At 56.0% G+C, this 57,671-nt stretch carries 47 protein-coding genes and 6 pseudogenes (1 of these 53 running past the window's edge); 31 read left to right on the top strand and 22 right to left on the bottom strand.

Annotated features, from left to right (window positions below; all coding sequences use genetic code 11):
• The 8 genes from WNY61_RS18635 to arsH all read left to right on the top strand — a co-directional run.
• On the top strand, positions 1 to 779 hold the final stretch of the coding sequence (locus WNY61_RS18635) for a thiamine pyrophosphate-binding protein (RefSeq protein WP_342852939.1). Its footprint begins 931 nt before the window's first position; 779 of the gene's 1,710 nt are visible here — the last part of the coding sequence; its start codon lies off the left edge, out of view; its stop codon occupies positions 777 to 779.
• 51 nt (positions 780 to 830) lie between these two features.
• Complete coding sequence (locus WNY61_RS18630; protein WP_342852938.1) at positions 831 to 1,820, top strand: tripartite tricarboxylate transporter substrate binding protein; 990 nt, start codon at positions 831 to 833, stop codon at positions 1,818 to 1,820.
• A 73-nt stretch (positions 1,821 to 1,893) separates the two neighbouring features.
• Positions 1,894 to 2,388, top strand: a complete 495-nt coding sequence (locus WNY61_RS18625) for a tripartite tricarboxylate transporter TctB family protein (protein WP_342852937.1) — start codon at positions 1,894 to 1,896, stop codon at positions 2,386 to 2,388.
• 1 nt (position 2,389) lies between these two features.
• A complete protein-coding gene (locus WNY61_RS18620; protein WP_342852936.1) occupies positions 2,390 to 3,886 on the top strand; it encodes a tripartite tricarboxylate transporter permease in 1,497 nt (498 codons plus the stop codon).
• Between the two features lie 509 nt (positions 3,887 to 4,395).
• On the top strand, positions 4,396 to 4,728 hold the full coding sequence (locus WNY61_RS18615) for a metalloregulator ArsR/SmtB family transcription factor (RefSeq protein WP_342852935.1): 333 nt from the start codon (positions 4,396 to 4,398) through the stop codon (positions 4,726 to 4,728).
• 34 nt (positions 4,729 to 4,762) lie between these two features.
• The gene (arsB, locus tag WNY61_RS18610) at positions 4,763 to 5,830 is read left to right on the top strand and encodes an ACR3 family arsenite efflux transporter (protein ID WP_342852934.1); all 1,068 of its coding nucleotides are present in this window, start codon (positions 4,763 to 4,765) and stop codon (positions 5,828 to 5,830) included.
• A complete protein-coding gene (gene arsC / locus WNY61_RS18605; RefSeq protein ID WP_342852933.1) occupies positions 5,827 to 6,249 on the top strand; it encodes an arsenate reductase (glutaredoxin) in 423 nt (140 codons plus the stop codon). Before arsB ends, arsC begins: the two co-directional genes overlap by 4 nt.
• The gene (arsH, locus tag WNY61_RS18600) at positions 6,242 to 6,952 is read left to right on the top strand and encodes an arsenical resistance protein ArsH (protein WP_342852932.1); all 711 of its coding nucleotides are present in this window, start codon (positions 6,242 to 6,244) and stop codon (positions 6,950 to 6,952) included. Before arsC ends, arsH begins: the two co-directional genes overlap by 8 nt.
• Before the next feature lie 73 nt (positions 6,953 to 7,025).
• Here the strand turns inward: arsH and WNY61_RS18595 are convergent, their stop codons facing one another.
• From WNY61_RS18595 to rfbC, 6 genes are all read right to left on the bottom strand, one after another.
• On the bottom strand, positions 7,026 to 7,484 hold the full coding sequence (locus WNY61_RS18595; protein WP_342852931.1) for a hypothetical protein: 459 nt from the start codon (positions 7,482 to 7,484) through the stop codon (positions 7,026 to 7,028).
• 240 nt (positions 7,485 to 7,724) lie between these two features.
• Positions 7,725 to 12,833: a RecQ family ATP-dependent DNA helicase gene (locus WNY61_RS18590; RefSeq protein WP_342852930.1), complete on the bottom strand. Its 5,109-nt coding sequence runs from the start codon at positions 12,831 to 12,833 to the stop codon at positions 7,725 to 7,727.
• A 615-nt stretch (positions 12,834 to 13,448) separates the two neighbouring features.
• Positions 13,449 to 14,321: a glucose-1-phosphate thymidylyltransferase RfbA gene (gene rfbA, locus WNY61_RS18585; RefSeq protein ID WP_342852929.1), complete on the bottom strand. Its 873-nt coding sequence runs from the start codon at positions 14,319 to 14,321 to the stop codon at positions 13,449 to 13,451.
• Positions 14,318 to 15,160 (bottom strand): dTDP-4-dehydrorhamnose reductase, encoded by an 843-nt coding sequence (rfbD, locus tag WNY61_RS18580; RefSeq protein ID WP_342852928.1) that lies wholly within the window; start codon positions 15,158 to 15,160, stop codon positions 14,318 to 14,320. The genes rfbA and rfbD overlap by 4 nt, the downstream gene beginning before the upstream one ends.
• Positions 15,157 to 16,194, bottom strand: coding sequence for a dTDP-glucose 4,6-dehydratase (rfbB, locus tag WNY61_RS18575; protein WP_342852927.1), 1,038 nt, complete (start codon positions 16,192 to 16,194; stop codon positions 15,157 to 15,159). Before rfbB ends, rfbD begins: the two co-directional genes overlap by 4 nt.
• Positions 16,191 to 16,760, bottom strand: coding sequence for a dTDP-4-dehydrorhamnose 3,5-epimerase (gene rfbC, locus WNY61_RS18570; RefSeq protein WP_342852926.1), 570 nt, complete (start codon positions 16,758 to 16,760; stop codon positions 16,191 to 16,193). Before rfbC ends, rfbB begins: the two co-directional genes overlap by 4 nt.
• Positions 16,761 to 17,267: 507 nt before the next feature.
• Here rfbC and WNY61_RS18565 point away from each other — a divergent pair.
• The 5 genes from WNY61_RS18565 (at position 17,268) to WNY61_RS18545 (ending at position 24,936) form a co-directional block, all read left to right on the top strand.
• Complete coding sequence (locus tag WNY61_RS18565) at positions 17,268 to 17,804, top strand: hypothetical protein (RefSeq protein ID WP_342852925.1); 537 nt, start codon at positions 17,268 to 17,270, stop codon at positions 17,802 to 17,804.
• Positions 17,805 to 17,893: 89 nt separating this feature from the next.
• Complete coding sequence (locus WNY61_RS18560) at positions 17,894 to 20,170, top strand: CehA/McbA family metallohydrolase (protein ID WP_342852924.1); 2,277 nt, start codon at positions 17,894 to 17,896, stop codon at positions 20,168 to 20,170.
• 271 nt (positions 20,171 to 20,441) lie between these two features.
• Positions 20,442 to 20,954, top strand: a complete 513-nt coding sequence (locus WNY61_RS18555; protein ID WP_342852923.1) for a GNAT family N-acetyltransferase — start codon at positions 20,442 to 20,444, stop codon at positions 20,952 to 20,954.
• 506 nt (positions 20,955 to 21,460) lie between these two features.
• Entirely contained in the window at positions 21,461 to 23,356 is a 1,896-nt protein-coding gene (locus WNY61_RS18550) for a PAS domain S-box protein (RefSeq protein ID WP_342852922.1), read from the top strand.
• Positions 23,357 to 23,958: 602 nt separating this feature from the next.
• Positions 23,959 to 24,936, top strand: coding sequence for a response regulator (locus tag WNY61_RS18545; RefSeq protein ID WP_342852921.1), 978 nt, complete (start codon positions 23,959 to 23,961; stop codon positions 24,934 to 24,936).
• A gap of 297 nt (positions 24,937 to 25,233) precedes the next feature.
• Here the strand turns inward: WNY61_RS18545 and WNY61_RS18540 are convergent, their stop codons facing one another.
• The 11 genes and pseudogenes from WNY61_RS18540 to WNY61_RS18490 all read right to left on the bottom strand — a co-directional run bounded on the left by WNY61_RS18540 (position 25,234) and on the right by WNY61_RS18490 (position 34,212).
• The gene (locus tag WNY61_RS18540) at positions 25,234 to 25,908 is read right to left on the bottom strand and encodes a lysozyme inhibitor LprI family protein (RefSeq protein ID WP_342852920.1); all 675 of its coding nucleotides are present in this window, start codon (positions 25,906 to 25,908) and stop codon (positions 25,234 to 25,236) included.
• Positions 25,909 to 26,143: 235 nt separating this feature from the next.
• Positions 26,144 to 26,302, bottom strand: coding sequence for a hypothetical protein (locus tag WNY61_RS18535; RefSeq protein ID WP_342852919.1), 159 nt, complete (start codon positions 26,300 to 26,302; stop codon positions 26,144 to 26,146).
• Positions 26,295 to 26,777 (bottom strand): VOC family protein, encoded by a 483-nt coding sequence (locus tag WNY61_RS18530; protein WP_342852918.1) that lies wholly within the window; start codon positions 26,775 to 26,777, stop codon positions 26,295 to 26,297. Before WNY61_RS18530 ends, WNY61_RS18535 begins: the two co-directional genes overlap by 8 nt.
• Positions 26,778 to 26,844: 67 nt before the next feature.
• Positions 26,845 to 27,267 carry an SRPBCC family protein gene (locus WNY61_RS18525; protein WP_342852917.1) on the bottom strand — a complete coding sequence of 141 codons (423 nt, stop codon included), beginning with the start codon at positions 27,265 to 27,267 and terminating at the stop codon, positions 26,845 to 26,847.
• Positions 27,264 to 27,923: a TetR/AcrR family transcriptional regulator gene (locus WNY61_RS18520; RefSeq protein WP_342852916.1), complete on the bottom strand. Its 660-nt coding sequence runs from the start codon at positions 27,921 to 27,923 to the stop codon at positions 27,264 to 27,266. The genes WNY61_RS18525 and WNY61_RS18520 overlap by 4 nt, the downstream gene beginning before the upstream one ends.
• Positions 27,924 to 28,085: 162 nt before the next feature.
• A complete protein-coding gene (locus WNY61_RS18515; RefSeq protein ID WP_342852915.1) occupies positions 28,086 to 28,394 on the bottom strand; it encodes a hypothetical protein in 309 nt (102 codons plus the stop codon).
• Between the two features lie 315 nt (positions 28,395 to 28,709).
• A complete protein-coding gene (locus tag WNY61_RS18510; RefSeq protein WP_342852914.1) occupies positions 28,710 to 29,321 on the bottom strand; it encodes a hypothetical protein in 612 nt (203 codons plus the stop codon).
• Between the two features lie 637 nt (positions 29,322 to 29,958).
• Complete coding sequence (locus WNY61_RS18505; protein WP_342852913.1) at positions 29,959 to 30,306, bottom strand: hypothetical protein; 348 nt, start codon at positions 30,304 to 30,306, stop codon at positions 29,959 to 29,961.
• 10 nt (positions 30,307 to 30,316) lie between these two features.
• Positions 30,317 to 30,835 (bottom strand): annotated as a pseudogene (locus WNY61_RS18500) (DUF1403 family protein).
• Positions 30,836 to 31,785: 950 nt separating this feature from the next.
• Complete coding sequence (locus WNY61_RS18495; RefSeq protein ID WP_342852912.1) at positions 31,786 to 32,748, bottom strand: ParB N-terminal domain-containing protein; 963 nt, start codon at positions 32,746 to 32,748, stop codon at positions 31,786 to 31,788.
• Between the two features lie 168 nt (positions 32,749 to 32,916).
• Positions 32,917 to 34,212 carry an AAA family ATPase gene (locus tag WNY61_RS18490; RefSeq protein WP_342852911.1) on the bottom strand — a complete coding sequence of 432 codons (1,296 nt, stop codon included), beginning with the start codon at positions 34,210 to 34,212 and terminating at the stop codon, positions 32,917 to 32,919.
• Between the two features lie 506 nt (positions 34,213 to 34,718).
• Here WNY61_RS18490 and WNY61_RS18485 point away from each other — a divergent pair.
• Entirely contained in the window at positions 34,719 to 35,399 is a 681-nt protein-coding gene (locus WNY61_RS18485) for a DnaA N-terminal domain-containing protein (protein ID WP_342852910.1), read from the top strand.
• Between the two features lie 296 nt (positions 35,400 to 35,695).
• Here the strand turns inward: WNY61_RS18485 and WNY61_RS18480 are convergent, their stop codons facing one another.
• Positions 35,696 to 36,793 (bottom strand): tyrosine-type recombinase/integrase, encoded by a 1,098-nt coding sequence (locus tag WNY61_RS18480; protein ID WP_342852909.1) that lies wholly within the window; start codon positions 36,791 to 36,793, stop codon positions 35,696 to 35,698.
• A 157-nt stretch (positions 36,794 to 36,950) separates the two neighbouring features.
• Here WNY61_RS18480 and WNY61_RS18475 point away from each other — a divergent pair.
• The 8 genes and pseudogenes from WNY61_RS18475 to WNY61_RS18440 all read left to right on the top strand — a co-directional run.
• Positions 36,951 to 37,454: pseudogene (locus tag WNY61_RS18475) on the top strand (DUF1403 family protein); the annotation flags it as partial.
• A 1,276-nt stretch (positions 37,455 to 38,730) separates the two neighbouring features.
• Positions 38,731 to 40,011 (top strand): Zn-dependent hydrolase, encoded by a 1,281-nt coding sequence (locus WNY61_RS18470; RefSeq protein WP_342852908.1) that lies wholly within the window; start codon positions 38,731 to 38,733, stop codon positions 40,009 to 40,011.
• Positions 40,012 to 40,025: 14 nt separating this feature from the next.
• A complete protein-coding gene (locus tag WNY61_RS18465) occupies positions 40,026 to 41,561 on the top strand; it encodes an ABC transporter substrate-binding protein (RefSeq protein WP_342852907.1) in 1,536 nt (511 codons plus the stop codon).
• 72 nt (positions 41,562 to 41,633) lie between these two features.
• Positions 41,634 to 42,647: a dipeptide ABC transporter ATP-binding protein gene (locus tag WNY61_RS18460; RefSeq protein ID WP_342852906.1), complete on the top strand. Its 1,014-nt coding sequence runs from the start codon at positions 41,634 to 41,636 to the stop codon at positions 42,645 to 42,647.
• Positions 42,545 to 44,476 carry an alpha/beta fold hydrolase gene (locus WNY61_RS18455; RefSeq protein WP_342852905.1) on the top strand — a complete coding sequence of 644 codons (1,932 nt, stop codon included), beginning with the start codon at positions 42,545 to 42,547 and terminating at the stop codon, positions 44,474 to 44,476. Before WNY61_RS18460 ends, WNY61_RS18455 begins: the two co-directional genes overlap by 103 nt.
• Positions 44,473 to 45,420: an ABC transporter permease gene (locus tag WNY61_RS18450; protein WP_342852904.1), complete on the top strand. Its 948-nt coding sequence runs from the start codon at positions 44,473 to 44,475 to the stop codon at positions 45,418 to 45,420. The genes WNY61_RS18455 and WNY61_RS18450 overlap by 4 nt, the downstream gene beginning before the upstream one ends.
• Positions 45,417 to 46,325, top strand: coding sequence for an ABC transporter permease (locus WNY61_RS18445; protein WP_342852903.1), 909 nt, complete (start codon positions 45,417 to 45,419; stop codon positions 46,323 to 46,325). Before WNY61_RS18450 ends, WNY61_RS18445 begins: the two co-directional genes overlap by 4 nt.
• A 17-nt stretch (positions 46,326 to 46,342) precedes the next feature.
• Positions 46,343 to 47,365, top strand: coding sequence for an ABC transporter ATP-binding protein (locus tag WNY61_RS18440; RefSeq protein WP_342852902.1), 1,023 nt, complete (start codon positions 46,343 to 46,345; stop codon positions 47,363 to 47,365).
• 6 nt (positions 47,366 to 47,371) lie between these two features.
• Here WNY61_RS18440 and WNY61_RS18435 read toward each other — a convergent pair whose 3' ends face one another.
• Positions 47,372 to 48,283 (bottom strand): LysR family transcriptional regulator, encoded by a 912-nt coding sequence (locus WNY61_RS18435; RefSeq protein WP_342852901.1) that lies wholly within the window; start codon positions 48,281 to 48,283, stop codon positions 47,372 to 47,374.
• Between the two features lie 158 nt (positions 48,284 to 48,441).
• Between WNY61_RS18435 and WNY61_RS18430 the strand changes: the two are divergent.
• Positions 48,442 to 48,720 (top strand): annotated as a pseudogene (locus WNY61_RS18430) (IS110 family transposase); the annotation flags it as partial.
• A 121-nt stretch (positions 48,721 to 48,841) separates the two neighbouring features.
• On the opposite strand, the pseudogene WNY61_RS18425 reads toward WNY61_RS18430, so the two are convergent.
• Positions 48,842 to 49,000 (bottom strand): annotated as a pseudogene (locus tag WNY61_RS18425) (IS6 family transposase); the annotation flags it as partial.
• 116 nt (positions 49,001 to 49,116) lie between these two features.
• Complete coding sequence (locus WNY61_RS18420; RefSeq protein ID WP_342852900.1) at positions 49,117 to 50,058, bottom strand: LysR substrate-binding domain-containing protein; 942 nt, start codon at positions 50,056 to 50,058, stop codon at positions 49,117 to 49,119.
• Between the two features lie 115 nt (positions 50,059 to 50,173).
• Between WNY61_RS18420 and WNY61_RS18415 the strand changes: the two genes are divergently transcribed.
• From WNY61_RS18415 to WNY61_RS18395, 5 genes are all read left to right on the top strand, one after another.
• Complete coding sequence (locus WNY61_RS18415; RefSeq protein WP_342852899.1) at positions 50,174 to 51,103, top strand: NAD(P)-dependent oxidoreductase; 930 nt, start codon at positions 50,174 to 50,176, stop codon at positions 51,101 to 51,103.
• On the top strand, positions 51,100 to 51,678 hold the full coding sequence (locus WNY61_RS18410; protein WP_342852898.1) for an amino acid synthesis family protein: 579 nt from the start codon (positions 51,100 to 51,102) through the stop codon (positions 51,676 to 51,678). The genes WNY61_RS18415 and WNY61_RS18410 overlap by 4 nt, the downstream gene beginning before the upstream one ends.
• A gap of 183 nt (positions 51,679 to 51,861) precedes the next feature.
• Complete coding sequence (locus WNY61_RS18405) at positions 51,862 to 52,809, top strand: TAXI family TRAP transporter solute-binding subunit (RefSeq protein WP_342852897.1); 948 nt, start codon at positions 51,862 to 51,864, stop codon at positions 52,807 to 52,809.
• A gap of 113 nt (positions 52,810 to 52,922) precedes the next feature.
• Entirely contained in the window at positions 52,923 to 55,052 is a 2,130-nt protein-coding gene (locus tag WNY61_RS18400) for a TRAP transporter permease (RefSeq protein WP_342852896.1), read from the top strand.
• A complete protein-coding gene (locus tag WNY61_RS18395) occupies positions 55,049 to 55,540 on the top strand; it encodes a DUF1850 domain-containing protein (protein ID WP_342852895.1) in 492 nt (163 codons plus the stop codon). The genes WNY61_RS18400 and WNY61_RS18395 overlap by 4 nt, the downstream gene beginning before the upstream one ends.
• A 694-nt stretch (positions 55,541 to 56,234) precedes the next feature.
• Here the strand turns inward: WNY61_RS18395 and WNY61_RS18390 are convergent.
• A pseudogene (locus WNY61_RS18390) lies at positions 56,235 to 56,585 on the bottom strand (DDE-type integrase/transposase/recombinase); the annotation flags it as partial.
• A gap of 109 nt (positions 56,586 to 56,694) precedes the next feature.
• On the opposite strand from WNY61_RS18390, the gene WNY61_RS18385 reads away from it, so the two are divergent.
• The 3 genes and pseudogenes from WNY61_RS18385 to WNY61_RS18375 form a co-directional block, all read left to right on the top strand.
• A complete protein-coding gene (locus WNY61_RS18385; RefSeq protein ID WP_342852894.1) occupies positions 56,695 to 57,063 on the top strand; it encodes a transposase in 369 nt (122 codons plus the stop codon).
• Positions 57,060 to 57,407 carry an IS66 family insertion sequence element accessory protein TnpB gene (gene tnpB / locus WNY61_RS18380; RefSeq protein WP_209274002.1) on the top strand — a complete coding sequence of 116 codons (348 nt, stop codon included), beginning with the start codon at positions 57,060 to 57,062 and terminating at the stop codon, positions 57,405 to 57,407. Before WNY61_RS18385 ends, tnpB begins: the two co-directional genes overlap by 4 nt.
• Before the next feature lie 62 nt (positions 57,408 to 57,469).
• Positions 57,470 to 57,671, top strand: a pseudogene (locus WNY61_RS18375) (IS66 family transposase); the annotation flags it as partial.

The raw sequence follows: 57,671 nt of genomic DNA, 5'->3' as shown, positions 1-57,671 counted from the left end.
ACAATTACCCGCTGAAGGTTGGAATGATCGGCGACGCCCGCGCCAGCCTTGAATACATGACAGCTGTAATCCGTGACGAGCACCCTACGCTCACACGAAATAAAGTTGATCTTACCGAGCTAAAACGCACTGCGCTGGATGCAGTATTTAACTCTAACATTGAAATGCCTGCGGGAACTGTTTCTCCAGTTAAGCTCACGCAAGCGCTGGACAAACTGCTTCCGACCGATGCGATTGTCACGGCGGAACCAGGAGTAAGTGCAATCTACCCTTCGGCACTGCTTTCCGTCCGGGAGGCCGGTCGACGCTATATTACGAATTACTCCATGGGCGCCTTGGGCTATTCCGTGCCTGCCGGGATCGGTGCGGCATTTGCAAATGACGGCCCAGTGATCTCCTTCACAGGTGATGGTTCTATCGCATTTGTGCTGGGAGACTTTGAGACAATCAAGCGCAGTAATAAAAATATTACCGTCATCTTGACCAGAAATGATAACTACGGCTGGATCCGGGCCGAGGCCATCTTGCTGGATGATGTTGATGCCCCCTGGACCACCGACTTCGGCGCTGTTGATTATATCAAGATCGCAGAAGGGTTCGGGTTCGAGACGGCACGGATCACATCAGAAGATCAAATCGAAGCGACCTTGGCTGAAGCAATAAACAACCCGGGCGCAAACTTTATTGAGATGATGGTCCCTTCCCAAGATAAGATTATTCCCTTTGTTCCTCCGTGGGTCGACGTCGCCCGCGAAAGGAAGCTGCCGTATTTCTACTAAAGCCGACGTCCCATCGCCATTAGAACCGATCAATCAACAGGAGAGAAATAAATGCAAATATTCACCTTGGTCAAATCCGCTGCGGCCTCTGCGACTATCGTTATGGGGCTTGGGGCAGCCGCACTGGCACAGGACTATCCACAAAAAGACATTATGCATATCATGCCATGGAGCGCGGGAGGCGGCACGGATACCGTCATGCGCACCTTCATGAGCTTTGCCGAAAAGCCTTTGGGCGTGGGTGTGAATACGCAAAACGTGACAGGTGCCCAGAGCGGCGTGGGCACGTTGCGTTTGATGAAGTCTCGCCCGGACGGCTACACAATTGGGTCGCTTACATGGGATAGCGTCATCACTGTTCCCTATTACGAACTGGTGCCGGGCTACGACACCGAAGAGCTGGCCTATCTTGGATCGGTGACAGTGCATCCGACTGCACTCGTTGTACGTGCTGATGCGCCTTGGACAACGCTCGGTGAGATGGTCGAAGCTGCTCGTGAAGCGCCGGGGACTATCAAGATATCTAACGTAGGTACTGGCGGTGTGTGGCACCTCCCTGTGCTTGACTTCGAGCAACAGGCAGATGTGGAATTTCTTCACGTCCCTTACCCTAAAGGCTCTGGCCCCCAACGCGAAGCTTTGCTGTCTGGCGAAACCGATGCTGCGTCGACTAGCATCTCGGCGGCCTATTCTGCAGTGGAATCAGGACAAGCCCGCGTTTTGGCGGTTATGGCCGATGAACGCGACCCGAATTTCCCTGATGTGCCGACCTTCAAGGAAGCGGGCTACGACGTCGTATGGGGCGGCTTTCGGCTAATCGCCACGCAGGCTGCTGTAGATGCTGAACAGCAGGCCACTTTAGAAGCCGCATTCGAGAAGGTGTTTCAAGACGACGCCTTCCTCGCGAAAGCCGAGGAAACCGGCATGGGGGCCGTTTGGATGAACGGTGAAAAAACTGAAGCCTATATCTCCTCCTCGCAAGCGAAAGCCTTTGCGCTGATGGATAAGTTGGTAGCCGACGGCGTGCTAGACAAGAACTGACCCACAAGGGCCGGAGACAAAACTCCGGCCCTTTCGCGACATGGCCAAATAGCTTCGAGACGAGGGGCGACACATGACAAAATTACTCCGAGGCCAGATTCTCTTCGCCTTTGGATTGGCGGTGCTAAATACTGTTTATGCAAGCCAGCTGCTGGGAATGGACAGACCTTTCGTGAATGGCGAGCCGGGGCCTTCGTTCCTGCCAATCATCCTATGTGGATTTGTCTATGTGGCGACCTTTCTGATCATCCTGAAGGAGTTCAACGTCCAGCAGGATATAATTGCAGCAGCCGAAACATCGGATAACATTCCTCGCATTGTCATACTGGGTCCTGTCATTGCGATAGGACTTACGGCACTCTATATTTTGGCTTTCATTTATACAGGCTACATGACAGCGACTGCCGGATACACTTTCCTGATTGCGATTTATTTTAACTTTGAGCGCAACGGGAAGTGGGGGGCTTCGGCCCTTTCATCGGTAATCATCGCGCTGTTCATCACGGTTGCCGGTTGGCTCTTCTTCGTTAAATTGTTTGGCCTCTATTTGCCGTTGTGGGAGTTCTAAGATGATCGGTCAAGTTGCTGATGGATTCCTCGCGCTCGCCAACCCAGGTACGTTCCTCCATCTTGTCGGTGGTTTTCTTTTGGGATTGGCGTTTGGCGCAATTCCCGGCCTTACTGCGACGCTCGCCATAGCGCTTTTATTGCCCTTTACCTTTGGTATGGAAGTTAAGGACGCGTTGGTCATGGTAGCCGCTATCTATATGGCGGGGATTTACGCGGGATCGATTACCGGCATCACCTTAAATATTCCCGGCGCTCCGTCAGGTGCCATCACAACACTCGACGGCCACGCACTGATGAAAGCCGGCAAAGGCACGCAGGCCCTTGGCCTCAGTGCTTTTTCGTCCTCCATCGGTGGGCTCATAGGGGTTGTTGTCCTGATCGCGCTCGCTCAGCCAATCAGTGCGTTGGCCTTGCTGTTCCAGACGCCGGATAAGTTCTCCTTGGTTCTACTCGCAGTGGTCACCGTCACGATTGTTGCGTCGGGGTCTTTGCTTAAGGCCATGTTGGCCATGGCAATCGGCTTAATGATCTCCACAGTCGGGATCGATCCGATGGTGCCAGTCGGCCGTTTTGATTTCGGCAGTTATCATCTGATTGAAGGCATTAACCTTTTACCCGCAGTCATCGGTCTTTTCGCCACCTGTGAGCTGATTGCACAAGCATCTATGCCCACCAAGGTCGGAGAGCCTGAAGCCGTGGCCAAGATACTACGTCCAAAACGGAGAGATTTTCTCCCTGATTGGACATTGATCCGCGAGGTCGGATTTTTCACCTATATCAAAAGCGCAATTATTGGCGTTCTGATTGGTATGTTGCCAGGCGGTGGCGCATCAATGGCCTCATTCATCGCCTACGCCGAAGCAAAACGTTCTTCTCGTCATCCCCAGAAGTTCGGCAAAGGGTCTTACGAAGGGTTGGCGGCCTCTGAATCTGCCAACAACGGCATGTGCGGCGGTGCGATTATTCCTTTGCTCACGATGGGGATTCCAGGCGACGCGGTAACCGCCATCATCTTCGGCGTGCTGCTCATCCACGGCCTTGTTCCTGGACCTGCGCTTTTGGGCGAGAATTTTGCAATCATCGCCCCGATGTTCGCGGCACTCTTTGTTGCGGCGATCTTTGTGTTTCTATCAGTCATTGCATTCGGCCCGATCTACTTACGTCTGTCGCAGATAAATCGAGGTCTACTCTACGCATTTATCGGCATGATTTCGATGGTGGGGGTCTATGCCTCATCCTTCTCCTTTTTTCAAATGTGGATGGCCCTCGCAATTGGCGTGTTAGCCTTTCTGCTACGCATCTTTTCCTACCCTGTTGTGCCAGTGCTGATGGGAGTGATCCTCGGTCCCTACTTGGAAGAATTCTTGCGCCGATCACTTATCGTATCTGAAGGAGATCCAACGATTTTTATACGCAGCCCGGGCAGTGCGGTCCTCTTACTTTTGACCCTCGGCTTTATTTGGCTCTTGAGAGTTAGACCTGCCCTGCGCAGCTGATTGCCAAAACGCCTGAACTTCTAACCATTCGGTAGGCAAGAGAAAGCCTTGCGCCGGAATCGAAATGTCCGCGAGGCAACCGACGTGCGCGTCTTTTTAAGCTCGCTTCGATCCATTGAAAAAGGTAGCGCAACCGGGCGCCTTCGGACTCGTGGGCCCGGTAGGAAACAAAGTGAACCGAGGAAGCATCAAGGCACCGCAATGGATGCGCTGAGCGGGGGCACTTCCTATATCTCATACCAGTTGCCGAGCCGCTAGCATTCCAGGACGGGTCCCGAGAGAGCCGCTGAGCGAATGCTTGTGAAGAGTGGCAGAAAAGACGGCTTCTATTCAAAAACACGATCCTCGGAGACCACCAAACTTTCATCAACTTCTTGGACTTTAAGCGGGGGCTTTTAACAGCATCAATCGAGGTTGTTTGTGCCCGTTCCAAAGTGGAGCGTCTTAGACGCCGCAGATTTCCCAAAAGGCACTTGACCTACGCCTGTAATATCAATAATTCCTGATATATGGATAAAGATCACGCTCTCGACGCATTCGCGGCTCTCAGCCAGCCCACGCGGCTCGACGTATTCCGCCTGCTCATCAAGGCCGGAGAGGTCGGCATGTCGGCGGGTGATATTAGCGACACCCTCGGGGTTCGCCAGAACACGATGTCGGCCAACCTGGGCATTCTGTCCCGCGCCGGGCTGATCCGGAACAAACGGGAAGGCCGCAGCATCCGCTATTTCGCCGACATGGACGGGATGCGCGGTCTCTTGGCTTTCCTCATGGAAGATTGCTGCGGCGGAAGTCCTGAACTTTGCCAGCCCGTCATCAATGAGCTCGCTTGTGACTGCTAATACGCAGAACTCTTAGAATGGAGACTTGCTCAACATGACCGATACATCGCTCCCCGCTGCGGCGGGTCTGGGAACCTTTGAACGCTGGCTGTCCGTTTGGGTGGCGCTCGCCATCGGCGGTGGGCTGCTACTGGGTAACATCTTTCCGGGTCTCTTCTCTTTTCTGGCCGCGCTGGAAGTCGCCTCGGTCAACCTGCCGGTGGCGGTTCTGATCTGGGCGATGGTCTATCCGATGATGGTCGGCGTGGATTTTGGTGCCCTACGCCAGGTCGGGGACAAGCCCAAGGGGCTGGTCGTGACCTTGGTCGTCAACTGGCTGATCAAACCCTTCACGATGGCCGCCCTCGGTGTGTTGTTCTTCGAGTATGTTTTTGCGGGCCTGATCCCGCCGGACGACGCGCAGGCCTACCTTGCGGGTGTTATCTTGCTGGGGGCCGCGCCCTGCACCGCGATGGTCTTCGTTTGGTCAAACCTTACACGGGGCGACGCGACCTACACGTTGGTGCAGGTCAGCGTAAACGATGTGATCATGGCCTTCGCCTTTGCGCCTATCGTCGCCTTTCTGCTGGGCGTCACGGACATCGTCGTGCCGTGGGATACACTGCTACTGTCGGTGGGTCTCTACGTCCTGCTGCCCCTGCTGGCCGGGTATCTGACGCGCCACAATCTGGTTGCGAAGGGCGGAGAGGCGGCGGTCGATGCCTTCAAATCCCGTGTGCAGCCTTTCTCGATACTCGGCCTGCTGGTGACGGTGGTGCTGCTGTTCGGGTTTCAGGGCGAGGTCATTCTGAACCGCCCCCTCGTCATCGTGCTGATCGCCGTGCCGCTGCTGATCCAGTCTTACGGGATTTTCTTTGTGGCCTATCTTGCAGCGCGGGCATGGCGCATCCCCTTCAACGTCGCCGCGCCCTGCGCGATGATCGGCACGTCCAACTTCTTTGAGCTGGCCGTCGCGGTTGCGATCAGTCTGTTTGGTTTGGGGTCGGGGGCCGCCTTGGCAACGGTCGTCGGCGTCCTTGTCGAGGTGCCCGTGATGCTGTCGCTTGTCGCCTTCGCCAACCGGACGCAGCACTGGTTTCCCAAGGAAGGGGATACCTCATGAGCATCGTCATCCACCACAACTCCGACTGTGGCACTTCGCGCAATGTGCTGGCGATTATTGAGGCGTCAGGCGAGACGCCTGTGGTGATCGAATACCTTAAAACAGGCTGGACCCGCCCGCAGCTTCTGGCGCTGTTCGCGGCTGCTGGATTGACGCCCCGCACCGCCCTGCGGACGACAAAATCCCCGGCAGAGGACCTCGGACTGCTCGATCCCTCGGTGGACGACGAGACGATCCTCGCGGCCATGCTGAAGCACCCTGTTCTGGTGAACCGTCCTATTGTGTGCGCACCCAAGGGCGTGCGGCTGTGCCGCCCGAGTGAGACGGTCCTGGACCTTCTCGACCGCCTGCCACTCGGCCCGCTGTGGAAGGAAGACGGCACGCTGATGATTGACACGGAAGGACGCCGCCTTGGCTGATACACCGAACCTTGAAGAAACCCATTTCCAAGCCATCGACACGGATCGGCTGTTGGCACCCGCGCGGGCAGCGCATGCCCCGCGCATCCTGCTGCTCTATGGTTCGCTGCGAGAGCGCTCATTCAGCCGACTGATGACCGAAGAAGCCGCCCGTATCCTGATGCGACTGGGGGCGGAAACGCGCACCTTTAGCCCCTCTGGTCTTCCCCTGCCGGATGACGTGGAGGCCGATCATCCCAAGGTGAAAGAGCTACGCGATCTTACCACTTGGTCCGAGGGCATGGTCTGGTGTTCGCCCGAACGGCATGGCGCGATGACCGGCATTATGAAAACGCAGATCGACTGGATCCCGCTGTCACTCGGCGGCGTGCGCCCAACACAGGGCAAGACGCTGGCTGTCATGCAGGTCAGCGGCGGCTCGCAGAGCTGCAACGCCGTGAACCAGCTCCGCATCCTCGGCCGCTGGATGCGCCTGCTGACCATCCCGAACCAGTCCTCCACCCCGAAGGCGTTCTTGGAGTTTGACGAGGCGGGCCGCATGAAACCCTCACCGTTCTATGATCGGATGGTCGATGTCATGGAAGAGTTGATGAAGTTCACGCTGCTCACCCGCGACAATAAGGATTGCCTGCTCGACCGCTATAGCGAGCGTAAGGAAAGCGCCGCTGAGCTATCGAAGCGGGTAAACCAGAAGTCGATATAATTGAAGATGTCGGCCGACCTCGAACTGACCCTCCCGATCAAAAAATGTAGAGGGTGTCATCCTCCGTGATACTTCAGCAATCCGAATAGCCATCCCCATCCGCCGGATCAATCCGCAGGTGGGTGACCCGCCCAGGCGTCCCGCAAATCTGAATGAGCCAAGTCTGGCTGTGGCCCGGCCAACCGCTTCCAAGCAATTTTTTAAGATACTGGTCGACACCGCCTGCTCGCACCAGATCAGGGATCTTAGCGCGCATGGTTTGGTCACCAAAGTAGGGGTCGGCTTCATCACCTGAGTGCCGCAGACCAAAGCGGTGGAAATTCGCGCGATCCTGCTGGACGACCGCACCGACATCTTTAAGCGGTCCACCGTTCGAATTGTAAAAGTCTTCCCTACCAATGGTGGTGTAATAGGAGGCAAGATTTGGATCGGCGAAAGCGGTCTGTGCCATCATCAGAGTAATCGCCGATAGGATGTATTTGAACTTGAGCATGAGCAAAACTCCAGTGCTGTATCGCAGATAGCTTAACATCAACCGCGATATTTGCCGAAGCTTTCTCGAAGAGATCGGTGCGGCTGATCCGAGATAGCACATCTGCGCGGCAGGCGCCGGGCCGGACAGTCGCAATACACATAGCACCAAGGAACTGAAGAGCTCCGCCCCCCCCCCCGCGGCCCCTCAAGAAAGTCCATTCAGAACATCTTTTGCTGCCGGTAGGCGATCAAGGCTCGCGGTGATTTGGTCCTATCACTTCGAACCCTGCAACAACGCCTACTTGCCGTGCCTATCTTGTTGCGAAGCCTTTTCAACCCCTTTGACCTCCTCGAAAACCAGCTCGGGCACAACGATTTCCCAGCTCTCGCGTTTCATCAAATGATGAAAGCGCTCGTCGGCATCTTCTTTGCGCCAATGTAGGATGGCCGCGATCTCGCCGGAGACAAATGTCGTGCCGACTGGTGGCGCGAACGCTTTTGACATCCGCCCGAGAACCCGCCTTTTAGCATCCTCGATCTGCCAGCGATCTCCGGCTCTGGAGAGCCTGACTGGCGCGCCAACCCGTGCTTGGGCGATTGCGTTATGAACAACATGCCGATCCCCTTGGCGCCCTGCGAATGACAGGTCGACCATCTTCATTTCAGGCGATTGAAAGAACCGACGGGGCCCGGGTACTGACGCCAAGTCAGGCACTACGTGCCGCGTGACCACGGAAGGCGACACAGTGGGAAGATACTCATGTTGGTCGTTGCTCATGACGATCAAATTGCGCCGCGCGCGCGTCATGGCGACATAAAACAATCGCCTCGGCGCGTCTTGATCTTCGTTTCGCGAGGGTCGTTCCCAGCCGCCATCCATGATCACGACATCGTCAAATTCGAGGCCTTTGGCGCGGTGCGCTGTTAATAGTTTGAGCCCGCGCTGCTCGCCCCATGACTCCTTCGACCATTCGGCAAACCATTCAATAACGTCAGGCGTCGGAAGCACTTTACCGTCAACTTCACGCGCAAATTGGCCCAGTCCCTCGCCGATCCGGTCGGTCCAACGGCTTGTAGGTATCGCGTTCAGAGTTTCGGTGAGGTCACTCACACCGACCCGCGCAATGTGACTGCCGCGCAGCCTGCCGATAAACATTTGCATCTCACGGGTGCGCCATAAACCTGGCAAGGTCTCGTTTGCCATCTCGACCGGAATTCCATGCGCCTCGGCGAAGTCACGGACCGGGAGGAGTCTGCGCCAATCACGAGAAATGATAGCAGCACCTTTCCAACTCCAATCTGGGATCAGTTTTGAAAGGCGGATCATCTCATTGACCGCTGCAAGCGCCTGAAAATCATTCCCAGCCGGGCAGCCAAGAATTTGCACCCGCCCCTGGGCAACCGGGTCGAGGGTTTCCATGACACCCCCGACCAAGTCCTTTTGCCGCGATGGATCAATGACAATCTTATGCCCTGTTTTCATACGTTCCCGAGACCCTCCAATCACCGCGTTGGCTGCGCTGATGATGTTTTTCGAGGATCGGTAATTGTCAGTCAGAAAGACCGCCTTGGCTGAATAGTCTTGTTCAAATTGACGAATGTGGCGCACCGAGGCACCCGCAAATGCATAAATATTTTGGTCGTCATCGCCGACAGCAAAGAGGCTGATCCGTTGATCAGGATCATCAATGCTGCGCCCGGCCACTGCCGCGATCAAGGCGTATTCCTCGGGGCCTACATCTTGATATTCGTCTACGAGAATCCAGCGGAACCCTTGGATCAAGGTCTCTCGCAAAGCCTCGGCTTCGACCTTGTCCAACCCGTCCCCACGCAAGAGACGTGCCGCATCGGTCAGAAGCGTCCCAAAATCAGGCTCATCTTGCCCTGCCCGTCCGACGAAACTTGCGCCCACCAACCGCATGGCCAAGGCGTGGATGGTCAAGACAGTCACGAAGCGGGCATCGTCGCCGATCAATCGACGTAAGCGTTCCCGGATCTCCGTGGCAGCGTGACGATTGTAAGCGAGCACCAAAATACCGTTTGGGTCTTCGCGCTTGATCCTGACCAGATAGGCGACGCGGTGGACCAACACGCGCGTTTTGCCCGAGCCCGGCCCCGCAAGCACAAGCACATTGGTCTGTTCGCGGTCGTCACGCACGATCTGCTCTTGTGTCGAATTGCTCAGATTGTCGACGATCTCAGCATAGGACTGGGGTGTGGCTTGCCGTCTAAACTCTGAAATTTTCCCTGGCATCCAAGCTTTCATGAACATGGGCTGCTCCATTGCGAAATAGTCATGTGCGAGCTGCTCGGCCTGATTAATATCATCGATGCCTTTCACCGCATAAGCCGCCATTACATGGGTCTGGACCGTCTGTTCGCTGTAATGATCTTCGAGTGGCGCGAAATGCTGGGTGGTAAAACCGCCGCCTTTCGGATTGATGTGCAACGTCATGGCCGAGCGGAACACAGATAATCCCTTGCCGAGTGTCACGACCTGCTGTTCGTGCAGCCACAAAAGTGCTCGGTCCATCAACTTCGAAGGATCATTGACGGACGCTCGCAACAACGCGTCGCTGTTGATCGCTGCAAGAAGGTCGCCAAGTGTGGTCTCAACTGGAACATCTTTCCCGCGCAGGCCGGCCTGAACCTTATCGATTAAGTATGAAACCAATCGCTCTGCGGCCTGCCTGCGGATCTGCGCGGTTTGCTCGATTACCGCCCATGATCTTTGCATTCGCACCATAAGACTGCCTCTGGTCACCTTGCGCAGGCCGATATTGCCTCTGCCCCCATCCATGTCGCGGCCGTCCTGTGCAATCCCTTGGAGCAGGCTTTCGACAATATCAGGTCGCACGGAGACGTGTCCCCGCTCTCGCAGGGCCTGCGCTACCGAGGCCAAATGACACGGCCAAATCTCTTCGGCTTCCGCATCTGGCGCTTGTTCTCGAAGGATCGCAATCAGGTCAGCTTCTAGCCGAGATGCCGCCTCGAACCGTTTCGGCGAGGCATTCTCAACACGCGCATGCACGAAGATGGTGATGTTTGTATCATCCTTTGCAATCCCCAAGGCTTCGAGGTCGACCAAGGCTTTGCGCACGCCCGACACAGTGAGCCCACTGACCCCGCAAAGTTCATCCGTGGTAATGCCCTCCTCCTGCGGTGCGTTGATGATATGCTGCACGATGGCCGCCAGATCCTTGCGCCGCCGGTCGGTAAGCTCAGCGGATGCCAGAATGGCGCGGACCTCTTGCATGCTCCTTACCCGAAGCGAAGCGGGAAACACCTGCACTCGATTTTCCTCGCGGTTCAGAAGATGTGCCTCTTCCAACCAGGAGACGGCCGTCTTCACCCGCGTATCGTCGGTATTGCTGTCTCGTTGAAAGTCCCGTTCTTTCTCTTCATGAACGATCTCACCGGGTGTGGCGACGATTTCGCCGTCTTTTCCGGTTCGAACATCAAGGCGCCGAAGCGCCTTCAGGATCGCGCCAATTTCGTGCCGCGCCAGTCGAGACCGGGCACTGAGGCTAAATTGACGATCAACGTCATCGGTACTGAACAGAAGGACGCAGGCTGCAGGCTCACGGTCCCGCCCTGCGCGCCCCGCCTCTTGAAGGTAGTTTTCCAGTGACCCCGGCACATCCCCGTGAACCACCAATCGAATGTCCGGCTTGTCCACTCCCATGCCAAAAGCATTGGTTGCCGCAATCACGCGCAGGTTCCCGACACGAAAGTCCTCCTGGATCTCACGCTTGTCATCAGCACTAAGACCCGCATGATACCGCTCGACGGCGATACCTTGTTGTTTTAAAAAAGTCGCCACACGCTCGGTGGCACTTCGGGTCGCACAGTAAACAACTGCCCCCGAGACGCCCTCACGCGGAAGCTGGGCCTCAATCGTGTCAAAGATATCGGTCATCTTGGTTGCCCGCTGCGTTGGCAACACCTTGAAGCTCAAATTCGACCGCGATGCGCCACCGTCGATCAACGTCAGCTCTGCCCCCAAACGCTCACGAAAATGACTGCGAATGTCTTGTACCACGTCCGGCTTTGCCGTTGCCGTCAGACAAAGCACCGCTGCCGGCTCGTTATCGGAGCTTTCCTTGATAAACCGCGAAACGTAACGATAGTCAGGCCGGAAATCGTGACCCCACTTGGACACACAATGCGCCTCGTCCAGTACCCACAGCCCCACCTCACGCTGTGCCAGCACCGACCGAACTGTTGTGCTGCGCAGCTGTTCGGGCGAAATCAGCAGGATCGCAGCGTCCCCAAGGCGAACCTTATCAAGCGCATCCTGTCGCTCGGGCAAAGACAACAGACCGTTGATCGTAACCGCCGTGGAAATTCCCGCCCGTACCAAGCCCTGAACCTGATCCGCCATCAGCGCTACAAGGGGCGATATAACGACGGTCAAGGCGCCGGTTTTGTCGAACCGGGACAACGCGGGGATCTGATAACAGATGGATTTGCCCGTACCCGTCGGCAATATGCCCAACAGATGGTCGCCTTCCATGGCCGTGGCGACGATTTTCTCCTGAAGCGGGCGCCCGTTCTCATCGGCGGGCTCCGGGCGGAAACTGGGAAAGCCAAACCATCGCTCCAAGGCACGGGTGGGATCATTATGCTCTGCACAATACGCACACTGCGGATCACGACAATTCGTGTCCCTCAGGTCCCTGACGAGCCGTGCTGCGTCACGGAACTGCGCCCGCACCCAAGGCGGCATGACAGAATCCCCGCCCGCGACCGAAATCCAGGCAAGGGCATATGCCATCGGCCAACCCAGCCCTGTGTCCGAGAGCCGGTCGAGCACAGCATCCACCTGCGCCCCGCAGGCCGCCCCTTGCAGCAGCATCTGAATAGCCCTGTGCGCTTCCGTCTCAGTAGGGATGGACGCCCCGCGCACATCGCTGAACAACCGATCGAACCCGGCGCTACCAGGACCTCGGCAGCAAAGCCAGTGATAGGCCAACATCATCTCTGGCGACGACGCGTTCAGAGATACGAAAGCCTCAATTTGGTTGCGAAAAACCGCAAACACTAGACGTGCGTCAAACTCAGGGTCGTTAACGTGTCCACTTTGGAGCCGCCCATCATGATAGTGTTTGACCAGTTTGTGATAGGGGTTACGCGGGAACGCCAATGGGTTAAGCCACAGCGTGTCGATCGCTCCATCCACACGCTTTGCAAAACGCGGTGATACCGCCATGAGATGCGGCAAGTCGTGGCGCAATATATTATGGCCAATGACATGCGCGAAGCCCGCGCAGAATAGGTCGAGCTTTTTAAGCGCGGCCTTCAGATCACCTTTCCGGTGGACAACCCCCTCTCCTTCATCTTCCGGCACGGCGGCAAAGGCGAATATTCGGGCTTCTTTTGGATCAACCTCCAAGTCAATCGACAAGCAGTGCGATAAAATTTTTAAGGGGTCCCGCGCCCTGTGAACACCGATATCGCCAACCGGATCAGCCTTTGCTGCCTCAGGCCGCTGCGGCCGAGCACGGGCAAGGGCTTTCGATATGCCTCGGGAAAATATATTTTTCATACTCGGAAGTTAGTGCTATTTTTATGAAGCGGAACCATCGCAAGGCATTTGATCAAGGATGTCCTCTTGATACCATGTCATATTTCTAAGGTGCTGCCAGTGTCTTTTGACTTCGGACATCCACTACAATGTGCCTAACAGTGCAGGTGACACATTGACCTTCAGCCGTTCAGCTCTCTTGGTTTTGTCACAGGGCGGCATTGCAGTTCTTTCTAAATTTGGGCCCCGCCGGGGGGCCTTGATCATTGGCATGCCTCAAAGGCTATGTTCTGGCAAAACTGATCCAAAGAAAAAGCGCGGGCAGCACGCCCAAGAGATGTGGATAACCTATCGGGTCCCTTTCCCCAAATACTTCCGCGGGGTGAGCAATGCGCGCGGCCCCGAGCGGCGACCTAGTCCGCATCGGCCAGGCCCACACACCGGACAAAGGGCGGCTCAAAGCGAAATTTTGAAAGACAATAGCCTATGGTAGAACTACTTCAGCAACTGAAGGAGATCGGCTCCATAGCTGTTTTTCGCGAAACTCTCTGCGCGGTGGCGCAACTGCTCGGCGTCAATCCACCCCTTATTGAACGCGATTTCTTCCGGGCTGCCCACCTGAAGCCCTTGCCGCTCTGAGAGCGTGCGCACGAAATTGCCCGCATCCAACAGGCTGCCGTGGGTCCCTGTATCCAGCCAAGCAAAACCCCGGCCCATTTGCTGCACGCAAAGGGCGTCGTCTTCGAGATACATCTCTAAGAGCGCGGTGATCTCCAACTCGCCTCTGGCTGAAGGTTTTACAGCTTGCGCGCGTTTTGAGGCGGTTCCATCCAGAAAGTAGAGCCCCGTTACGGCGTAATTGGAGGGCGGCACGGCGGGCTTTTCCACAATCGCCTGTACGCGACCTTCGGCATTGAAATCCACAACCCCATAGCGCCCCGGATCTGATACACGGTACCCGAACACCGTGCCCCCCGCTTCACGGGCACCGGCTGCAGCCAGCACTTCAGGCAACCCGTGACCGAAAAATATATTGTCACCCAAAACCATTGCCGACGGTGCGCCGTTCAAGAAGTCTTCGGCCAAGATGTAGGCTTGCGCCAACCCATCCGGGCTGGATTGTTCAATATAGGTAAGGGTTAGCCCCCATTGAGCGCCGTCGCCCAAGCTGCGTTTGAACTGATCCGCATCCTGAGGCGTGGTGATAATGGCGATCTCGCGGATGTCTGCCAGCATCAGCACAGACAGCGGATAATAGATCATCGGCTTATCGTAGATCGGTAGCAATTGCTTGGATATGCCTAAGGTGATCGGGTACAGCCGCGTACCAGACCCGCCGGCCAGCAGGATACCCTTGCGTGCGCTCATGTCAGTTCCTTCACGATATCCTTCAGCGCCAAACGCCAGTCCGGGGGGCTGATCCCAAAATCCTTCTGCAAGGTGCTGCAATCGAGACGAGAGTTCAGCGGCCTTTTTGCGGGTGTTGGGTAACTTGAGGTCGGAATGCCCGCCACGTCAACCGCCCGATCTGCCGTGGTAAATGTTTCGCGCGCGAAACATTTCCAAGAGGTCGCAGGCGCCCCTGCGTAATGATAAGTGCCGCCGGCCTGCCCTGCCTTCATCACGCCCGCCATCTGCAGCAGTGTTTCGGCGATAGACAGCGCCGGGGTGGGCCCCCCGATCTGATCATCGACCACCTTCAGCGCATCACGGCGTTCGCTCAGCTGCAGCATGGTGGTCACAAAATTCTTGCCCGTCGCAGAAAACACCCAGGATGTCCTTAAAATTGCATGGGACCCGCCGGCCGCGCGCACAGCCGCTTCGCCAGCTGCCTTACTGCGCCCATAGGCGTTGATCGGGGCGATTGGATCGTCGGGGCGCCAGGGACTTTGTCCACTGCCGTCAAAGACGTAGTCCGTCGAGACATGCAAAAAGGGAATTTCCAAGTCAGCGCAGGCGCGTGCCATGGCTCCGGGCGCCTCAGCGTTGATGCGTGTGGCCAAAACCTCTTCTTCTTCAGCACGGTCCACGGCTGTATAGGCCGCAGCGTTGATCACCGCAGAGGGCCGTGTCGCACGGATCACCGCAGCGCAGGCTTCGGGATCGGCTAGATCGGCTGCGGCGCGGTCAAGAAATCGCGCATCATCTGAACGTTTGCGGAGCGCAACAGCCAGTTGCCCGGTGGACCCAAAGACAAGCAAGCTCATGCCCGACCCAGCCTTTTACCGACCCCGTCACGCGCTTGCAGCGCCTGCCACCAAGCGGGATTGTCGAGGTACCATGCAACCGTGTGGCGCAACCCCTCCTCCAGTGTGACCGAAGGCTGCCAGCCCAGTTCGGTGCGGATGCGGCTGGCATCAATCGCATAGCGTGCATCATGACCAGGACGGTCCGCGACGAAGGTAATGAGGTCAGCATAGGCGTGTCTAACGGGGCGCAACTCATCCAAAAGAGCACAGATCTGGCGCACTAAATCGATATTGCGCGCCTCGGCGTTGCCGCCAATATTATAGCTGCGCCCTACGGCCCCTTTGGTGAGAACCGTCAGCAGGGCTTCGGCATGGTCTTCAACGTAGAGCCAGTCGCGTATGTTCTCGCCCGTGCCATAGATTGGAATTGGCTTGCCCGAGAGCGCGTTGAGGATAACCACCGGAATGAGCTTCTCGGGGAAATGATACGGCCCATAATTGTTGGAGCAATTGCTCAGCAGCACCGGCATGCCATAGGTCTCGCCCCAAGCGCGGACGAGATGATCAGACGCGGCTTTGGAAGCCGAATAGGGGCTGTTGGGCGCATAGGGCGTCTCTTCCGTGAAATACCCCTCAGCCCCGAGGCTGCCGTAGACTTCGTCGGTGGACACATGATGGAACCGGAACCCGTCGGGGCGGCCGCGCCCCTCCCAATAGGCCCGCGCCGCCTGTAGCAGCGTATAGGTGCCGGTCACATTCGTATCTATGAACGCGCCCGGTCCGTCGATGGACCGATCGACATGGCTTTCGGCCGCCAAGTGAAGCACCGCATCGGGTGTATGATCGGAGAAAATGCGGGCCAGAGCCTGTTCATCTCGGATGTCCGCATGCTCAAAGGCATAGTCAGGTTGATCCGAGACCCCCGCGAGGTTATCCAGACAGGCCGCATAGGTCAGCGCATCGAGGTTCACCACCGCATGTCCCTGGGCCAAAGCAAGCCGTACCACGGCAGAGCCAATAAAACCGGCGCCACCGGTGACAAGCAGCTTCATACGATGCCCTCATAGGTAAAATGCGGGGCAATCTCGGACAAAAGAGACGCATTGGCGTCTTTCTCAGACAGGATCGGCGTTTGTCCTTGAAGCCCCCAGTCAATGCCAATCGCAGGATCATCCCAGCGGACCGCCGCATCGCAATCAGGGGCATAGGTATCGGTGCATTTGTAGATGATTTCGGTCATCGGTACCCGGGTGACAAATCCATGCAAGAAGCCCGCCGGGATCAACAGTTGACGCCCATTCTCAAAGCTGAGGTCCACGCCCACCCATTGCCCAAAACTTGGCGCGCCATGGCGGATATCCACAGCCACATCGAAAAGCGCGCCGCGCCCGCAGCGGACGAGTTTTGCCTGCGCATGCGGCGGGGTTTGAAAATGCAGGCCGCGCAGGGTGTTTGGCGCCTCAGAGAGAGAGTGGTTATCCTGCACAAAATGATAATCAAGCCCGGCATCCGCCAAGGTCTTGGCATTCCAGCTTTCGCTGAAAAAGCCACGCGCGTCACCGTGGCGAACGGGGGTGAGGATCAAGACCCCAGCCAGGGCGGTTTTCTCGATGTGCATCGTATACCCTCAATTCACAAACGGCCTTCGGACCCGATAAAGGCGCCAACGTCACCTTCGCCTCATCTTCGGTTTGGCCGTCTCATGCCCTTCTTGCAAGAGCTTGCCGGAATAAATTGGGTCAACACATTTAAGCCGCTCGATAGGGGGCACCGGTTGATACGAATTTTGAGCTACTTTGCAGCTTTCGGTCTGTCGTATCGTATCTGACGACATAGGGACCCATTTACGTGTTTCGTGTGAGCCCAACAAAGGGTCAACCGCGGCCCTCTTGCTTTGCCACCTTACTTTACGTGTGCCTTTTCCCCCGGCCGAAAACCCCACCCCCCGTGGATCGCATCTCTCAATCCTGTAAATGGGTACCTTTAGAAGCGTCTTTAGCATTTCATAAAGGGAAGATGTTATGGGGAGGCGGTGATGGCTGACCGGCGTTCTGCGCGGCATGTCTGACTGAACCCTGAAACTGGCGAGGTCAGTCTGCGCCAAAGAGCCCATAAGGAGCGGTTGATGGTCCGCCGAAAGCATACAAACCTGCGCCGCGCATTTCTCATCCTGCTGCTGCTCGGTGTCATCTGGTTGCCAAAAGAGAGGCGTATGACTGTTTTTCTGACCGGCTACAGCTATTGGGACAACACCCCACCAAAGTCTGCCGTCATTGGGCGGCCCATGATACATGACGTCGCGGCTGGCATAGGGACCTACAACGATCCTGTGACTTTGGCCGTAGGCTGGCGGATAGACGGAAGTGAAACAGCGGAGGACTTCAAACCTGGGACACGGTTTTATATCCCGCGCCTGCGCAAATACGGCATTGTCGAAGACCTATGTGGAGACGGGGAAAAACCTCAAGCTGGACCTTGCCATGTCGGTTGGGAGGGGCATCCTTGGCTAGATATCTATGTCGATGGGAGCACCCGAAACGCTGAAGTAGCCGACCGCTGCATGGAAAAGCTTACGGACCTTCAAACCGTGTTCGCCAACCCAAAAAGAGGGTACCGCGTCTCAGCGGGACCGATCATGGAAACCGGGTGTAAAACGTTCTAAACGCCGCAAATGAGAATGTGACCTCGCGTGGTCATTCCGGTGGTGCGCCTGTATCAAGCAGCCAATGCAACAGAACAAGGATGCTCCGCATGACGATCCGGTCGAAACTCCTTCTCTCCGTCGCCATTGGGTTGGCTCAACCTGCACTGGCGGAGGTCACCTTAACGGAAGGTCCGAGCCCCATTCCCGATGGAGAGGCGCTTTCGAGCGACGATCTGACGGTGCAGAACGAGCACTTGGCCTTCACGCTCGCGGTCGGCTCACAAGCGCCTTGGGGCGTGCCGCGCGGCGCTATCGTCGATCTTGCCCCCGTGAAAGAAGGTGAGATCACCCTTGACCGGATCGCATTTGCCGACTTCATTCCGAACAACTGGTCAGCTTGGCCCAATACACGGCGCGATGTTGAGATCATCACCCAGTCGCCAGAAAAGGTGGTCATCCGCATCACACGCGATTTCAGCAAAGTGGATATTGCGACTACATATACGCTTGAGGAAGGGTCGGACCGCATTCACCTCATGACCGAGATGACCAACAAAGGCGAAGCCCCGTTGGACGAGCAAATGTCCGGCTTCACGCTTTGGCCGGACAGTGGGTACATCCTTCCGGTACCGGGGCTTGCCGGCATCGACTCCGGCAGTGCAGAGGCTGCGCTTTCGGATCGTGTCGTCGCCTATGACGCGGATTGGTTCATCGCCTTGCATGCGCCCTATTTCGATCGCGTCGAATACGCATCGAAGGATCTCTACGCGACCCACTCCCTTGCGCCGGGCGAAAGCCGCAGCTTCGAAGGCTGGCTTCAAGTCGGCCCCTCGGGCGACCTCGCCCCCGTCATTTCAGCAGAAATCGAGCGCGGCGAGCTGGCCGCAGGCAGCTTGTCTGGCGAGATCGGCTCGACCTCCGGGCCAGTAGAGGCTTCGGTCCTCGTCGTCGAGAAGGAAGGCGTTCCCTACATCTGGACGCTCACTCCCGACGGCAGCTATGAGATCGACCTGCCCGCTGGCGATTACAGCATCTACGCCACTGCAGCTGGTTATTCGGACTCTGCTCCACAGCAGGTCACCGTCTCGGCAGATGAGGGCCAGAAGCTCGACTTTGGGGACCTTGAGGCTCCGGGCATGCTGGACTTCGCTGTCACGGACGACGCAGGCAAGCCACTCGACGCGCGCATTGCGATCACTGAGGGTCAGGCGCCCTTGGTGGAGTTCCTCGGTCGCCAGACCTTCTTCACCGAACTCGACCCTATCGGCGAAACTCAGGCATCGCTCGCGCCGGGGGATTATGTTTTCACCATCGGTCATGGCACCGGTTTTCTTTCGCAGGGCAAAGAGGTCTCGGTCAGTGTCGCCTCCGATGAAACACAGGAGGTGAACGTCTCGCTCGATCTGGCCGCGCGGCCCTATGAGCAGAACTGGTATGCTTCAGACATGCACCACCATGCCGACCAACTGGAAGGTACGACCCCGCCAGAATACGTGGCCCGCAGCGAGCTCGCAGCCGGCCTCGACGTGATCTTCCTGAGCGATCACGATTCTACCGTGAACCATGCCGCGCTTGCCGAGATTGCAAAGATGCGTGGCGTTCCGTTCATTCCGTCGGTCGAATTTTCACCCTCTTGGGGCCACTTTAATGCCTACCCGCTAACGCTGGGTGAGCCACTCGAAATCGACACCTCCACAGCCACTGCGGCAGAAGTATTGGCCGAAGCCCGACGCTTGGGCGCTGACGCGATCCAAGCAAACCATCCCTTCATCCCCTATGGCTACCTGTCCAGTCTTGAGGCAGGAACCGTCCCAGGCGGCTTCGCACCGGATTTCGACCTGCTGGAGATGAATGGACCCGACGACGACGCGGCTGTCTTTGCCCGCGCCGGACAATTTTGGACGCAAGGTCAACGCATTTTTCTATCCGCCGGGTCGGATGCGCATGATGTTTGGAATGATAACACCGGATCAGCGCGGGCCTATGTCCATGTGCCGGGAGGCGTCAGCGCCGACGGCTTCGTGGCCAACCTCAAAGCGGGCCGCGCCTATGTGACCCGCGGTCCGTTGATCGAGCCAGAAGTCATGTTCGGAACCGAGCTGCGTATCGCCCCGGACGAGAAGCGTTCGCTGTCCTTCGACCTGACCGCAGTTAACGGGCTTGCCTCGGCCAGCCTTGTCGGTCCCGATGGAGAACTTTCCAGCCAGAGCTTCGACCCAACTCAGACCACTGCCACAGCCCAGTTCAACGTTACCGCGACGCCGCGGACCGAGGGCGTCGACTGGGTGGCCCTGCGTGTGGAAGATGCCTCTGGCGCGACGGCCTATTCCGATCCGATCTGGGTCAACCCGCTGGGGGAATCCGACGTTATTTCCCAAGACTGATTAAAGACATCGGATGCCGCCGCATGCATGCGGCGACATCCGTGCCTGTCGTCGGGTGCCGAAATTCGATCAAATTAGTGCGACCTGGCGGAGCCGTTCTATGCTGCGACGCTAATTTCGGGAATGTGGGAAACAGTTCTCCGACGAGCTGATTGCGCCTCTTGACGCCGTCAAAATTTGAGTAGTTCGGTGAACAAAGCAGGCCTGTTCTGACTTGCCGTCACGAGCAGGACATTTACCCTCCCAAACACACGTATGGGAGATTGCCACCGTGCAGAAAATAAAGACACCCAATCCGAATTTCATGATCCGCCACGCTTCTCCGGATGATGCGAGGCTTGTTGTCGAATACATGAAAAAGCTTGGCGCCTACCAAAAGATGCCAGACAAGATCACGGCAACTGAGCCGCAGATTAAGCGCCTTCTCAATGAAAAGTTGGGCGAGGCGCTGTTTGGATACTACAGGGGTGAAATCGTGGGCTTTGCCTACTTTTGCCAGAAATCATCTGCATTCACAGGACGGGCAGGAATCTATATCGATGGGTTTTTCGTGGACACGAAAGTTCGCCATCAGGGTCTTGGCAAGATCATTATGGGGTATCTTTGTTCTCTTGCCCTACAGCGAAATTGCCAGATGATGGAGTGGGGGGTTCTGGACTGGAACAAGCCCACAATTGAATTCTACAAAAGCCTTGGCGCCTATAGCGTGGACGAGATGACGATTTTCAGATTTACGCCGGACGATCTGAAATCAAATGCTCTTGAATTCGTGAGCAAGCCATAGCCCTCTGTAACAGCCTGATTTGGTTTCAGATCTGTCGTTCGCGAGGGGTTGGTCAGATAGCAGTTATGGGCCGTTTCGAACCAGCATCTGCTGCTACTGCGAAGACCTCCCGCCTCCCGCGATCAGTTTGAGCTCAAGGCCACCCTTAGCTGCGCGTTGCCTTAAGGACCGCTCTGGGTCGCTTTCTTAAATTCCAACAAGATGGGAAATCTTGGCCTCTGCGGCATTATTCACTGAGGGTGGCGCATGTCCCCGGCGGCAATATGTTCATACGGCGCCGGTGATGCCCAATCTCCCCACCGTGCAAAGATCATCGCCCTGCGTATTGGAAACGTAGCACGAATGCGTGATCGACGTTAGCATGCATCTGCATAGGCACGGGTTGCATCAGCGGTCTGTCAAACTGGGCGAAGCATTCGGGTCCGAAGATTGCGACCTTATTTTGGGATAGATTCTGTTTTGATGGGCAAACTGTAGTGTGCGCAGAACACCATGAAGCCGAAGCGATGTTGCAATCAATCGTCGACAACAGCCCGTTCGGCGTTTGGGTCGTGGATCAGGACGGCCTTGTCGTCTTCAGCAATCGAAGCGCAGAGGCCTTGTTGCTGCACAGAGGGACGAACACCACCGGCGCACAAATCGCAGAATTATTACCGGCTTTGTCGGTGTCTAACGGCGAGCTGACCATCACCGACCTTAAGATTGGGGACTTCGAAAATATCATCTCCCTCCCATCGGATGACGGTGCGCGCTATGGGGAAGTAAACCTGAGCCAGTTTAAGGACGCTGCGGGTCGGTCATTTACCATCATGAACGTCAACGACATCACGAGTCGCGTCAAATCTTGGTATGCGCTGAGAGATCAGGAAGAACGCTGGAACCTGGCGCTTGAGGGAAGCCAAATTGGCGTGTTTGAGTCGGACCTTCGCACAGGATCGGGCCGTGCGTCTGACGCTTGGTATCAGCTGCTCGGCATATGCGATGCGAACGGAAAAGATTCCGATCGCGAGTGGCGCGAACGGATCCATCCTGACGACCGGGAAGAGGTGGAAGCGCTTGACGCCGAATGCATCGCAGGGCGCGTTGAACGATCAGAAGCCAAGTTTCGGATGCGCGTTGGCGACAACGATTGGCGCTGGATGCGGTCCATTCTTAGAGTGACGGAACGAGATGAGCAGGGCGATCCGGTGCGCGTGCTCGGCACGATGATCGACATCACCCCGCTCGAAACCGCGCTGGCGCTGGCGGATGCCCGCAGGGCGGGCCTGGAGATGCTGGTGTCCAACGCGCCGGTTGCCATGGCCGTCATGTCTCTTGATGGGACGTTCTTGTTGTTGAACGATCCCTGTTATGCGCTGTTCGGCTATGCCGCCGGGCAGCTTGAGCAAAAGAACGTCTGGCAGCTTTCCGGGCAAAAGACGCTGGAGAAACTTAAGGCTGAAGTTGAAACACTTTTTGACGGAGACAGCAGCATCTCCCGCGTTGAGGAGAAATACGTACGGCCCAACGGCGAAGTTATCGATATTGCGATCAGAATATCGATCTACCGTCCGGAGCATGCCAGCGACAGCCGTCTCATCGTTCAAATGGTCGACATCACCGAGGCCAAGAGGCTGGAGGCCCTGAAGAATGATTTCGTGGCCACGGTCAGTCACGAATTGCGCACCCCGCTCGCCTCGGTTCATGGTGCCCTGCGCCTGCTCGCCGGGGTCATCGGAGAGGGCGCGCCCGAACAGGTGGATAAGCTTTTGGGGATGGCGAGTAGAAACAGCGAGCGGCTGACCCAAGTGGTCAACGATCTGCTCGACTTCCAGAAGCTTACGGCGGGGCATTTCTCGGTCGAGATCACACAGGTCGATGCCGTAGATATCGTCCAGCAAACCGTCGGCGACAATGAGCCCTTTGCAAACAAGTTCAACGTATCTGTCTTGGTGGATGCACCGGAAAATCCCATCATCATTCATGCCGACGCCCAACGTTTAAAGCAGGTGCTCACCAACCTTCTCTCAAATGCGGCCAAATTCTCTGACTGCGGCACAACGGTCGACGTCAAAGCGGGGATCGATGAAGAGACATTCCTGATTTCCGTGACCAATAGGGGCCGCGGTATTTCCCCTGAGTTCGGCAAACGGCTTTTTGAGCCTTTTTCGCAGCAGGCCGAACATCTGACCCGTGATCGAGAGGGCACCGGTCTGGGGCTCGCAATCTCAAAAGAGCTGGTCGAAAATATGGGTGGTGAAATCGGCTACAGTTCACAAATCAATGTCCAGACCACGTTCTGGGTTCGGCTTCCTCTGGCTTTGCCGACGGGCGCAAGTGCAAGACACCGCTCATCAAGATCAATAGAGGCCCCGTCATCTCCAACATCCAGTTCACCCGAACGGAATGGAACGCCATATTGATCACCCGATCCATGTGATGGAACCCGGCCGCCCGCATGGCTACGAACCCCAGCACAAAGACCAGACCGGTGAGCGCCAAGCCATTGCGCCGTAGTGTGCCGCGCAAGCTGATAGAGACCGTCGCAAAGAGGGTCAGGATCAGAACGAATACCCCCAGGAGGAACCCGATCTGCACAGGGCGTCGGGTCTCATACCAGCCTTGAAGCTGCGCCATGCAGCGGGCGGCATCAGTCAACAAGGTCTGCAAGTCCAATTGTTTGTTGACCGCCAAGAGCAGCAAGATCAGCCCCAAAAGCCCCCAGAACGCCCGCTCCCGCCCCCGCGAAGGGGCTGGAAAAGCAGCCTTGAGGGCCACCCGCCAGGACAGCAGCCCCGTACTTATGTAAAGCGCCACAATCAACCACCCGCCCCAGCCTGGATCGCCGAGGCCAATCTGCCAGCTGTCCAATGTGCAAGACCAGATCGCGTGCACAGATTTACTGTCCTATTTTAGAAGAAGCGTTCAAAATTCGGACACCTGCCATAGTTTCGCCTCAGGGTTGCATTAGCCTATTGAGAGCGCTTTATATTCAATACGTTTTATTACCTGAGGTTTTTTTGAAATGAACATATTGGCTGTCGACGACGATCCTATCATTCTAGATTTGATCCGGACAACAGTGCAGCCCCTACGAGAGATCACAGTCACCACGTTATCCTCGAGCTTGGAGGCCTGGGATGTGTTGTCAGCAGGCGCGGCGCATTTTGATTGCCTGCTGCTCGATATCGAGATGCCGGACATCGACGGCATTACCCTATGCCGCCAAATCCGATCCCTACCAGACCATCTCGACACCCCCATCCTTATGTTGACAAGAAGGACAGATGCCCTCTCCGTGGGGCATGCCTTTGTTGCCGGGGCGACAGACTACGTCACAAAACCCTTTGACTTGGGCGATCTCAAATCGAGGCTGCGGGTGGCAGACCGGATGGTGAAGAGGTCTGACGCCGCCCCTCAGTTCCCAGCCCGCGCCTTGCAAAAAATCGGACTGCCGGGCGTGCATTCGTTCAACGAAGACCAGCCGTTGCATATCAAAGATGTCCCCCAGCTTATCGGGCCTTTTTCGCTCGGCGCCTATCTTTCCCAGCTGTCTCGCAGCAGCCTGGACGACTGTCATATTTTTGCAGCCACCATCGATACCTTCCCACAGCTCTATGCCGATGGCTCCACCGCAGAACTGGGCACAGCGATCGTTGCCGCCACGAAGATCATTGCCCGCAGTCTTGACTGCCCGCAGCTGCTGATGGCCCATCACGGCAGCGGGATCTTGCTTTGCGTGATGATCACGGCGCAACCTCCAAACTGGGAGGCCGTCGAAGAGGCCATCCAACGCGAGATTACGCAAATGGACCTGCGGTTTGGCCACAAAGGCAAGATCGCCTTTTCTCTTTCGGTCGGCAAACCCATTCAGCCCTATGCCAGCCCCACACAGCGCGTCAAAAAAACCTTCGACCGGGCCATCGCCCGGGTGACGGGCCCGCAAAAGCAAAGCTTTGTCGCTTCAGAACCAAAGCTGCGCTCAGCAGCTTTCGCGCAGTAAGGTTCTCCAAGACGTGTAGACATAGCGTGTTGGTTGATTCTGTTTCTCAGAAAAAGGCCAATATGGACTCTGCACGCAAAAGGCAGGGGAGCAATGAAACAGAAAACCTTTGAAAGCATCCTCAGACGCTTGCAGGACCTCATGCCTGATCAGGCGGGACCTTTGATGCGATCAGTGCAAGACCTGACAGCTCAGAATGCTGCCCTTGGGGCAGTCGACCAAAAGGCAAGGGTGGCCAGCCGTCCTAATTGTAGTGCTGATGAGACGCAAAAATGGGGGCGCACGCGGCATCTTCGATCAGCATTGGCGCTCTCCAACCGAATTGGTGAACGGATTTGTCACTCCTGGTATCTTGCCGGTCAGCGGCATGCGAAATACTGATATTGCCGCCCCAGCTCCGCAGTAAAGAGCTTTGCAGGTATCGACGGTATCACTGCGCACAACCATCGACCCGCCTTCTTTCGTAAGGGTCATCCGGCAACCATTATAGGAGGAGGACCAGCCACTACCGCTTCGCTGCGCGGTAAGGGTTTGCGTGCCACAAGCGAAATTTCCTGAGAAAAACAAGAAATCAAAGCGTAGATTTTGTCCCTGCTCTTGCAGGCCCATAATGCCGGTATCGTTGCAATACAGGCCGGTCAATCCAGCGGTTTGAACTGATGTAGGCGCATTTAGATCTGCAATGCGGTTCTGCATGGAGACCAAAAGACAGCTGCGATCCGAACTGCAAGAGTTCCTCTGGCCGATCCAGGATCTCTGATCCGCAAGGATTGAAGCACTTTTGCTTTTTGAAGCAGACCTGCGGGCGTTCCTGAATGCATCTGCCATTTGTCGGTCGAGTTTCGAGAGTCCAGCGTCAGCGCAGATCGTTTTTTCAACGGTCGTTGCAGCAAGTTTGCAATCGAAACTGGCTTGAGCTTGAGCTTCAAAACCGGCGAGCACTACAAAGGGTAAAGCCAATAAACATCTCACCAGAAAATCCCCGCATCCATTTGTTGAATGGCGCAGATCATAGCAAAGTTTGGCGATTCTGGTAAGGGACTTGGATCTGTTGGGCCTTGGCTAAAGCCCGATCTGCACTGTCAAATTGGAAAGCAAGACGGCTCAGCGGCAAATCCAATTGTTTGCAGCGTTTAAGCGGCCTGACTGACGGTCTCAGCTTTTTGCATGGCGCGGCATCAGCCGACACTGCAAATACCGTTTGAGTTCAGTCGGTCAACGTCCGGGGTGCGCCCTCAAGACCCTGCATCCTTCCCGCCGCCTCGCGGCAGGAGTTGCAGCAGCATTCGACGCCTGCGATGGGCCTCCCTTCGACTTCAAGGTGGGTCTGGCCACAGGCACAACCGATCTGTGTTGCCTCACCCATGCGTTGGCGCCTTCGCGGCAGCCGCTTCGAGGGCGGCAATGTCGATCTTCTCCATCTGCATCATTGCCTCGCTCACGCGGTTCACCACGCCCGGATCTTCGCTGGCCAGCAGGTCCGGCATTCGCTTCGGCACGATCTGCCAAGACACGCCGAAGCGGTCCACGATCCAACCACACCGTCTTGCCTCACCGCCTCTCGCGGTCAGCGCGGCCCAGAGGCGGTCCGTCTCTTCCTGATCTTCTGTCAGCACAGAGATTGATGTGGCGGGAGTCAGCTTGTGATGCCGCCCGGCGGTCAAGATCATCATGGGCGCACCTGCCAGCGTGAACTCGACAATCATCGGGTCGTCCGGTTGGCCGTTTTCGCGCACGGCCTCAATCCTGCTGTCTGGCAAGAACGTTACATATTCCTGCGCGGCAGCATGTCCGCCCTTCTCAAACCAGAAGCAGGTCCGCACTTTTGAGGCATATTCCATCCAAAATTCCTCCATTGTTTTTTTTGGTTTGGGGCTCAGCATCTAAACCGGGCGGCCCCATCAATATTCAGCCGCGCTTGTTTTCGACGTAGGTACTGAAATTGTTTAAGATTGCCTGCCAACCGTTGTGCTGCATCTCGACCGGGTTCTGCGCCTCGGCGTCGAAGGTGGTCGCGACATGGGTGTTTCCGCCGCTTCCGGAAAATGTCGTGCGGGCCTTACGGCCGTCCTCAAGAACCAGCATGAGTGACTTGTGCGGTTCGATCTCTTCATAAGTGCCCTCGAAGTCGAAACCCATGCTTCCGTCCCTCGTCTCCATACGGGCGACCTGCTTGCCGCCGGGGCGCAGATCCACTTCGGCGCGAGGGCAGCACCAATCATCGTTTGCGAAATTCCACTGCATGATGTCCTCGGGGGTGGTGTAGGCGCTCCACACCTCTTCAACGGAGGCGGCAACGGTCGTTTCCACGGTGATTTGCTGGTTGGTCACGTTGAGTTCTCCTTGTAGCTGGTTTCCGATGTATTTGGCCCCACCCCGAACAGGCCGCGCACATAGCGGATGAGGTGATCAACGCTTTCACGGGCGAGGTCCGGGTCTCCGGTGGCCTTGGCGAGGATGAACCCACCCTGAAGGACCGCCTGCGTGTGGCGGGCAAGGCTCTCGGCACTCCAGTCAGGGTCGATATTATGCTGCTTGCGCGCCGCTTTGATGTCGGCCTCCAGCGTGGCGGCATGGCCGAAGATGCTGGCGGCGCAGGCATCCCGGATCGCGGGCGCGCTATCATGCACCTCCTGCGTCATGGTGCCGACGAGGCAAGTGTATTCAAACGTCTCGCCGCCGATGATCCCTTTGCGGAAATCGAGATAGGCCAGAACCCGGTCCAGCGGATCGTCCGGCTCATGGTAAGGCGCGCCGGCAAAGAGAGCGCTGGTTGTCTCGGTCCAAAAATTTGCTGCCGCCACGCCAAGCGCGTCCTTCGTCTTGAAGTGATGGAAGAACGCACCCTTCGTGACGCCGGCCGACCGGCAGAGATCATCGACTGAAGTTGCGGCGAACCCCTTGCGGCGGATTACGTCGCGCGCGGCTTCCAGCAAGCGTGTGCGCGCGTCGCCGCGCTCGGGAGTTTGCTTGGTTGGTCTTGGCATATTCGCTGCATACCATACGGTTGGTATGTAGTCAATAATTTGAGACATGATGTGCGGCGGCGACACCAAAAGTCGCCGCAGTACGCCTTTGAAACATGATATTAGGCTTCGGCCGACAGCAGATCCCTCAAGCCTTCACTCTTGGCAGCCCCGAGGCCTGGATCACAGCACGATCAGAATGGCCCGATCCCCCCACATTGACTGTCGGTGCTCGAGAATGCTGCGCAGACTGCCAGAGCCGCCGACGTCTTGATCCAGATCAACGCCCGGCAAAACCGTGACCTTCGCATAGACCCTGCCTCTCAACTGAGAGATATGCGGGGTCACCACGCGAACAGGCGCATCCGGCGCAAGCGTTCCACGGATACGCTCTGCTTGCTTCTCATTGAGACAAATGATCAGTTCCGGGAGATACCGAAGCTCGCGCTCAGGTTTTGCCCAACCAAAACAGAACTTACCAAGCCGGATCATAACGACTGCCTTTTTTTTGGGGGGGGGTGCCGGACGAGACCCGCGTCTCGCGTTCCTGAACGCGTTGTGGCCGGTCCGCGCATCCAAGCTTATAGGGCGGCGAATAGGAGCACTGCGGCGATTGAGCTATATCCGATCATGAGGATAAAATCATTTTTCCAGTAACGTGTCATTTTTTGGCTCCAATGGCGTGTTTCTGAGCTCATTGTTTACCCCAATTGGGGCGTAAATTGGCGGTAAGGAGGGCAATAAAGTGCCGCAACGCAATAATCCCCCCATTCTTCATCCGAAGACTGTCCGAAAACTTGAGGCCCTCTAAGCCCTCTTTTGCTCGAGCGCCGCCAGCTGCGCCATTTCCCTGAAGAAAGCCGCAAGGTCGACCCCCTTTCCCCCCAGTTGCTCAAGCGCATTCTGGATCACATTGCAGCCTCGGCGGTCTGATGTGAGAACAAAGAAGGGCTCTTCTGGTGACAGTATCCGCGCCAGCTTGGGCGACATGGCAAAGCCCGAACCCAGATAAAGGGATGTGAACACAAACCGCACCCCTGGCATATCCAACAGCGCCAGCACAGGCGCCAGGGCTTTGGTATCATCCGCCACCACCCGATACCGAGACCAAGCATGCCGCGGATCGAGCCCCCCGATGTCGCGCGGTTCATCCGCCTCAGCGGCGTAGGACTTGAGGTAATCCAGCAGCGCATCCCCCGCCTTGGCCAAGCGCGCAGACTCTCCTACCCGAGTGTCTTTGTGATAATACAGAGCCGCCGCGCGGCCAAATTCCATCATGTAGACGCCAACGTCAAAACGCGCCCCAGCCCTCAGCTGATGCTGGCGTGTCGTCCCTTTTTGCATGGGCCTCTCTGCCGGCATGTAGACCGACGGGTCGACATTGATGGCCTGGGCAATCTGGATTGGGGTGCTGCGCATAAAACTTCCTCTTCTCGACAGAAGTTAAGACACCCTCCTGGGCCTGCATAGCCAAGAGCCCCGTCATTTATGTGGATAACTCTAACATGACCTCAATGAACCACCGGTGCGGAAGCCCAGGGGCAGATCAGAGCGCACCCATACCAGGCGCCGTGAACTTCGAACGCGACAGCAATGCCTAAGCGTTACGGGCTAAGTCTTTGTAAATAATGGGTTTATTCTGACCTAAAACTGCCATAAGGGTCATTTTACCCCCTCTGTAACAAAAATATTGAATAGTTTCAGTCACTTAAGTCTTGTAACGCATTACGCCCGCATATGTCTTTATATAGAGCACAATGATCAATAGACCTGTCTCTCTCGTATATACACTTTTTCTATATTTCTGTTACAGATAGATAAATATATATAAAGGATAGGGATTTCAGACACTTACAGGTGTTACTTAAGGTGTTACACAGCCGTTGCAGCGTTACACCGTTGTTTTATATAGATAATTTCCACCTAAACCCTCTTGAGAACGTAGATTAGCCCCTCGATCGGCCGCAGATGGGCATTCCGTCTCAGAAACAACCACCCTCGGTGACAAGGCTCACGCCAAAAGCCTCCCCAGCCGTTGCGTCTCCCCCTCGTGTTCTCAGAGCGTCCGCTCGCGTCGGGACGGGTCGCACTCAAGCGAGGGGATCAGTCCGGCAGGGCCAAAATACCTACCGATCCCGTCAAACTCGAAAACAGACAGGACCGACATATCACGAGTGTCAATCGACTGATGATAGGCAATGGCGCAGAGCACTCCCATCCCTATCTCGGTGAAGATCAATGCCCGGTCGCCAAGATCAGCGGCCGCTTTGATGGCGTCGGCAAACTGCATTTTGGTCCGGAACATCCAACCACCAGCGGCCTCCATCGATTCATAAGGACGGTCTGCCAGCTCCGCCTGAATATCGTCAATCAGGATTTCGACTGGCGCCGCCTGCCACACCACGCGCGCCAGATCATCGCGACCAACTATCCGCCCCCTGCTCGTCCGCGATCAGATCGCGCAACATCGTTTTTGTGAGGTGTTGTGCAGTGACAGGCAGCACTGACTTCCAGTTCAATGCCCGCGCCAGCACGATATCTGAGAGCATGCACGCGATCCGTTCCGCCCGAAAATCTACCTCGAGCACCGCGCGCATGACGGCAACATAGCCTGCCAGTGGCCAATGGGTTTCGGAACGGTCGGCACCCGCTGCTATCAACCTCAAGACATCATCGGCAAACGCAGCGCCAACCAAACCTTGGACTGAACGGTGCCAATCACGCCCCGTCAGTTTAAAACGGGCTGCATCCTGCCAAAACGCCAAGATATCAACATCGGGGCCGCGTGCCTCTCAGAGCGGCGCCAAGTGGTACGCGTCGCGGATATCAGCTTCTCGGGCCAGTCGTCCTTCGAGCTTAGACGTCGCCACGTGTAGTGCAAGCAGTTTAGCAAGCAGCTTAAGAGGCACAGCTTGGGCTGGATCGCTTACCAGTTGATCCAGCCCCGTAAGAGCCGCACCCGACGAAAAGCCACAGTTTCCGGGGTTTCCACACGTTGGGAGGTGACCCAGGCGGCGGCTTGGGTAGTGTATTCAAGTCATCAGAGGCAGTAGCAGGCTGATAGGTCATGCAACTACACCAACCACTCACGGCCGTTACATCCACAAAATATGGATCTAACCGCCCCACGTTATAGTTCTTCATTATGTCCAATAAGTTTACATTATCGGGCATATTTGCATGACCTCACTGACATGACAGAAAACAAACGAAATCCGCACCCACTAGAATCGAACAGGGTGCTTCCAAAAGAGATGCACGAGGATGAAATATCGTACATATACGCTCTGGCGCGCACCTATGGCAAGGCGTCGACCGTAGACAACACTGACAACGTTTGTGCCAAAGACTGAATACACATTTGGCTCTAATGCCATACTAGGCATACCCCTGCCCTATCGGTCAGCACCAACACGCGTCTTCTATCGTGCCTAGCTTGGAACGAGGCGTAAGTGGTTCTCCCCTGATCGCAATGACCACCACGTTGCGATGTGTTAAGAAGGATCAAGTGCACGGCCGCCTGTGCTTAAGGCCACTATCGTGGCGGCGGATATCGCCTAAAGGCACGCCTGATTCTGGCGGCAGGATCGAGCTGATGCAGCAGGGTGCGTTGCTTACCTTCAGTTTCCAAAACTGGTTGGTGCGAAATCGCGGTCTGCCGGGCCTACTAAAGAAAATTTGCCCGTACATGTTTTCGAATAATGGCTCTATTTCGCCAGAATTGATTTCAGTTCGGCACTTCGTTTTCACTCCAGATGGCCACCGCGTCCCCAGATGCCCCGCGTTGCAAACGTGGCGTAGATCAGAGCGCCCCAAGTCTGTGCAGCCTATGACTACATCTTGGGTCATAGGGTTAGCCCCCACCTATGCAGGGAATTAACAGTCAACCTTCATCGTCAAGCGCGGCTAAGAATGCCTCAATGCCTTGCTGAAGCCGCGCCCTTGGAATCGCTGAAAAGTCCCGCTCCAACCGCAATTCGAGTTTTCCATCTGATGCCGTCACACGAGCTTGGCCTTCAGGTCGGCCCATTCTCAGCGATGTCCTGGAAACTGATTTGGCCTCCCGCGCACCTGACTTTTTTTGCTTGGCCAGCGCATTGCGGAGCACCCCCATTTCTGCGTCTTTGTCCCGATCAGGAACGGCAAGTAACCGTGCCGCAAGTTCCCCTGCCCTTCCGGGCTGTCCATCAACCAACTTATAAAGATCGAGCCCTAACGCGCGGGGGATCGCTTCAGGATAGCGCACCGTCCCCTCCAAGGCTTCCAAAATGCGGGCAAACTGCCGAATGTAGGTCCGCTTTTGTTTGAGCGCAGAGGCATAGAGTGTCGAGACCGCCTCCCCCACATCGATCCCTTCGTCCCGCGAATAGGACAAAGCAAGTTGCGCCATTTCCCCAAAGGACAGGTCCTTTCGGATTAGGTTCTCATCTACCATTTTGCGATAGAGTCCGACCAACGGTTCCCCGCGGGGAACCATGGCTGCGGGAATGCGAGTGTAGCGCGGATCGCCGGTTTCTTCGGCTAACTGCCGAAAAGCGGAAAGCCTGCGGAAGCCTTGGATAAGTTCAAAGCCATCATCGGTCTTCTCTACACGGATCGGATTCGAAAGCCCGACCGCCTTGATAGACTCTTTTAGCTCATCAAGTTCAGGGTCCAGATTAGCAGAACGGTCACGGGTCAGTTTGGATGTCATCACCTCAGCGGTCTGGATCAAATCAGTAATTAAACCTAACTTCTTGAGCCTCACGTGCTCATGGGCAAGGGCGTCATTCTCTGCGCGGATTGCCGCTTCGGCGTTGTCGCGTTCACGGGTGGCATCGGCAGTTTCGGCAATCGCACTGGCCATAGGGCCCCGCCGCGCCGGGGCTGATTCGTGGTTTTGCAACGGATGGTCTGGCACGCTATAGGCTTTGGTCTCAAGCGCGCGCTGGTTCCCCGCGGGGAATTCCGCCGCCTCATCTTCTGCGTCGAGTTCAAAGTTAATGTCAAAGACAGAGCGTTTCTTAGCCATTCATTAGTCCTCCAGCTTTTCCCACGCATTGACGAGCGTGGATTGGAATTCGTCGTAAGCGCGATCAAAAGAAATCCGCGCCCGCCGCCATGTTTCCCGCGTCATCTGTCGGTAATCCATCTCATAGATCGACGACAGGAAGCGCCCCGATTGTTCAACCGCACGGGTCATCTCGATCGGGTGCTCTGCCACATGCGACTTGAAAACCTGATGAAAGGCTGACTGCATCGCACGGTGCAAATCATTGTTCGGCTCAAAACGTGTCAGCAAAAAACGAAGATCCGCAAAGACCTTGTCGGGATTAGTGCCGGACGGAAGACGCCCGCGGAACCGGCCCAAGTCTTCCAGCGCTTCCGAGAGCTGACCTATGAAACTCGTGGTGCTGTCATACTCCCAATAGCCGGGACCGGAGGGGACATAGAGCACATCCGCCGCAAACACCGCGTTCATCGATTGGTAACCAATCGCGGGCGGGCAGTCGAAAATGATAAGGTCGTAAGCGTCATCCGGCAGCTGGTCGAGGTAACGGGAAACAGCCGCAAAGAAGGACCATTCGGGGTTCATATGCCGATACTGGGCGCTGGCGAATTCGACAAAAGCCGCGTTGGCACAGCTAGGGATAATGTCGATGGTAGGCCAGCTTGTCGGTTTGATGAAATCGGTGGCGCGCAGATCATTCAATCCCATGCCAGTTACCGAAGGCGGCAGCCTGCGTTGGGGCAGAGCGGCTCCGCTCTCGGCCCCGCCAGAAGTTGCGTTAATGCGCTCAGTCTCGCGGATCAGATCGCGGGCCATAATCCCCCAGACGGTCACCTCTTCGGAAACGTCAGAAAGGCCCATTGAATGGCTGAGCGTCGCTTGCGGATCAAAGTCCACCGCGAGCACGCGATAACCATCAAGGGCGGCGGCATGGGCAAAGTGTAGCGCGACGGTACTCTTACCCGCGCCTCCTTTAAAGTTCGCAATCGCAGCGCGGATTGCGCGTTTGCCAGCGGGCCGTGCTGGCATGAGGGACCGGCCCTTTATCTTGAGCTTCCGCCGCAGCTCATTGATCTCTTCCAACGTATACCAGCGCTGGCGGCCTTCTTCCTCTACTAGCCCCTCAGGCAGGGAGGGATCCGCCGCAAGGCGGCCGCGAAAGGTTGAGGGGTTGATCTTGAGAATCAACTCGGCGACCTCCCAACTTGAGAAGCGACGCAACGTCTTCTCCATTTCGGGGGAATATGTTTGCTGCCGGATGAACCCTTGCATCTTAAGTGACTGGGCCTGCAATTTCGCCAAATCAGCGTGGGTGTACATGATTGTCCCTCATTTCTGCGACCGCTGCTGTTTCCCATGGTTCCCCGCGGGGAACAAATTGCGGAACGCTAATTACTGCTCTTCTCTGATTTACGCCGAAGTTACCATTGTTGAAAAGCCCTATAATCTGAAAGTAGCGAATTTCATATGCTTCCAGAAACGGAGACTAGGTGTGATTCCTTTGGACCGACTGCCGGGCCATGCATATGATTGGCCTGCCGGATATAGGGGGACAACAGAACTCACCCTGCTAGATATTGGGGGACATAGTATAGCTAATAGGTGACGCACTGGCTGACCCCTAATACCTATATACCCAAAAATCTATATTTTAAGATCAGGATTTGCGGCGCAATGAAATCGGCCTCTTGACAGAATCGATGGTTTGGACGCAAATCAGGGAAGAGGTCGGAAAGGCGTTGTGTCTTTCATCGCAACCTGGGGTCCAGCAAGAGATCCATTCCGAGGCACAGAGCAACTGCGCGCCGCGCAGCCAGAGGGCATCCATGCAATTGGTCAAACTGGCAGGTCAACGCGACGCTGCCCGCAAATATGATATCATCACGGCATTAGGCGCATATGCACTGGCGCGCAATAAGCATGACCAGCGTTTGGTGCTCCGGCTGATCACCTTGATGACAGCGCGCTACAATTGGGCGCGCGATGAATTGGCCGTAGGGCAACGTGAGATTGCTCGGTTATGGGCAGTGGATGAGCGCACCGTGAAACGCGAGATGGCCAAGTTGCGGGGTCTTGGCTGGCTAGTGGTCAAGCGACAGGGTGCGCGGGGCAGAGTGACAGAATATGGGCTCGACCTTGATCGCATGCTTGCCATGACCGAATCGGAATGGCCAAATGTGGGACCAGATTTTGACCTGCGGATGAGCGGTAAGCCTGAGGAAAACCCTGTCGTGCCCTTGCCGGTAAAAGGCCACATACCACCGCCAGATGTAAGCGATGGTACGGAATGGGCGTTGGCCCAGGCGATTCTATTCAGCGAAGCCCCGGATGTTTACGGAAGTTGGCTTCGCAATCTTATGCGGGTCGACAGGGCAGGAGGGCGTTTAACCCTCAGCGCGCCAAGTCGCTTTCATGGCAATTATGTCCAGACACACCTGAAACGAAAGGTGCTCGCGGCCTGTCAGTCGGTGGATGCCGATGTGACCGAGATTGTGGTCGTTGCATAGGATTTCCCCCAACAATCTCGTGTTTGTGCAGAAGTAAGTCCTTAGGCTCGCGTTGGGCACCCGCTTGTCTGCGTAGTTTGTATTGGGCTGCTACTCAGCATTTCAGCTTATGGACAGTTCGGATGCCGCTGGTGAATACCACGAGCGCATCAGAAATCCGCTGTCAATTATAGATGATGAAGGCGCGGTTCATGTCAAACTGCTTGCTTAGTACTGGGCGCTCGGAAAGGAGTTCGAAAGGCAGGATAGTTCACCCCCTCATAAAGAGCCAACACCATGACCACGCCGTTTGAACTCTACAGCCCCGCCGCGCGCGTCAGATTCACGCGGAACCGGTCGCGACGGCGTTGATATCGGCGGGTCATTTCCACGCTCGCGTGTCCAAGATGTTTTTGGACATAACGCTCGTCAATCTCTGCTGAACTTGCGAGGCCTGAACGCAGGGAATGTCCTGCAAACAGCGCGACGCGCTTTTTTTCGGACAACTCGGACCGAATTCCGGCGTCCAAGACCGTGCGCTTGATCAGCCGCACGACATGCTTGTCGTTCAATCTCGTCTCAGAAGCCCTTTTGCCATCCCGCGAGGTGCCGACAAATACCGGACCGAAGTCGATCCTGGCGAAGTACAGCCATTGTTCGAGTGCGTGCACGGGGCAGGTCTGGTCCTTGGACCCGCGACCAATCTCAACCTCACGCCAGCCGGTTTTGGCGTTCAGCGTGAGCAGGGCACCCTCTTCTAGGATCTCGATCCAACCGCCTGAATCCGGTGTGTCGTCTTTGTGGACATCCAAGCTGACGATCTCGGACCGACGCAGACCGCCCGCATAGCCGATCAGTAGGATGGCCCGGTCTCGCAGACCGCGCAGGTCGTAGGGCAAGGTGGCAACCATCGCGAGAATGTCCTCGGCCAGGATCGCCTCCTTCTGCACCGGCGGACGGGCGTGTTTGCGTTTGATGCCGGCCAGCACGGAGGCGATATGGCGGTTCTTGCGTTCGAGGTTGAAGCCGCGTTGCTTGTAGTTCCAGCTCAGACCAGAAAGACGGCGCTCGATGGTCGAGACTGAGAGGGCAGGGGCCTTTCCCCTGGGTGCCGCCAAGTTGGCAAGGTAGAGCCCGATCATCTCAGACGACGGCGGCAAAGGGTCTGTTCCCTTCAGTCTGCACCAGCGGGCAAAGTGCGCCCAGTCTTTCGCATAGGCCTTCAGCGTGTTCTCAGAGGCTGCCTGCTTTGCATAGCCGCGTGCGGTTTCTACCAGCTGATCAAGGGTGCCTGAGCCAGCCACATGCAAGGGCAGGGTGATGCCATCACTTTTCTCATGATCTCTCGCGTCACCCTGAGCATCTCGGGATGTACTTAGGCGTGCTGAGCTCAACTTCTCGTTCTCTGTGGCCATATTTCCCCTGAAAATTCACGAGTATTGCGACTGCGCTGCAGCATATCTATTTATGTCCGATAATGTAAACTTATTGGACATAACGAACGACAGAAAGGTGGGGCGCTACTTTAGCTATTATGTGGCAGAAAGCGCCGTGTGAGTGTAATCTCAGGGCATGACATTTGCCCAACCGGCTCATATCAGCGACCTCGACACGCTACCCCGAATGACCGCCTGGGTCACGTCTACACCTGCGGAAACCGCTAACGATGTTGCGTTTTTGTCGGGCACGGCGCTCAACTACTAGCATGTTGTGCCCTTACGCGAGGGCGTCCCACAAGCCTTGTCGCGGGACCGGTCGGCGCTGCGGGCTGCCGCAGCCCTTGTTGTGTTTTCTGGTCGACCTGAGCGCGCAGGGGAGCTACGCGACGCGGTGCATCTTCTGCGCCCCGGTGATTTGCCCAGACCGGCCGGTGAAACCTACATGGCTTGGTACCGCGCCGTGGAACGGCCGATATCGATCTAGGCTCTCGGTCGAGCGTTGCCAGCGGTAGCGCCGGGCGAGATCGTTGCATGGCTGGATGTGGGGAAAGGGGCGCGAGTGACCCATGTTGCCATGGTGGTGAAGGTCGTGCTGACCGGGGTGCCACGTGCAGAGGTAGCAGCGCTGATCCTTGCAGGATGCCGCCCTTGCAAAGGCGATCGACGCTCCATTCCACTTTGGCTTGAACTTCCATGGGCCGCGGTAAAACTGCGGCGGCCTTCAGTCCATTCCCTGGCCCTTGGAGGTAGTCGCTTTTCTCCGCATAACTGAAAGCGGAGTTGTCATGGTAACTCGCCGAGCTTGCAAGCTGGCATACAGACCGTTGATCAAGCGACATCTCCCGCAGTTTTTTACGCCTCGAATGCTTCGTGTCGATGGTTGCGGATGCTGAGAGTGGAACTACGCCGGGCTGGTACGGAGAAAGAGTTGCGGGATGTAGATTGTATCGAGCCGAAGCGTTGTAAACTACCCGGCAATCGAAACCCTGCATTACCCGCTCTCGTTTTCGAAAGGGAGATGGCTGTTATCTGCAGGGTTATTGAGCCCTTGTGGGACCAATAATCAAGGCTAGGCGCGACCTCGCGTTTTGCTGCTCCATAGGGGCGCAGTTTGCCAGTAATGATCCTTCTGGGAGATGCACCAGCAGGTGCAAGGCACGGGGCTAAGGTAGAAACACACAGGGGACCCCCAGACGGCCCAAGGACTTGTGTCAGATGCTTCGATCAAACACAAGCTGCGCAACTAAGCGGCCGCGGTCCACGACAATGCTGAACCGCACCGGATTTATTCCACCGAACGGATCATTCCGAATGACGCCCATTGCAAAGCGTGGGAAGCAGTAAACTTGAACATGATGGCAAAGCCCGGCCCAAGTTGCCGAAGAAGGATGAGAAGCTCGCGCACTGACCGATTGGATGTGCGAAACTTTCTGCGACCCCCTTACCTTTGGGACCGTGATGTCCACGGGAATCGGCGCAGACTAGGTCTGCAGACCGGCTTAACTGTCCTTTGCCCGGTCCGAGGAACCAATCATGCCGCTGGAATGGTCGATCAAGCAACCAAACCAAAGCCTCCAATGATCAAGCCGCTCTTAAGTCCCATTTTGTCTGACAACGGACACAAAGTTATAAGTCGCTGTCCCCCGAAGAAATAATAAGATTTTGCTTCCAGAATAGTATGACTGTATTTAAATCTCAGTATAACTAAAATACTTCTTAACTTATCTGTTTGACAAAAACTGCAAACTGAATCAAATTTTAACGGTGCGAAGTTTCTGCGTATAATTCAGGGCTATTGCACGGGTCAGCGGTACCTACTGCAATTGACTCACCCATAACTAAACCGCCTCGGTCGACTACTTGGAGTTGTCTTTCGCAAGCCGTGGCAGTCGAGAAGGAACTTGACCGGTAAGATGAAGCTCAATGAACAGCGGCTGCGAAATCGGCTAAGAAAGCTCTCCGACTTTACCGAGCCGGGGCGTCCGTGGACACGCCGGGCATTTACTGACCGGTACGCGTCCGCGCGTGACTGGCTCCAAAATGAGATGAAGCAGGCGGGCTTGGCCACGCGCATTGATGCTGGTGGCAACTTGATCGGCGCGCTTGCTGGGTCGGAGCCGGGCTTAGGCATCCTGGCCAGCGGAAGTCATATTGACACTGTCGTCGATGGTGGTCGATACGATGGAATCCTTGGCGTAATCGCCGCGCTCGAGGCGGCTCAAGCGATCGCTGAAAGCGGAGACATGCCCCGCCACGGGATTGAGGTCATCGATTTCTTGTCGGAAGAACCCAGCGACTATGGCGTCTCCTGCGTCGGCAGCCGTGCTATGTCCGGCAATCTGTCTGCTGAACTCCTAGAACAGACCAATACATTGGGCGAAAGCCTGAAAGATGCCATTCGGCGCGCAGGAGGCGCTCCCGAAAAACTAGATTGCGCGCTACGCGGCGAGGCCGAATTTGCAGGTTTCCTGGAGCTACATATCGAACAGGGGCGGGTTCTCGAATCCAGTGGTACCAAGATTGGCGTCGTCACGAACATCGTCGGCATAAGGCGCTACGAAATCACCGTCACCGGCCGCGCCGACCACGCTGGGACCACACCAATGGACCTGCGGCAGGATGCGCTTGTCGGCGCATCGAGGATCGTGGAGCGGGTAAGCGCACAAGCGATGCAGGGTCAATCTACGGAATGCTATCTGGTCGCTACCGTCGGGAAGATCAGTGTGAGTCCCGACGCCGCCAACGCAGTGCCTGGAGAGACGCGGTTGACGCTCGAAGTGCGTAGCGACAGCAAGGAACGGCTGGACGGTTTTCTGGAGCCGCTGATCGAGTGGGCGCAGGCGGCGGTCTGCGAGAACGACAAGTTGCAAATACACGTCCGCCCGCTCAGTGCCTCGGATCCAATAGATTGCGCAAATTCTATCGTCGACGCTGTGGCCAGCTCCGCCGCGGCATTGGATTTTAGCTCTATAAAGATGCCGAGCGGTGCGGGGCACGATGCGGCGCACATGACCCGGCTTTGCCCGGCGGGGATGCTCTTTGTACCCTGTCTCGACGGCCGAAGTCACTGCCCCGAAGAGAGCATCACAATGAATGATGCTATCAACGGCGCCTACGTGCTGACCCAAACGTTGCTGTCGCTGGACCGCACGACACGCAACACGTCCGTGAGAAAAAGTAACCAAAATTATTAACAGAGGAGAAGACAATGCTTAGTAAACTGAAGGCATCAGCGGCCATCGCTTCAATCGCCCTGTTGGCGGCCGGTGCGCACGCGCAGGAGCGGACCGAGGTGCGCATTGCATACGACACCATTCCGCCGACTATCGACCCTCACATCTCGACGGCCTATTCCACGATGGATTTTGCTGCTCAGATCTTCGAGCCGCTTGTTACGCTCAACGCTGATTATGAGCCGGAGCTTGTCTTGGCCGAGTCCATTGACGTGAGCGACGACGGTAAAACCTACACTATCAAATTGCGCGAGGGGATAACCTTTCACAACGGCGAGCCGCTCACGTCTGACGATGCGGTGGCCTCGATGAACCGCTGGAAAGAAAAATCTATCCTCGCCCGCGGTACTCTTTCGGACGCAACTTTTCAAAAGGTTGACGATCTGACCCTCGAGCTGCAGCTGGCAGAGGCGGCACCGATGACCCTTTCGGTGATCGGCAACCCGATGCAATTCGCCGGGATCATGCCGCTGGAGATCATCGAGAGCGCACCGGCACAGGGCGTGACCGAATACGTGGGCACCGGCGCCTACAAGGTTGCGAATTGGGATACCGACCAAGAGATGCACCTGGCCAAATACGAGGACTATAGCTCGGTCGATACGCCGTCGAATGGCCTCGCCGGCTCCAAGAATCCAGGCGTCGACGACGTTTATATGGAAATCGTGACCGACGATTCCACCCGCGTTTCAGGCCTGCGCTCGGGGCAGTATGACATTGCACTGCGCCTACCGCATGACAATGCCGAACAGCTTCTAAATTCGGACGATCTGAAGGTCCATGCCGAGGATTATGCCTTCGTTGGCATGTTCTTCAACAAGAAGAGCGGACCCTTCACTGACATCAAGCTGCGCCAGGCGGTCAGTGCCGCGCTCGATATGAACGAGATCCTCTACGGCGCCCTTGGCAACGAAAAGTTCTATTCACTAGAGCATTCGCTCGCCTCGCCGAACCAAGTGTTGTGGTATAACAATGCCGGCAAGGAATACTACAATCAGAACGATGCCGAGAAAGCTCGCAAGCTGATCGAAGAGTCCTCCTATGACGGCGAAGAGCTGACATTCCTGGTGACGCGCGCCTATCCTCTGCATTTCTATGCGGCGATCATCGTGCAGCAGCAGCTTCAGGAGGTCGGCCTGAACGTGAAGCTGGCCGAATATGATTGGCCGACGCTGCTCGAGTATCGCGCGGATCCCGAAGCCTGGGACATGTTCGCGTCCGAATTCACCTTCGAGCCGACCCCGATCAACGCGATCTTCTTGCACTCGCGCAATCAGTATGCCGGCTGGACCGACAGCCCCGAAGTCGATGGTCTGATCGAGGAAATTCGCGTGACAGAAGACCAGGACAAAGCGCTGGATCTGTTCACTAAGCTTCAGGGAGAGTTGATGAAATACACGACCTACATTCGCTACGGTAACTACAAGCCGCTCCATGGTCTGTCAAAGGACATAGAAGGGTTCACTGTGTCCAACAACATCATTCTTTCAAACCTCTCGGTCGCCGAGTAGGTCAACGACGCGAAGCAAGGCGGTACCCCCAACATCGCCTTGCCCCCCCAACCAAAGTTGAAGGAATGTCCCATGTCGCGTGCTGTCACTGGTAATGAGATCCAGCAAACCGCTGCGGAGCCACTGCTGCGCGCCACGGACATTCGGCAGCATTTTCCGATTCGTCGAGGCTTTTTCAAACCCAACGCATATGTGAAGGCGGTGAACAAAGTTTCGTTCGACATCATGGCAGGCGAAACATTTGGCCTGGTCGGCGAATCCGGCTGCGGCAAGAGCACGCTTGGTCGTACGCTTTTGCGACTGATCGAGCCTACAGACGGTGCCTGCTATTTTCGAGGCGAGAACATCTTCGAGAAGACGCCGGACGAGTTTGGCAAGTATCGCCGCGAACTTCAGATGGTGTTTCAGGACCCGTATTCGTCGCTGAACCCCAAGATGCGGGTCGGATCTATCTTGGAAGAGGCCATGAGCATTCACGGGGTCGGCCATCGCAACGAAAGATCGGACCGCGTGATCGAGCTTCTTGAAACCGTCGGCCTATCTAGCGAGCATTTCTTCCGTTTTCCCCATGAGCTATCTGGGGGACAACGGCAAAGAATAAATCTTGCGAGGGCGCTGTCGCTTACGCCCAAAGTGGTGATCTGTGATGAGACGGTCTCAGCGCTCGACGTGTCTATTCAGGCGCAGGTGCTGAACCTCATGAAGCGCATTCGCAAGGAATTCGATCTTTCCTACCTGTTCATTTCGCACGATCTGGGGGTGGTGAAATACATTTCTGACAGGATCGGCGTCATGTACCTGGGCAATCTGGTAGAAGTCGCCACCGCCAAAGAACTGTTCGACGCTCCGAAACACCCCTACACTCAGGCGTTGATTTCGGCGCTGCCCAAGACGAACCCAAGAGACGAAAAGCAGCGGATCAAGCTGTCGGGCGAGGTGCCATCGCCTCTCAATCCGCCGAGCGGGTGCTGCTTTCATACAAGGTGCCCGCACGCGACAGACATCTGCCGGATGGTTGTCCCGACGTCGCGGACAATTTCCAACAATCACAAGGTCGCCTGCCACCTCTACGAGGACGGCGTATGAAGATGTATGACCGCGCTGTCACCCTCCTTGACCTGAGCGATGAACCGATCTCGCGACACACGCAGCTGCATTCGCTGACGTGGGATCCGCAGACGCATGACATACTTTACCTGAGCAATGAATCCGGGTCGACCGCGCTGTGGACCTACGCATTGAGCACCAAATCTCGCCGTGCGCTGACCGAGCCGGAGCTGAATGTCACCCGATTCTGGCTGGTCGATGAGCCGGGAGTTCGGCTGGTTGTCGCATGTGATCCTGATAGCACTGAACGCGAGCAGCTTTTTCTTCTGCGCAATGACGGCGCGCTTACCCCTTGGATTGAGGCGGCAGACAGCTATCACTATTTCGCCGGTTGCCTTATCGATGGGGAGGGCGTTTATCTGGCTAACGCCGCGTCAGAAACGCACCACCGTATCATGCGAACTGGTGTTTCAACTGGCGAGCCCCACGAGCTTGCCTCTATCGATGCGGTTCTGACATCGGCCCTTACCCTGTCGCCCCACCGGCTGTTGTTGCTCGAAGAGCGGACCAATATTGACCGGCGGTTTTGTCTGTTCGACACTGACACGGGGACGCTCACTGCCCTCGCTGCCGGTCAAGGCCGTATCGCTCAGATGCGCCGTCTGTCTGAAGGCGCGATCATTTTCTCGGGCGATCTTGGCGGTGAAAGGATCGGTCTTCATACGCTGGATCTGGGCAGCGGTGCGGTGAGGACTATCTTCGAGAGACCAAATCAGGACGTGCAGGAATTTTGTCTCCACCCACCGACGGGCCGCATTGCCATTGCCCTGCGCAGTGCTTGCGCGTCTCAGATCTTGATAACGGCGCTAGATGCCGAGGGCGTAGCGCAAGCTCTCACAGGCGATGCGGTCCATTTGCACTCGATGTGTTTTATCGGGCCAGACGACCTGCTAACAGTAACGTCTAGTCCATTCGGCCCTCCCGAGGTGCAGCTTCATTCGCTAGAGAATCTGGAGCAAAGGCCTGCGCTCTCTTGCAGTGCGCCTCTGGATTGCGCCCAAGAGGTCGATCGCTTCACGTCTTTTGACGGGCGCGATATTGAATTTGTCTTCCTGGGCCGCCCTGACAGCCGACAGGCGATTATCTATCTGCATGGCGGCCCCGAAAGCATTTTCGAGCGTTCGCATTCCCCTATACTTGAGAGCCTGGTAAAAAGTGGTGTCGCAGTAATCGCGCCGAACATCCGCGGAAGCGAAGGCTATGGGCGCGCATTTATTTCGCTCGATGACGGAGAGAAGCGCCTGGATGCCCTGAACGATGTGATCGCCTTGAGAGAGCATTTGTACCTGCACTATGGGCTGGGCCAAGGCCAGGTCGGGATAATGGGCCACAGCTATGGCGGCTTTATGACCCTGCTGGCCATCACGCATCATCCCACGCTTTGGAGTCATGCTGTTTCGATTGCCGGCATGTCGCACCTCGGTAATTTCCTCAAAACGGCACCTGCATGGCGCCGCAGGCTGCGGGAAATGGAATACGGCGACGCAGCCTCGCATGGCGATTTTTTCGACCTCATCGCGCCGCTGACCAAGGTCGCCGACATCCGTTGCCCCGTGCTTATTCTACATGGCGACAGCGACACGCGAGTTCCCACCTCGGAGTCTTCAGCGATGGCGAAGGCCCTGACCCGTGCGTGTAAGGATCATGAGATGCGGTGGATCGCGGGTGAGGGGCATTTTTTAACTAAGCGGACATCTACCGAGGCCGCCGCCGAGGCAATCCTCGATTTCATAAAAAGTACGACAAAGAAAACAGGAGAAACGGGCGGGCACCGCGCGCATCTGCACTCCAGACCGGAGGCCACATGATCAGCTATATTATCAAACGAATCCTGTCACTCATTCCAGTCTTGGCGGTTGTTGCCGTCGTGGTCTTCGCCCTTGTGCATCTGTCTCCAGGTGATCCGGCCAGCGTCATTCTCGGGCCCGATGCGTCGGCCGCGGATGTCGACCGTCTGCGCGAAGAGTTAGGCCTCAATAGCCCAGTCTTTCAACAGTTCTTCGTGTGGCTTGGCAACGCAGTCACTGGCGATCTGGGCGCGTCGCTCTACAACGGCACGCCCGTCACTGCAGTCTTTCTGGACTATTTTTGGCCCACGTTGTCTCTCGCCATCTTTGCGCAGATCATCGGCATCGTCGTTGCGCTGCCGATGGGTGTCTTTGCTGCCCTGAACCGCGGGAAGGGTATCGACGGTGCCCTGATGAGTTTCGCCCTGGTCGGCATTTCCGTACCGAGCTTTCTGATGGGGCTTTTGCTGATTCTATTCTTTGCGGTGTTCCTGAACTGGCTTCCCGTTGCGGGCTACGCGCCCCTGTCCGACGGCTTGCTGACGCATTTAAAGTTTCTGCTGCTGCCGGCGATCTCGCTGGGGTTCATTCAGGCGGCGTTGATCACACGGATCACGCGGGCCGCGATGCTTGAGGTGATGAACAATGCCTATGTCAAAACCGCCCGCGCCAAGGGACTGCCGCGTGCGGCCATCGTGGTCAAGCATACGCTGCGCAACGCCTTTATCCCCATCCTCGAGATCATTGGGCAGACCTTCACTACGCTCATCGCTGGCGCCGTGGTGGTCGAGTTCGTCTTCAACATCCCCGGATTGGGACAGCTGATCGTCAACTCCGTTGAGCGCCGCGACTTCCCGGTGATCCAGGGAACGGTGCTGATCGTTGCATTCGGCTACGTGCTAATAAATCTCATTATCGATCTGATCTACGGAATCGTCGACCCACGAGTGAGGCTTGACCAATGACCGACACGACCCGAAGTGCCGAAAACCTCAAGGCTACCAAGAGCCGATTGAAACGCGAGCAGCGCAGCCTTACAATCAAGCGGTTCATGGCGAACAGGCTAGCCGTCTGCGGCTTTGGCCTGACTGTCGTGATTTGCCTCTTTGCTTTCTTGGGGCCGCTGATTTCCAAGCATGGTCCACTGGACATCGCCCCCATCGACCGGCTTAAGCCGCCTTCGGCGGACCACTGGATGGGCACCGACAATTTCGGACGCGATATTTACGTTAGGGTCTTGTATGGCACGCAGGCCTCACTTCTGATCGGCTTCAGCGTAGCGTTGTTGTCTTCGGTGATCGGCGTGACGATCGGCCTGTATTCAGCCTACCTCAAACCACTCGACCATTTGCTGATGCGCATAACGGACGGTCTCATGGCGTTCCCTGCGATCTTGTTGGCCATCTCAGTAATTGCCGTTTTCGGGCCGACGACGCAGAACGTGATCTTGACGCTGGTGGTCGTTTATACGCCACTGATCGCGCGTGTGGTGCGATCGAACGCGCTTGTCGTAAAGGAACAGCCCTATGTCGAGGCGCTCCATGCGCTTGGGGCGAGCCAAATTCGCATCATCTGGAGGCACATTTTCCCTAACACCGTCTCATCGCTAATCGTTCAGGCCAGTTTCGTCTTTGCCGTCTCCATCATCACAGAGGCGATGCTGAGCTTTCTCGGGGTGGGAATTCCGGCTCCGCACCCCAGTCTGGGCAATATCCTCTACGATGGGAAGAACGTCATTACCACCGCGTGGTGGATGACGGTCTTTCCCGGCGTGATGATCATCGGGATCGTGCTGGGGCAGAACATTCTGGGCGACGGTCTGCGCGACTTCCTCGATCCTCACACGAATAAAGCCGTGTCTAAACACTAATACGAAAGGGCCTTCGAATGTCCGCTTCCCCGATTATCGACGTGCGCAATCTGCGAACACATTTTCACACCGAAAAAGGACGCGTCACCGCCGTGGACGACGTGTCGTTCCATGTAAAGCGCAACGAGATCCTCGGCGTTGTCGGCGAATCGGGCTGCGGCAAGAGCGTTACGTCGGAGGCAATCATGCAGCTGCTCAACACCGATATCACAGACTTTGAAGGTGAGATCATTTTCAATGGCGAGAACCTACTCGCGGTGGGCGAAAACCGGCTGTCCCAGATCAGGGGCAAGGAAATCTCGATGATTTTTCAGGATACGACCAGTTCGCTCAATCCCATCTATACTGTCGGCGATCAGATCATCGAGGCGCTTCAAACCCACGGCCGCCACAGCCACAAGGAAGCGGCCGCAGCCGCCTTGAAAGTGGTTTCGGCAACCGGCATCCCCTCACCCGAAAAGCGTTTGAAAGAGTACCCTCACGAGCTGTCGGGCGGCATGAGGCAGCGGATCATGATCGCGATGGCCCTTGTTTGTGAGCCCAAGCTTCTGATCGCGGATGAACCAACAACGGCCCTAGACGTGACGACGCAAGCCCAGATTCTCGACCTGATCATCCAGATGAAGAACAATTTGGACATGGGCGTGATCTTCATTACCCACGATATGGGCGTCGTCGCCGAAGTCTGCGATCGCGTTGCCGTTATGTATCTGGGCCAAGTGATCGAGAACAGCACGGTCGAAAGCCTTTTCGAAGCACCGCTGCATCCCTACACTAGGGGCCTCATGCAGGCGATGCCCACCATTGACAGCGACCCCCAAGCGGATCTCTACACCATCAAGGGAAAGGTGCCGTCCCTCTTTGATGTTCCGGACGGATGCCGGTTTGCTGCGCGCTGTCCCTACAGGACCGATAAATGTGTCTCGCAGGCCCCGACGCTTGATGCCGCGACGGAGGGCCACAAGGTTCGCTGCTGGCATTGGAAGGCTGTCGCGGATGGCACCGCCAGCGAAAAAGAGCCGGACGCTGAAAACGTTTGATGCGGGCTATTCCTCGAGGATGCCGAGCCCCTTGAGCCGCGTGACCTGGAAGTGAATTTCCGTAAACATAGATTCTGATATCCGGCTGACTGGCGCGCCATCGGGTGTCAGAAAGACAAGGTCCCATGCGATCCGGGGCACCAGCCGTTTCGAGACGACCGAGGTGCCTTCGAGCAGCAGCTCAGCAAAGGGATCGACAATCGCAACGCCCACTCCGCGATCCACGAGAGCGCACAACGCGCGCATGGTCCCCATCTCTGCGACGGTTCGCCGGTCCTTGCTTTCAGTTTGGATCACCTCGTCGATGCGTTTGCGCAGGGGGCTGTCGGGCATGAGGTCGACGAAGTTTTGGTCGTACAGCATGTCCGCAGAAATCTTCACCTCTTTTGCCAGCGGGTGATCGCGGTGCATGATGCAACGCGCCTCACAGCGCGCCAGCTTGCGGACGCGCGCGCTGTAGTTTCCCGCCTCGAGCGTGATTCCCAAGGCGACATCGCAGAAATTCTTGTCGAGGGTCCGGAGCAATTCCTGCATACCGACGTCAAGAACGCGTACTCCGACATCAGGGTGCTTTTCGTGAAAGCTGCGGATGGCATCGGGCAAAAACGTGTCCACAAAAGTGGGCTGCGAGGCGATAACGATTTTGCCAAGCTGGTTGTTCGCGATCGCGGCAGCATCCTGCGTGGTCTCGCGTAGCTGCGAGATAAGACGCATGACCGAAGCGTGGTATAGATGCGCTTCAGGTGTCGGTTTCAGCTGGTTTCGCTTTTTCTCGAACAGGGTAAACCCAAGCCTCGCTTCGAGCGTGTTCAGAAGCCTCGAAATCATCGGCTGGCTGATGCCGATCTCTTCGGATGCGGCCTTCATCGTGCCTAACTTCATATAAGCGTCGAACGCTTCCAGCTCTCGCAGTTTCAATTTTAGTGTTCCTTCAGATCTATAATGGGGAACGGATCTGCCGCCAGACCTTCATCCAGCCGGAGCCTTTGGGTTGGATGTCGAATGGCACAATGTGGCTATCTCGGCCTCACTGCGAACTTGGCCTACCCCTGCCGAGTGGTCCAGTGTCAATGTTAATGCATGGTCGACGGGGTTGTCACGTTAACGCGCCTGAGGTTGTTGGTCTCGATCTCGCAAAGAATGTGTTCCAAGTTCACGGTGCCGATGCATCTAGCAAGGTATTGTTTCGCAAAAAGCTGCGACGCGCTCGGGTTTTGGGGTTCGTTAATGAGTTACCAGCTTGGGTGATCGCAATGGAGGCTTGTGGGGGTGCCCACTTTTGGGGCCGCGAAATCGGCAAGTTGGGGGACGAGGTGCGGCTGATCCCGTCTTCCTACGTTAAGCCGTTCGTAAAGTAATGCTGAGATGCGCATCAAGATGTCCCTTGGTGGCAGAAGCCCAATCGAGTACCGTAAAAGCCTCGGCCTTATGCCGTGAAAACAGTCCAAGTTTTTGTCCGCACCCCCCTTGTTCACAGATCGCCTCCCGGCTGACAACCACGCCTCGCTCTGCCATCAGGTCTTCGACATCTGCAGTGCTCAGTGCGAAGCGGTGATACGCCCAAACCGCGTAGGCGATGATCTCTCGGGGATAGCGGAAGCCTTTCAGGCGCGGCATTTGGGTTGGAAAGCTCATGAGGCTGACATAGATTGATCAAATCGGGTCATCAAATTGGCAATACCCAGCCGTCGCCTCCAGGCATGTTCTCGTTCGAGAAATGGTTGCGTTTTAGCTCGCGGAGTATCGTTGTTCTACAGCCCTTCAGAACGCGTTCTTTGCAAAAGCACATTAGAATCGAGAAAGAGGTTTGCAATTGCTGCTTGCTGCAAAAGCTCGGTAAAGGCTTTAACATGAATATTGGGCTCATGATGTCGAGAGCGAATGAGGCTAACTGAAGTGGAAATCTTTTCCTTCAATGGGCGTACTTCCACATCTACCAGCGACAGATGATTGATGGCGAAACGGTCCAGCAGCGCATACCCGACATCTTCGCGTACCAAGGCAAGCGCCAGCTCAGCCCTAGGGACTTCAGCGACAATTCTCGGCTGGACTTTGCATTTTGCAAACGCGTCCGAGACCAGGCGCTCAAAGGGGACACCTCTGTTGTAGCTGACCAACTGGTAATGCGATAGTTCCGTCAAGCTTACGATTTTCCTGCTTGATAGGGGGTGACCAGATTTGAAGACGCAAACCATGTGTCCTTCGGCCAAAGTGGTCACTTCGAGGTTTTCATTCTCAATAGCTAAGACGGTGATGGCGAGATCGGCTTGGCGTGAAATCAGCTCGTCTGGAACTTCAGCCATGAGGGCGGTCCAATACTTCACCGACACGTCTGGGTTTTTCTTCAAATGGGCAGAGACTACACTTGGAATGAACCCGAGGGCGAGACTGGGACTGGCGCAGATGGATAGCTTTCCTGTGGGCCGCTCTGACAGGTCCTCGGCAAAGCGGCTCACCTGCATGGCCGCATCGTAAAGACGGACCACGTGCTCAAAGAGAAGCTGGGCTTCCTGTGTAGGAAAGAGCTTCCCTTTTCTGCGGTCAAATAGCCGCATCGATAGAACCTGCTCAGTATGCGCGATGGTGCGGCTGATTGCAGGTTGTGAAACATTCAAAATGCTCGACGCACCATTCATAGAGCCGGCAATCATGACGGCCCTGAAAACTTCCATCTGCCTGATACTAAACTTCATTCTTCGATCATATAACCTAACAGTATAGACTTGTACATATTCAAATAGGACAAACTCTTTCTGTCGACTTAAGGATGGGTACCAACAAAGTTTTTGTCTTGGGAGCCTACCGAAAATGACCAAATACATAGGATTCGTAGGGCTCGGCAAAATGGGATTGCCCATGGCTGCGAACTTGACCCGCAAAGGCAACCACAGGGTCCTTGCCTATGATTCGAGCGCCGTGCCTTTTGAGGCTCTTTCCAAGCATGAAGCGTGGGGGGATAACCTTTACAAGGCTGATAGTTTGGCCGAACTTGAACGCTGTACCTACGTTATTGTCATGTTGCCAAACAGCATGGCAACTAACCGTGTCGTCAAAGGCGACAAAATCAGTGACGGTTTGATCGACATCTTGCAACCAGGCACAACGATCATTGATATGGGTTCGTCAAATCCTTCAGAGACGTTGCAACTTGGTCGGCTTCTGGCTCCCCGCGGGATCCAGCTGATCGATGCACCGGTGTCTGGCTCTGTCGCTAAGGCCGTCCTAGGGCAACTTACGATTATGGTCGGCTGTGATAAGAATCGTCTGGAAAGTTTGCGTCCCGTTCTCGGACAAATGGGAACAAACCTGGTTTCTACGGGCGGTATTGCTTCTGCACACACGATGAAGGCGCTGAACAATTACGTTTATGCCGCTGGCCTGCTCGCGACGAGTGAGGCCGTCAACATAGCCGAAAATCTGGGATTGGACCTTTCGGTCTTTGCGTACATTCTGAACAATTCAAGTGGGCGCAACGTGGCAACCGAAACCAAACTGGAACAATTCATCATTTCCGGCAAATACTCCGGCGGTTTTTCACTCCAACTTCAAGCTAAAGACTTGAGAACAGCAGCATCGCTTCAGGAACTGTCGAACTTTCATGCAGCACAACTGTCAGCTTGTGCCGATCTTTGGGATCAAGCTGCGCAGTCTCTCACAACAGATGCAGACAATACGGAAATCCATAAATACCTGCGGTTGATTTCCGAAGCAGACATAGAAAAGGAAGCGGCCCGATGACACTAGTGAACATTAGAAAGCGCGCCTTCACGGTTGAAACAACCCACCACGAACATGGGCCGCCCCCCTCGAAACCTCTACGGCTTGCCGCTGCTTCCGCTGTCATAACGAACCCCTTTGCTGGAACCTACCAAGAGGATTTGATGCCATTCATGGCGGAACTCAGAAACCTAGGGCGCCTCCTTGCGGAAGAGTTGGTCAACTACTTCGGAAAGGAGAGCGTCGAAGTTTACAGCAAGGCGGTGATCGTAGGTCTGAACGGTGAAATGGAGCACGGTGCCGTTTGGCATGAAGCTGGGGGCTGGGCGATGCGCGAAGCTCTGGGCCAGCCCAAGGCAATGGTTCCAGCTAACAAAGCGGTTGCGTCGGCTGGCTATCGGCTGATGGTTCCAGTTCACTACATTCACGCCTCCTATGTTCGCAGCCATTTCAATTCATTCGAGGTTGGCATTCAGGATGCACCAAAAGCAGATGAAATTCTGTTCTCTCTCGTTATGGGAGACGGCGGCAGGGTTCATTCTCGCCTTGGTGGACTTTTGAAAGAAGAAGCGATTGGAAATGATGGTCTTCGCTAAGCTATGGACCGTGAAGTAATTTCTACAGGTTTGCGCGGCAGGCACTTTTAAAAAGCAGCCCGTGGTTTCACTAGGGAAGAAATCAAGCGATGCGCTACAAATCGTATTGCGACGCAAAGATATTGCAGTGGTCAACCTGATTGGCTGGAATGCGGAATTTTAAAAGTTTTCAGGGAGGAAAACATGAAGAAATCTAAACTAATCACAGCAGCAATATGCATTGCCTTGGGGGCCCCAAGCATAGCAAAAGCTGAAACATTCTTGAACATTCTCACTGGGGGAACATCCGGTGTCTACTACCCGCTCGGGGTGGCCCTTTCCACGATCTACGAAGATACGATTCCCGATGTGCGGACCTCGGTACAGTCGACGAAGGCATCAGTTGAAAATTTGAACCTGCTCCAGACCGAACGGGGGGAAGTTGCGTTTGCAGACAGCGCCGGACGGGCGTGGCGCGGCGAAGCCGAAGCTGGTTTCCCAAAGCCTTTGGACAAGCTTCGCGTTCTTGCTGCCGTCTACCCAAATTACCTTCAAGTCGTTGCTCGGGACGGTCTGGACATCAACAGTCTGGCCGACCTCGCGGGCAAGCGCGTCGCGGTTGGTGCGCCAAAATCGGGAACCGAACTACATGCGCGCACGATTTTCGCTGCAGCCGGCCTGACCTATGAAGATTTCGCTCAGGTTGAGTATCTGTCGTTTGCAGAGAGTGTCCAATTGATGAAGAACCGGCAGCTGGACGCTTCGCTTATTTCATCGGGTCTGGGAGTTGCCGCCATTCGCGATCTTTCCACCTCGGTCGACATCAAGGTTTTGGCGTTGCCTGAAGACGTTTTGTCAAACATAGAAGATGCTGGATATGTCACGGCCACTCTTCCCGGCGGCACGTATGATGGAAACCCCGATGATATCACAATCATTGGGGTCAAGAACTACCTTATGTCCCATAGCGGTGTTTCTGACGAGCTGGCCTACGAAATGGTCAAGCAGATGTTCGATAACATTAGCAATCTGAGGTCCGCCCATTCGGCGGCACGGGAAATCTCTCTGGAGACCGCTACCGAGGGCCTTCCTTTGCCGCTTCACCCGGGCGCCGAGCGCTTCTACAAAGAAACTGGCGTGCTAACTGAATGATATGATGTTTTTCGCGTCTTCCCGTTCCAGTGCAAGCTCGGGATGGGAGGTTCGTGATTTAACCACACCATGAAGATCGCTCTTGTAGCGGCGCATTCCCACAGGATGAATTCATGACTAATGGGTCTACTCAAACGCCTGCCGGCGCATCGCCGGTCTCCGCGAACAGCGAGGTGCCGTTGACGCCGGTGGATCGCTTCAAACGCGGTGGAATAATGGCACGTGCCTTATTCATTATCGCGATTGCCTTCTCGTCCTGGCAGATTTTGACGGCTGCGGGCATTATTATCGAGGGCTCGCTTGTAATACGCTCGATCCATGTAGGCTTTGTATTGCTTCTCGTGTTCTTGCTGCATGCGCATCTTAAAATCGGTTGGAAGAAATGGCTCGATGTCGGTCTGGGCGCATCGGGTTTCGTGCTCGCATTCTACCATTGGATTTTTGAGGGTGACCTTATCTTGCGCGCGGGCATGCCCACCACTTCCGATTTGATCGTCGGATGCGCAATGGTTGCATTGGTTTTCGAAGCTGCGCGCCGGGTGATGGGCATTGGGTTGCCTATCGTGTGCGGGCTCTTTCTGGCGTACGGTTTGCTGGGCCAATACTTGCCCAGCCCATTGAATCACCGCGGCTATGACTTCTCGCAAGTTGTGGATCAGATGTTCCTGGGAACCGAAGGCATCTTCGGAATTCCTACCTACGTTTCGTCCACATATATCTTTTTATTCATTGTCTTCGGCTCATTTCTCGAGCGGGCCGGCATCGTCGAATTGTTTACAGGCTTGGCAATGGGTGCAGTCGGCAACAAAACTGGCGGTCCTGCCAAAGTCGCCGTCGTGTCATCAGCTATGATGGGCACGGTGAACGGATCGGGAATTGCTAATGTCGTCACCACGGGTCAATTCACGATACCCTTGATGAAGCGATCCGGCTTTTCGCCCACTTTTTCAGGTGCTGTTGAGGCAACAGCATCCATGGGCGGGCAGATCATGCCGCCCGTCATGGGCGCAGTGGCCTTCATCATGGCCGAGACGCTGAACATTCCTTATATTGAGGTTGTGCGCGCGGCGATTATTCCCGCCCTTCTTTATTTTGGAACAGTCCTGTGGATGGTGCATTTGGAAGCGTCGCGTCTGGGTCTGGGTGGTATGGATATCCCCAACGATCAACCGACCGCGCTACAGCGTCTGCGCGAGAAGTGGTACCTTTTGCTCCCTCTGGTTGTCCTGGTGTCCATGCTTTTCATGGGTTTCACGCCACTTTTTGCAGGCACTATGGGACTGGCATTCACGGCGCTTTTGATCCTTGGATTGGGCTTGACGGCGAACTGGCCGAATGTCTGGATACGAACAGCATTCTGGATTGCCCTTGCGTTCTTTTCGTCGGCCTTCCTAGAGTGGGGGATTGAGGCAACGTTCCTGTTGATCGCCGCGCTTGCTGTCCTTCTATTCTTCTTCAAGGGCGGCGGTGCTACCTTGCGGTTGTGCATCGAGGCACTGGAAGAAGGGGCCCGCAATGCACTGCCTGTGGCGACGGCCTGCGCCCTCGTCGGTGTCATCATCGGTGTCATGACATTGACAGGTGCGGCGAACAGTTTTGCACGCGTCATCGTCGATGTTGGCGAGAACAGCCTGTTTCTTTCATTGCTTCTGACGATGCTCGCTTGCCTTGTGCTTGGAATGGGGATTCCGACGATTCCTAACTACATTATCACAAGCTCACTAGTGGGGCCGGCACTTGAACAATTGGGCGTCCCGCTCCTGGTATCGCACATGTTCGTTTTCTACTTTGGGATCATGGCCGACTTGACGCCGCCCGTGGCCCTGGCTGCATTTGCCGCAGCGCCCATAGCGAAGGCATCTGGCATGCGCATTGGTCTGCAATGTATGAAGATCGCCATCGCTGGATTTGTCGTGCCCTTCATCGCCGTTTACTCTCCAGTCCTGATGTTGCAAGATGGAGGACCGGTTGCCGAACACTTCGGTTATCCACTTGCAGTCGCGTATGTATGCTTCAAGGCTGCCATTGCTGTAGGCCTTTGGGGAATAGCCGCAATCGGCTTCATGCGCGTTCAGATAAGTTGGCCCTACCGCCTGTGGGCGATTGTGGGCGCATCTTTTCTGGTTTTGGCGCAGCCACTTACGGACGAAATCGGGTTGGTCATAGCGTTTTCGTTCATTGCAATCTTGTGGTTCAAGTCCCGTACCGTAAGGGCTCCGGCGCTCGTGGAATCGGGCAAATGAACACGCCTGCGCTGGCTCTGCTGTGCATCAGTCTTTTCGGTCCAAATACACCCGATCACCAGCCTCTGGCGATTAAACTTCCGGATAGGACATTCACCTTGAAGTGGGTGCATTCGATTGAACGGTCTGGATGGGAGGAAACGTGGCGCGTCACGGTGGATGGGTTCACGCCGGTCAATGCGCGGATCAAGACTGGGGGTTCCGGAATGGAGCCGCCCCTGTCGTCAGACTTCATTGATGGCTGGTATGTCTATGTTCCGGAAGTCGGCCCGGTCCTGGAAATTATAATCCCCGACAGTGATTTCACGTCACCAATGCAAATTTGTGTTCAAGATGATTGCGCGCCAATGTCTGACGCTGCCGCTCGCAAACCTAACGACATCAGGCCAATTCGGATTTGGAGCGGTTCAGGCTGCTCTCAGATCGCAATGCCACCGCAACATATCCGCGTCGGCGTAGGAAGCGGAGAAGAGGGGAAAAACCTCTAGCCGAGGCGGCACCAATCGGGTGAAATGGACGGTAGGCGTCAGCTGGCCCCCCACCTTTTCAAAATCCATCATTTTTTAGAAGCCGTCCGTGTTTTGGAACAGGGATGGAATTTCTCAATGGAGGATACATTGGAGCCTTTCCGGTCGGGCGGAGTTGATGTCTCCGCCACGGGTCGGCGGCGCTGGCCTGATGATCTCAAGGCCCGGATTGTGGCGGAGACCCTAGAACCCGGAGTAACGGGTCGCGGTGTTGCCGGAAGCCATGGGGTGCGCCCGAACCGCCTCACGGAATGGCGACGACTTGCGAAAGACACCCGGGTTCGCATCGCTGATGCTAAGAGCAACAGTATTGATAGTACTGTTAAGCGAAATTATTCGACCAAGCGATGCTTCATGTTTATTTAGGTGGGTCCAGCATATGCGCTACGGACCTAAACGCCCCATAGGTCAGCGCCATACAGACCAATTACTCGTTCATGTGTAGATGAATGTGAGATCCGCCACCCGAGTGGGGAGCGCGAGGTTTTCAGGCGCGGCCTTCTCGCTCATCACGCGCCCGCGCCTCTGCCAAACGCTCGACCGGATCGCTACGGCCGCCACCGCCAGGGGTAACGATCGACACCACCTGACCGGGGACGAGGGGTTCTGTCGCATAGATTTCGCATGGCAGAAGAGGAGTCTTCCCTGGACACAATTATGCAGCGAGGGACGCGAACTGCTTGAATGCCGTGATGCCTGTTTGTGCTAGCTGGCCCTTACGGATCATATGCGCGGTTTCGATCCCAGCAAGCGTTGCTGCCGCAGAATGGAACGCTTTGAAGCCGAGCATCGACCGTGTGATCCGTTTAATGAAGCGATGATCCTGCTCGATGATATTGTTGATGTATTTGGATTGAACGATGTTGATGATCCGACCAACCCCCGTGAATTTGAGGATGACGTTTAGACTTTGCAGACCAGCTAAGTTGGCGCCGCTCTTGTCGATGGGAATTCGGTCTGGGACGCCGTTGGTGCCAACAGCTCGCTTGAAGAACCTTCGCGCGGCAGCTGTATCGTAAGCGCCCAATTGTTACCGCCTGCCGCGTGAACCCATACTCACTTAAGTACTGTCGTTATTGTCGTCGTTACTGACGTCGTATGAGATGGGATGAGCTATGCGTCATGAAGTGATTGTCGGCGTTGAGCGAAGGCGCCGTTGGCGCGAAGAGGAGAAGTTATCGATCCTTGGAGAGGTTGGCTTAAATGGCGCAACAGTCAGTGATGTCGCGCGATGTCATGACATTACACGCCAGCATATCTACCAGTGGCGCCAGGAGCTTCGGCGTAAAGGGGTTTTGCCGCGGACTTCGGAGACGGTTTTTCTGCCGCTGCCTTCGCCTTCTTGCGAGGAGCCGGAGCAGTCAAGAGATCGGCAACACTTGGATATCGAAGTCGTGCTTGGAAATGGTCGCAAGCTGCGCTGTGCCAGTGATCTGCCATTAGAGCGCGTACAGCAGCTTATTCGGGCAGTTGAGGCAGCATGATTGGACCTGGAACTGGCGTCCGTGTGTATCTGGCGTGCGGTGTGACGGACATGCGCAAAGGGATCGCAGGTTTGTCCGCCATGGCTCAAGATGTATTACGCCAGAAGCCCACGGGCGGTGCTGTGTTTGCTTTCCGGGGTCGGCGCGGGGACCGGGTGAAGCTTCTTTACTGGGACGGTCAGGGGTTTTGTCTCTATTACAAGGTTCTGGAACGTGGCCGCTTTCCTTGGCCGAGCGCGGAAGACGGTGCCTTGAGGTTGACCTCTGCACAGCTTGCGATGCTCTGGGAAGGCATCGACTGGCGACGCCCCGCTTGGGGCGCTCCGCCTGCGCGCGTGGGGTGATTTTAGCTTCTGATCTGCTATATTTATATGGTGTTTGCGCCTGATTTTTGGTAGTCAGGCGCATGTCGCACTCAGCCAAAAACCTTCCAAATGATCCCGCCGAATTGAAGGCGATGATCGCGGCATTGCAGGCTGAAAATGCTCAGATCGCGGCGGAAAACGCCAAGATGTCAGCCACGCTGCGGGCCCATGATCAATTGGTTCAGGCGCTTCGCCTGCGGATCGCAATGTTGCAAAAGCTGGCTTCTGGCAAATCGTCGGAGA

It is taken from the genome of Sulfitobacter sp. AS92, from assembly GCF_038900015.1.
GTDB lineage: Bacteria > Pseudomonadota > Alphaproteobacteria > Rhodobacterales > Rhodobacteraceae > Sulfitobacter.
The sequence above is the reverse complement of the archived record's forward strand: the minus strand, read 5'-3'. Positions and strand labels throughout refer to the sequence as shown.

Excerpts from the sequence above, each read along its gene's own strand:
- WNY61_RS18630 (WP_342852938.1), top strand. The coding sequence starts at position 831 with ATGCAAATATTCACCTTGGTCAAATCCGCTGCGGCCTCTGCGACTATC.
- WNY61_RS18625 (WP_342852937.1), top strand. The coding sequence starts at position 1,894 with ATGACAAAATTACTCCGAGGCCAGATTCTCTTCGCCTTTGGATTGGCG.
- WNY61_RS18620 (WP_342852936.1), top strand. The coding sequence starts at position 2,390 with ATGATCGGTCAAGTTGCTGATGGATTCCTCGCGCTCGCCAACCCAGGT.
- WNY61_RS18615 (WP_342852935.1), top strand. The coding sequence starts at position 4,396 with ATGGATAAAGATCACGCTCTCGACGCATTCGCGGCTCTCAGCCAGCCC.
- arsB (WP_342852934.1), top strand. The coding sequence starts at position 4,763 with ATGACCGATACATCGCTCCCCGCTGCGGCGGGTCTGGGAACCTTTGAA.
- arsC (WP_342852933.1), top strand. The coding sequence starts at position 5,827 with ATGAGCATCGTCATCCACCACAACTCCGACTGTGGCACTTCGCGCAAT.
- WNY61_RS18595 (WP_342852931.1), bottom strand. The coding sequence starts at position 7,484 with ATGTTAAGCTATCTGCGATACAGCACTGGAGTTTTGCTCATGCTCAAG.
- rfbA (WP_342852929.1), bottom strand. The coding sequence starts at position 14,321 with ATGAGCGCACGCAAGGGTATCCTGCTGGCCGGCGGGTCTGGTACGCGG.
- rfbD (WP_342852928.1), bottom strand. The coding sequence starts at position 15,160 with ATGAGCTTGCTTGTCTTTGGGTCCACCGGGCAACTGGCTGTTGCGCTC.
- rfbB (WP_342852927.1), bottom strand. The coding sequence starts at position 16,194 with ATGAAGCTGCTTGTCACCGGTGGCGCCGGTTTTATTGGCTCTGCCGTG.
- rfbC (WP_342852926.1), bottom strand. The coding sequence starts at position 16,760 with ATGCACATCGAGAAAACCGCCCTGGCTGGGGTCTTGATCCTCACCCCC.
- WNY61_RS18565 (WP_342852925.1), top strand. The coding sequence starts at position 17,268 with ATGGTCCGCCGAAAGCATACAAACCTGCGCCGCGCATTTCTCATCCTG.
- WNY61_RS18560 (WP_342852924.1), top strand. The coding sequence starts at position 17,894 with ATGACGATCCGGTCGAAACTCCTTCTCTCCGTCGCCATTGGGTTGGCT.
- WNY61_RS18550 (WP_342852922.1), top strand. The coding sequence starts at position 21,461 with ATGTTGCAATCAATCGTCGACAACAGCCCGTTCGGCGTTTGGGTCGTG.
- WNY61_RS18545 (WP_342852921.1), top strand. The coding sequence starts at position 23,959 with ATGAACATATTGGCTGTCGACGACGATCCTATCATTCTAGATTTGATC.
- WNY61_RS18535 (WP_342852919.1), bottom strand. The coding sequence starts at position 26,302 with ATGGGTGAGGCAACACAGATCGGTTGTGCCTGTGGCCAGACCCACCTT.
- WNY61_RS18530 (WP_342852918.1), bottom strand. The coding sequence starts at position 26,777 with ATGGAATATGCCTCAAAAGTGCGGACCTGCTTCTGGTTTGAGAAGGGC.
- WNY61_RS18520 (WP_342852916.1), bottom strand. The coding sequence starts at position 27,923 with ATGCCAAGACCAACCAAGCAAACTCCCGAGCGCGGCGACGCGCGCACA.
- WNY61_RS18515 (WP_342852915.1), bottom strand. The coding sequence starts at position 28,394 with ATGATCCGGCTTGGTAAGTTCTGTTTTGGTTGGGCAAAACCTGAGCGC.
- WNY61_RS18510 (WP_342852914.1), bottom strand. The coding sequence starts at position 29,321 with ATGCGCAGCACCCCAATCCAGATTGCCCAGGCCATCAATGTCGACCCG.
- WNY61_RS18495 (WP_342852912.1), bottom strand. The coding sequence starts at position 32,748 with ATGGCCAGTGCGATTGCCGAAACTGCCGATGCCACCCGTGAACGCGAC.
- WNY61_RS18490 (WP_342852911.1), bottom strand. The coding sequence starts at position 34,212 with ATGTACACCCACGCTGATTTGGCGAAATTGCAGGCCCAGTCACTTAAG.
- WNY61_RS18485 (WP_342852910.1), top strand. The coding sequence starts at position 34,719 with ATGCAATTGGTCAAACTGGCAGGTCAACGCGACGCTGCCCGCAAATAT.
- WNY61_RS18480 (WP_342852909.1), bottom strand. The coding sequence starts at position 36,793 with ATGGCCACAGAGAACGAGAAGTTGAGCTCAGCACGCCTAAGTACATCC.
- WNY61_RS18470 (WP_342852908.1), top strand. The coding sequence starts at position 38,731 with ATGAAGCTCAATGAACAGCGGCTGCGAAATCGGCTAAGAAAGCTCTCC.
- WNY61_RS18465 (WP_342852907.1), top strand. The coding sequence starts at position 40,026 with ATGCTTAGTAAACTGAAGGCATCAGCGGCCATCGCTTCAATCGCCCTG.
- WNY61_RS18460 (WP_342852906.1), top strand. The coding sequence starts at position 41,634 with ATGTCGCGTGCTGTCACTGGTAATGAGATCCAGCAAACCGCTGCGGAG.
- WNY61_RS18450 (WP_342852904.1), top strand. The coding sequence starts at position 44,473 with ATGATCAGCTATATTATCAAACGAATCCTGTCACTCATTCCAGTCTTG.
- WNY61_RS18445 (WP_342852903.1), top strand. The coding sequence starts at position 45,417 with ATGACCGACACGACCCGAAGTGCCGAAAACCTCAAGGCTACCAAGAGC.
- WNY61_RS18440 (WP_342852902.1), top strand. The coding sequence starts at position 46,343 with ATGTCCGCTTCCCCGATTATCGACGTGCGCAATCTGCGAACACATTTT.
- WNY61_RS18420 (WP_342852900.1), bottom strand. The coding sequence starts at position 50,058 with ATGAAGTTTAGTATCAGGCAGATGGAAGTTTTCAGGGCCGTCATGATT.
- WNY61_RS18415 (WP_342852899.1), top strand. The coding sequence starts at position 50,174 with ATGACCAAATACATAGGATTCGTAGGGCTCGGCAAAATGGGATTGCCC.
- WNY61_RS18410 (WP_342852898.1), top strand. The coding sequence starts at position 51,100 with ATGACACTAGTGAACATTAGAAAGCGCGCCTTCACGGTTGAAACAACC.
- WNY61_RS18405 (WP_342852897.1), top strand. The coding sequence starts at position 51,862 with ATGAAGAAATCTAAACTAATCACAGCAGCAATATGCATTGCCTTGGGG.
- WNY61_RS18400 (WP_342852896.1), top strand. The coding sequence starts at position 52,923 with ATGACTAATGGGTCTACTCAAACGCCTGCCGGCGCATCGCCGGTCTCC.
- WNY61_RS18395 (WP_342852895.1), top strand. The coding sequence starts at position 55,049 with ATGAACACGCCTGCGCTGGCTCTGCTGTGCATCAGTCTTTTCGGTCCA.
- WNY61_RS18385 (WP_342852894.1), top strand. The coding sequence starts at position 56,695 with ATGCGTCATGAAGTGATTGTCGGCGTTGAGCGAAGGCGCCGTTGGCGC.
- tnpB (WP_209274002.1), top strand. The coding sequence starts at position 57,060 with ATGATTGGACCTGGAACTGGCGTCCGTGTGTATCTGGCGTGCGGTGTG.